At 46.6% G+C, this 53216-nt stretch carries 31 protein-coding genes, 1 pseudogene and 1 riboswitch; of the genes and pseudogenes, 16 read left to right on the forward strand and 16 right to left on the reverse strand.

Annotated elements, in window-relative coordinates:
* Positions 1 to 31 precede the first annotated feature (31 nt).
* Positions 32 to 6787: pseudogene (locus QUA56_RS10370) on the forward strand (CHAT domain-containing protein); the annotation flags it as partial.
* Positions 6788 to 7439: 652 nt separating this feature from the next.
* Here QUA56_RS10370 and QUA56_RS10375 read toward each other — a convergent pair.
* The 4 genes from QUA56_RS10375 to QUA56_RS10390 form a co-directional block, all read right to left on the reverse strand.
* A complete protein-coding gene (locus tag QUA56_RS10375; RefSeq protein WP_333356743.1) occupies positions 7440 to 7868 on the reverse strand; it encodes a hypothetical protein in 429 nt (142 codons plus the stop codon).
* Positions 7869 to 8340: 472 nt separating this feature from the next.
* Positions 8341 to 10548, reverse strand: a complete 2208-nt coding sequence (gene ligA / locus QUA56_RS10380; RefSeq protein ID WP_333356746.1) for an NAD-dependent DNA ligase LigA — start codon at positions 10546 to 10548, stop codon at positions 8341 to 8343.
* Between the two features lie 115 nt (positions 10549 to 10663).
* Positions 10664 to 11728, reverse strand: a complete 1065-nt coding sequence (locus tag QUA56_RS10385; RefSeq protein ID WP_333356749.1) for a vWA domain-containing protein — start codon at positions 11726 to 11728, stop codon at positions 10664 to 10666.
* A 137-nt stretch (positions 11729 to 11865) separates the two neighbouring features.
* Positions 11866 to 12846 (reverse strand): Npun_R2479 family HD domain-containing metalloprotein, encoded by a 981-nt coding sequence (locus tag QUA56_RS10390; RefSeq protein WP_333356751.1) that lies wholly within the window; start codon positions 12844 to 12846, stop codon positions 11866 to 11868.
* Between the two features lie 424 nt (positions 12847 to 13270).
* Between QUA56_RS10390 and QUA56_RS10395 the strand changes: the two genes are divergently transcribed.
* Positions 13271 to 15010, forward strand: coding sequence for an alpha/beta hydrolase (locus QUA56_RS10395; protein WP_333356754.1), 1740 nt, complete (start codon positions 13271 to 13273; stop codon positions 15008 to 15010).
* Positions 15011 to 15056: 46 nt separating this feature from the next.
* On the opposite strand, the gene uca is transcribed toward QUA56_RS10395, so the two are convergent.
* The 7 genes from uca to QUA56_RS10430 form a co-directional block, all read right to left on the reverse strand.
* On the reverse strand, positions 15057 to 18674 hold the full coding sequence (gene uca, locus QUA56_RS10400) for an urea carboxylase (protein ID WP_333356756.1): 3618 nt from the start codon (positions 18672 to 18674) through the stop codon (positions 15057 to 15059).
* Between the two features lie 407 nt (positions 18675 to 19081).
* A complete protein-coding gene (locus QUA56_RS10405) occupies positions 19082 to 19723 on the reverse strand; it encodes an urea amidolyase associated protein UAAP2 (RefSeq protein WP_333356759.1) in 642 nt (213 codons plus the stop codon).
* 77 nt (positions 19724 to 19800) lie between these two features.
* Positions 19801 to 20529: an urea amidolyase associated protein UAAP1 gene (locus tag QUA56_RS10410; protein WP_333356762.1), complete on the reverse strand. Its 729-nt coding sequence runs from the start codon at positions 20527 to 20529 to the stop codon at positions 19801 to 19803.
* 293 nt (positions 20530 to 20822) lie between these two features.
* Positions 20823 to 21599, reverse strand: coding sequence for an ABC transporter ATP-binding protein (locus tag QUA56_RS10415; RefSeq protein WP_333356765.1), 777 nt, complete (start codon positions 21597 to 21599; stop codon positions 20823 to 20825).
* A gap of 169 nt (positions 21600 to 21768) precedes the next feature.
* Entirely contained in the window at positions 21769 to 22620 is an 852-nt protein-coding gene (locus tag QUA56_RS10420) for an ABC transporter permease (RefSeq protein ID WP_333356836.1), read from the reverse strand.
* Positions 22621 to 22736: 116 nt separating this feature from the next.
* Complete coding sequence (locus QUA56_RS10425) at positions 22737 to 23804, reverse strand: ABC transporter substrate-binding protein (RefSeq protein ID WP_333356767.1); 1068 nt, start codon at positions 23802 to 23804, stop codon at positions 22737 to 22739.
* Positions 23805 to 23946: 142 nt separating this feature from the next.
* Positions 23947 to 24098, reverse strand: a riboswitch (guanidine-I (ykkC/yxkD leader).
* 270 nt (positions 24099 to 24368) lie between these two features.
* Complete coding sequence (locus QUA56_RS10430; protein ID WP_333356770.1) at positions 24369 to 24626, reverse strand: hypothetical protein; 258 nt, start codon at positions 24624 to 24626, stop codon at positions 24369 to 24371.
* A 46-nt stretch (positions 24627 to 24672) separates the two neighbouring features.
* Between QUA56_RS10430 and atzF the strand changes: the two genes are divergently transcribed.
* From atzF to QUA56_RS10465, 7 genes are all read left to right on the forward strand, one after another.
* Positions 24673 to 26487 (forward strand): allophanate hydrolase, encoded by a 1815-nt coding sequence (gene atzF / locus QUA56_RS10435; RefSeq protein WP_333356774.1) that lies wholly within the window; start codon positions 24673 to 24675, stop codon positions 26485 to 26487.
* A 40-nt stretch (positions 26488 to 26527) separates the two neighbouring features.
* Positions 26528 to 27268 (forward strand): calcium-binding protein, encoded by a 741-nt coding sequence (locus tag QUA56_RS10440; RefSeq protein ID WP_333356777.1) that lies wholly within the window; start codon positions 26528 to 26530, stop codon positions 27266 to 27268.
* Positions 27269 to 27547: 279 nt separating this feature from the next.
* On the forward strand, positions 27548 to 28489 hold the full coding sequence (gene truB / locus QUA56_RS10445; RefSeq protein WP_333356780.1) for a tRNA pseudouridine(55) synthase TruB: 942 nt from the start codon (positions 27548 to 27550) through the stop codon (positions 28487 to 28489).
* A 173-nt stretch (positions 28490 to 28662) separates the two neighbouring features.
* Positions 28663 to 28893 carry a membrane protein insertion efficiency factor YidD gene (yidD, locus tag QUA56_RS10450; RefSeq protein WP_333356783.1) on the forward strand — a complete coding sequence of 77 codons (231 nt, stop codon included), beginning with the start codon at positions 28663 to 28665 and terminating at the stop codon, positions 28891 to 28893.
* A gap of 215 nt (positions 28894 to 29108) precedes the next feature.
* Positions 29109 to 30323, forward strand: coding sequence for a response regulator (locus QUA56_RS10455; protein WP_333356786.1), 1215 nt, complete (start codon positions 29109 to 29111; stop codon positions 30321 to 30323).
* A 251-nt stretch (positions 30324 to 30574) separates the two neighbouring features.
* A complete protein-coding gene (locus QUA56_RS10460; RefSeq protein WP_333356788.1) occupies positions 30575 to 31570 on the forward strand; it encodes a glycosyltransferase in 996 nt (331 codons plus the stop codon).
* An 887-nt stretch (positions 31571 to 32457) separates the two neighbouring features.
* Positions 32458 to 33663: a DUF4336 domain-containing protein gene (locus QUA56_RS10465; protein ID WP_333356790.1), complete on the forward strand. Its 1206-nt coding sequence runs from the start codon at positions 32458 to 32460 to the stop codon at positions 33661 to 33663.
* 152 nt (positions 33664 to 33815) lie between these two features.
* Here QUA56_RS10465 and QUA56_RS10470 read toward each other — a convergent pair whose 3' ends face one another.
* Positions 33816 to 35000, reverse strand: a complete 1185-nt coding sequence (locus QUA56_RS10470) for a flagellar assembly protein H (protein WP_333356793.1) — start codon at positions 34998 to 35000, stop codon at positions 33816 to 33818.
* Between the two features lie 11 nt (positions 35001 to 35011).
* Entirely contained in the window at positions 35012 to 36487 is a 1476-nt protein-coding gene (locus tag QUA56_RS10475) for a mechanosensitive ion channel domain-containing protein (protein WP_333356796.1), read from the reverse strand.
* A gap of 1024 nt (positions 36488 to 37511) precedes the next feature.
* Between QUA56_RS10475 and QUA56_RS10485 the strand changes: the two genes are divergently transcribed.
* Positions 37512 to 41609, forward strand: coding sequence for a PAS domain S-box protein (locus QUA56_RS10485; RefSeq protein WP_333356799.1), 4098 nt, complete (start codon positions 37512 to 37514; stop codon positions 41607 to 41609).
* 5 nt (positions 41610 to 41614) lie between these two features.
* A complete protein-coding gene (locus QUA56_RS10490) occupies positions 41615 to 42943 on the forward strand; it encodes a response regulator (protein ID WP_333356802.1) in 1329 nt (442 codons plus the stop codon).
* Positions 42944 to 42962: 19 nt separating this feature from the next.
* Here QUA56_RS10490 and hpsU read toward each other — a convergent pair whose 3' ends face one another.
* Entirely contained in the window at positions 42963 to 43640 is a 678-nt protein-coding gene (hpsU, locus tag QUA56_RS10495) for a hormogonium polysaccharide biosynthesis acetyltransferase HpsU (protein ID WP_333356805.1), read from the reverse strand.
* Between the two features lie 55 nt (positions 43641 to 43695).
* On the opposite strand from hpsU, the gene QUA56_RS10500 reads away from it, so the two are divergent.
* Positions 43696 to 44493, forward strand: a complete 798-nt coding sequence (locus QUA56_RS10500; RefSeq protein WP_333356808.1) for a cation diffusion facilitator family transporter — start codon at positions 43696 to 43698, stop codon at positions 44491 to 44493.
* Between the two features lie 185 nt (positions 44494 to 44678).
* Here the strand turns inward: QUA56_RS10500 and QUA56_RS10505 are convergent, their stop codons facing one another.
* The gene (locus tag QUA56_RS10505; protein ID WP_333356811.1) at positions 44679 to 45569 is read right to left on the reverse strand and encodes a hypothetical protein; all 891 of its coding nucleotides are present in this window, start codon (positions 45567 to 45569) and stop codon (positions 44679 to 44681) included.
* A gap of 83 nt (positions 45570 to 45652) precedes the next feature.
* On the opposite strand from QUA56_RS10505, the gene QUA56_RS10510 reads away from it, so the two are divergent.
* On the forward strand, positions 45653 to 46243 hold the full coding sequence (locus QUA56_RS10510) for a hypothetical protein (RefSeq protein ID WP_333356814.1): 591 nt from the start codon (positions 45653 to 45655) through the stop codon (positions 46241 to 46243).
* 234 nt (positions 46244 to 46477) lie between these two features.
* Positions 46478 to 49669, forward strand: coding sequence for a tetratricopeptide repeat protein (locus QUA56_RS10515; protein WP_333356817.1), 3192 nt, complete (start codon positions 46478 to 46480; stop codon positions 49667 to 49669).
* A 286-nt stretch (positions 49670 to 49955) separates the two neighbouring features.
* On the opposite strand, the gene QUA56_RS10520 is transcribed toward QUA56_RS10515, so the two are convergent.
* The gene (locus QUA56_RS10520; protein ID WP_333356820.1) at positions 49956 to 50543 is read right to left on the reverse strand and encodes a hypothetical protein; all 588 of its coding nucleotides are present in this window, start codon (positions 50541 to 50543) and stop codon (positions 49956 to 49958) included.
* Between the two features lie 59 nt (positions 50544 to 50602).
* On the opposite strand from QUA56_RS10520, the gene QUA56_RS10525 reads away from it, so the two are divergent.
* Both QUA56_RS10525 and QUA56_RS10530 read left to right on the forward strand, forming a co-directional pair.
* Positions 50603 to 50851, forward strand: a complete 249-nt coding sequence (locus tag QUA56_RS10525) for a hypothetical protein (RefSeq protein WP_333356823.1) — start codon at positions 50603 to 50605, stop codon at positions 50849 to 50851.
* A complete protein-coding gene (locus QUA56_RS10530; RefSeq protein WP_333356825.1) occupies positions 50839 to 52671 on the forward strand; it encodes an NFACT RNA binding domain-containing protein in 1833 nt (610 codons plus the stop codon). The genes QUA56_RS10525 and QUA56_RS10530 overlap by 13 nt, the downstream gene beginning before the upstream one ends.
* Positions 52672 to 53216 lie beyond the last annotated feature (545 nt).

A 53216-nucleotide genomic window follows, 5' to 3' on the forward strand; every position in this document is an offset into this window, starting at 1 on the left:
TAACTCCAATAACATCGGCAGCGATTTGACTGTGGATGGGACTACTGGTGATGTGACATTCAACGGTGCAGTTGGGAATTTAAGTGCGATCGGCAATTTAACAGCTAATTCTACAGGCACAACCGCATTTAATCAAACAGTCAATGCCGCGAGTTTGACTACAGATGCTGGCGGCACAACTACACTCAATGGCGATGTCAAGACAATCGGCCCTCAAACCTACGGAGATGCTGTCACAATTGCCAAAAATCCGACTCTCACAGGCAACGGCATTACTTTCAACAATACTGTTAACTCCAATAACATCGGCAGCGATTTGACTGTGGATGGGACTACTGGTGATGTGACATTCAACGGTGCAGTTGGGAGTTCAAAGGCGAGCGGCAATTTAACAGTTAACTCTACAGGAACAACTGCATTTAATCAAACAGTCAATGCCGCGAGTTTGACGACAGATGCTGGCGGCACAACTACACTCAATGGCGATGTCAAGACAATCGGCGCTCAAACCTACGGAGATGCTGTGACAATTGCCAACAATCCGACTCTCACAGGTAGCGACGTTACTTTCAATAATACTGTGGACGGCAGTAGCGATTTGACTGCGAACGCAGTGAGCGGTAATGTTACATTTAATGGTGCAGTTGGCAATACCACAGCATTAGGAAATATTACCGCTAACTCTACAGGCACAACTGCATTTAATCAAACAGTCAATGCCGCGAGTTTGACTACAGATGCTGGCGGCACAACTCAAGTCAAGGGAAATGTGACAACCACCGGCTCTCAAACTTATGGAGATGCAGTGACAATTGCCAACAATCCGATTCTTTCAGGTGACAGCATTACTTTAGACAATACTGTAGACGGTACCAGCGATTTGACTGTGAAGGCGAGTAGCGGTAATGTGACATTTAACGGTGCAGTTGGTGCTGCAAAGGCGATCGGCAATTTAACAGTTAACTCTACAGGCACAACTGCATTTAATCAAACAGTCAATGCCGCGAGTTTGACGACAGATGCTGGCGGCACAACTACACTCAAGGGAAATGTGACAACCACCGGCTCTCAAACCTACGGAGATGCAGTGACAATTGCCAACAATCCGATTCTCTCCGGCAGCGACATTACTTTCAATAATACTGTAGACGGCAGTAGCGATTTGACGGCGAAGGCGGTTAGCGGTAATGTGACATTTAACGGTGCAGTTGGTGCTGCAAGTACGATCGGCAATTTAACAGTTAACTCTACAGGCACAACCGCATTTAATCAAACAGTCAATGCCGCGAGTTTGACTACAGATGCTGGCGGCACAACTCAAGTCAAGGGAAATGTGACAACCACCGGCTCTCAAACTTATGGCGATGCAGTGACAATTGCCAACAATCCGATTCTTTCCGGCAGCGACATTACTTTAGACAATACTGTAGACGGTACCAGCGATTTGACTGTGAAGGCGAGTAGCGGTAATGTGACATTTAACGGTGCAGTTGGTGCTGCAAAGGCGATCGGCAATTTAACAGCTAACTCTACAGGAACAACCGCATTTAATCAAACAGTCAATGCCGCGAGTTTGACTACAGATGCTGGCGGCACAACTCAAGTAAATGGCAATGTGACAACCACCGGCTCTCAAACCTACGGAGATGCAGTGACAATTGCCAACAATCCGATTCTTTCAGGTGACAGCATTACTTTAGACAATACAGTGAACGGTAGCAGCGATTTGACTGTGAAGGCGGTTAGCGGTAATGTGACATTTAATGGTGCAGTTGGTGCTGCAAGTCCGATCGGCAATTTAACAGCTAATTCTACAGGAACAACCGCATTTAATCAAACAGTCAATGCCGCGAGTTTGACTACAGATATTGGCGGCACAACTCAAGTCAAGGGAAATGTGACAACCACCGGCAGTCAAACTTATGGCGATGCAGTGACAATTGCCAACAATCCGATTCTCTCCGGCAGCGACATTACTTTCAATAATACTGTAGACGGTACCAGCGATTTGACTGTGAAGGCGAGTAGCGGTAATGTGACATTTAACGGTGCAGTTGGTGCTGCAAGTCCGATCGGCAATTTAACAGTTAACTCTACAGGAACAACTGCATTTAATCAAACAGTCAATGCCGCGAGTTTGACTACAGATATTGGCGGCACAACTCAAGTCAAGGGAAATGTGACAACCACCGGCAGTCAAACTTATGGCGATGCAGTGACAATTGCCAACAATCCGATTCTTTCAGGTGACAGCATTACTTTAGACAATACTGTAGACGGTACCAGCGATTTGACTGTGAAGGCGGTTAGCGGTAATGTGACATTTAACGGTGCAGTTGGGAATTTAAGTGCGATCGGCAATTTAACAGCTAATTCTACAGGAACAACCGCATTTAATCAAACAGTCAATGCCGCGAGTTTGACTACAGATGCTGGCGGCACAACTCAAGTCAAGGGAAATGTGACAACCACCGGCAGTCAAACTTATGGCGATGCAGTGACAATTGCCAACAATCCGATTCTCTCCGGCAGCGACATTACTTTCAATAATACTGTAGACGGTACCAGCGATTTAACTGTGAAGGCGAGTAGCGGTAATGTGACATTTAACGGTGCAGTTGGTGCTGCAAGTCCGATCGGCAATTTAACAGTTAACTCTACAGGAACAACTGCATTTAATCAAACAGTCAATGCCGCGAGTTTGACGACAGATGCTGGCGGCACAACTCAAGTCAAGGGAAATGTGACAACCACCGGCAGTCAAACCTACGGAGATGCAGTGACAATTGCCAACAATCCGATTCTTTCAGGTGACAGCATTACTTTTAACGATACAGTGAACGGTAGCAGCGATTTGACTGTGAAAGCGGCTAGCGGTAATATTACCTTCACAAGTGCGATCGGCGAAACAACTCCTCTCACTAATTTAACTGCCAACAGCAAGATATCTTTAGGCGGCAATGTCACTACAACCGGCAGTCAAACTTATGCAGATGCTGTCACTGTTGCCAAAAACTCGGTTCTTTCAGGCAGCGACATTACTTTCGATAATACTGTAGACGTAGCTGGCAATCTCGGTATTGCGGCTGATAATGTCAATCTCAAAGGAACTGTAACAACCACCAATGACGGCACGCTCACAATTGCCAATAAGGTAAATCTCAATATTGAGAAAAACCTGAACTTAGACGGTGCATTTATTCAAAATGGCGGGGGAACTGTTGCGGTTAGCGGAAATATCACCACAACTAATGATAACATTAGTTTTAGCGGTCCGGTGACATTAAAAGCTCCTGTAAACTTTACACTCGGAGATGCAACTATTGCTTTCGGCTCTAGTTTATCGGCAGGTAGTAACCCCCTGACTTTAACGGCAGGTGAAATTGATTTTTCTGGGAATGTTTCGGGTACTGGCGCGCTAACGCTGCAACCCGCAACAGCCGGACAAAATATTGTTGTTGGCGGAACTGATAACAATACTAGCGCTTTAGATTTGACGGCATCGGAACTTAATTTGATTCAAAATGGATTTAGCTCGATCGCGATCGGGCGATCGGATAGCAGCGCCAATATTAGTATTCCCTCTAATCTCACATTTTTAGACCCAGTAAATATTCAAACGGGAACTGGTACGATCGCACTTGATGGCATTCTTACCGGCAATGACAACAGCAGCATTGCTCTCAACGCTTCCAAAATTAATTTAAATTATGGCATCAATACCAATAAAAATCCGATCGCTCTCAACGGCACTGTTACACTCGGCAACGATATTAATCTCAGTACCGGCGGCGGAGATATTAAGATAACTGGTGCGATCGACGGCGGTCATTTGTTGGGCTTAGATGCCGCGAATGGTAATGTGCTGCTGCAAGGAAATATCGGAGAAACAACGCCATTGTCTGTTTTGAACGTTACTGCATCGAATGCGGAATTTATCGGCAATGTTAAAAGCAATTCTGGTTTTAATGTTACGGCTTTAACTACTAAATTAGGCGGTAATGTTACGACGAATAACGGCAACATTAATATTAGCAATGCTTTGGTTTTGACAAAGGATGCGGTATTTAGTACCGCAGGGGGAAATATTGCTTTGGGTGCGATCGACAGTGACAGCATTAATGCCCGCAACTTAACTCTAGCCTCCGGTAGCGGCAGCATAACTTTCAACGGTGCGGTGGGGGCCACGAGCAAGTTAGGAAATCTGGCGATCGACAATGCTGGCAATGTGACAGGAAACTCGACAATTAACGCGCAACAATTGACCGCACTAAACGCGGAAAAAGTCAACTTATCGGGAGATGTCACCGCAGGCAAAGTCGATATTACTGCCAAGGGCGATATAAGTGTTAAAAATATTACTACTAATGGCGGAGAAATTCTATTTACAAGCGGTAACAATTTCACAGCAGGCAATTTGAATACATCGGGAGACAGTGGCGGCAACATAACTGTTAAGGCGATAACTTCAATTAGGGCGGGACAAATTAACTCTAGCGGTATAGTCGGAAATGCCGGCAATGTGTTCTTAGATCCGATCGGCGATATTCAAGTAGAGTTTATCAATGCCCAAGGCGGCACTAGCGGCACCGGCGGCGATGTCACAGCAATAACAGGCAATTTTTTCCGCGCTACGGGTGCTTTTTCAACACCTTTTTCGCCGACGGGATTTGCTAGCATTTCTACTGCTGGCGGCACAGGTAGCGGAAATATCGCAATTACACACGCTGGGGGAGATGGAGGGACGCCGATTCAACCGTTTGTGGTGGGGGATGCTGCTAGCAACGGTACGGCGGGTGCAATTACAACGGGACAATCTAGCATTACATCGCAGTCGTTTCCGCGTTCTAATAGTGTTGGTAATATTGCGTTTTCGACTGACGACGGCATTGACCAGACGCCAACGCCAACTCCGACTCCAGTTGTCACTCCCACTCCGACTCCAAGTGAAACTCCCACTCCAGTTGTCACTCCCACTCCGACTCCAAGTGAAACTCCCACTCCAATAGTCACTCCCACTCCTACTCCGAGTGTCACTCCGACTCCAGTTGTCACTCCCACTCCGACTCCGAGTGTCACTCCGACTCCAATAGTCACTCCCACTCCTACTCCGAGTGTCACTCCGACTCCGGTAGTAACTCCGACTCCGACTCCGAGTGAAACTCCGACTCCGACTCCAAGTGAAACTCCCACTCCAGTTGTCACTCCCACTCCGATCGCCAGGGAGCCAATAGAGTTAGTATCAGAATTAACTGCGATCGCTCCTACGGAAATACAAGAGCCCGCACCTGTGACAGCACCAGCATCGCCCACAGCAGCAGCCGCATCCGCATCGAAACCAGAATCCTCAACCGTTGATTCAGAAGACTTTCAACGCCCCAGAATTCCACCGCTAGACAATCCTGGCGGTGTAGCAAATCGAGTTTTAACCATCGATAGAAGTATCACCAGTAAATTACCCCCCGGCATCGTAGAACCACCCTCACCAGAATCAGAACAACCGCCAACAGTCAACCCTACTTCTAATTTAGTTCTGGGATATGTTCCGTCTCCCGATCGACTTTTTGAAGGTAACGACATACAGGAAACACTCTGGGGAATCGAAGAAATCAGGAATCAAGAATTTGGAGAATACCTGGGGGTAAAAGCCCAACTCCCAGACCAAAAAGTCATGATTGCGACCTTCCAACAAACTTTAAAAAATATCGAACAGCAAACTGGCAAGCGGTCTGGTATTATCTATATAATTTCGCGAGAAGATCGACTGGAACTAATTTTAGTTCCTCCCGTGGGGCGGCCAATTCACTACAGCGTTCCAGAAGCCAACAGAGCAGCTTTATTCCCCGCCGTCAAGGAGTTGCGGAATGAAATCACCAATCCCGCAAAACGCGGTACTACCACTTATCTAGCCTCCGCCCAGCAATTATATAAATGGGCGATCGCACCTCTAGAAAAAGACTTGCAAAACTTAGGAATTCAGACTTTGTTGCTGTCAGTCGATCCGGGATTGCGGAGCCTGCCATTTGCCGCTTTGCACGACGGTAAAGGCTTCTTGATTGAAAAATACAGTTTTAGTCTAATTCCGAGTTTCAGCTTGACTGATAGCGATTATAAAGCAGTTAGAGACGCAACAGTGCTAGCAATGGGAAGGTCAGAATTTGTGGATAAAAAACCGTTGCCCAGTGTGCCGATCGAATTGCAGGCGATTTCGGCTCAGTGGCACGGGCCATCTTTTCTCAATTCCACTTTCACTTTAGATAATCTCAATTCGGAACACGCCAAGGGAGGATTTCGGATCGTTCACCTAGCCACCCACGCTGAATTCCAACCGGGAAAACCGAGCAATTCTTACATTCAACTGTGGAATTACCAATTGCAGCTCGATCGCATGGAGAGTTTGAATTGGCGCAATCCGCAGGTAGACTTGTTAGTATTGAGTGCTTGTAGAACTGCTGTGGGCGATCGGGAAGCAGAGTTGGGTTTTGGAGGTTTAGCAGTAAAATCCGGCGCGAAATCTGCTTTAGGGAGTTTGTGGTATGTTGACGATGGAGGCACTTTGGGGCTGATGAGCGAATTTTACCACCAGTTGCGAGGAGCCACAACTAAAGCAGAAACTCTGCAACTTGCTCAACAGGCGATGATTGCTCGTAAAGTTCGGCTCGAAAACGGGCAGTTAGTGACAACAGCGGGCAACTTGAATTTACCGACTAACATACAACAACAAAACCAAGATTTTTCTCATCCTTACTACTGGAGCAGTTTCACCCTAATTGGAAGTCCTTGGTAAGCTGCCATACTTTAGCTCGTTTCCGTTGGCATCGGAATCATAATTTTCCCATTGCAGTGCGATCGTCCCGCTCGCTATGGAGAACTCGCGAGTGGAACGCTAGTTCTCACTACGAAGAGGTTTGATAAGCTGTCGCGCATTTAAATTGTATATTCAGGGCGGGCGAGACGCCCACCCCACAAAAGTTTGATTGTTTTTTAACATACAATTTAAATGCCGCCACAGCTTATCAAATCCGGTAGCATCGGAATTTTATTACCCACAATCAGGACACGGCAGTGCCCTTGGACTACAATTAATCGGGGTAGTCCAAGGGCACTGCCGTGTCCTGCGTTTATATCATTCCGGTGTTACCGGAATTGATATGATGAGGGAGCATCCCATTTTTGCTTTCTGATCGTGGACGGTTGCATCAGAATAATATATTTGGATGATATAGCGAGACGCTCGCACTCCTAAAAAACGCTTTTTACCCAATTGGGATGCTCCCTTTGATGATGGTTATTATGGGCAATTAATTAAAAAATTTTAGATTTTAAATAGAACCCCACAGATGAATCTGGGGGCTTGAACTAACGTCCAAACTTTTTTTTTCACCGCGACTCCTGTCGGGGATTGTATCCGTCTTTCGGTCAGATCGAGTCAAAAATTATTAGAAACCAGCAGCAGCCCTGGGCCCAAGCTGTTTCAAATTAGGTGTCGCAGTTCCGTAATTGACTCGACAGCCGATATTGAACAAACTCGAACTGCACTCAAGAGGGACAATCTGCTGATCGAGGAGGGCGCTGCAACTGACATACTCGTCGTTATTAGTATCTCTTACCATACATTCGATCGCTCTAGCACCCGATCGATCCGCCCAACTCTTCATACCTGCCACTGCAATCATATGCTGCCAGTAGAAAGCAAATAGCAAAACTCCCAAAAGTACAGCAACGGCTAATCCTGCTTTCAACTTCCAACTATTTAGGACGTTTCCCAAACTATTTTTCACGTTTTCCACTCCCGAAATTGAGCTTTCGGTAGTTATTTCTGGAGTTGTCAAGTTTGTTTGTGTTTTTTCTGCTGGAATTTCCGACATAATGTATCTCCTATGATTGCTGGGATTTGGCTAAGCTGGCAGTTGCGATCGCTATTGCAAACTTTATCAAATTTTAGCAAAACTAGCCTGTACCGACAACCGATTCCCGCGCCACCGCTAGCGAAGTAAGTATATTGACGAAGTGCGATCCTCTTCGAGGGCTTCGCTAACGCGATTTCTATGCCTTTTGAGGTATTGCGTAATTCGCGATCGATATTTTGCATCTAGGGCAATAGAATTGTTGGCGAGGTTTTTTGAAAACGGCCCAAGTGAATCAGCTTTTTTTGCGAACTTTTTTTGCGAACCGCAGAGGCCGCAGAGGGCGCAGAGAAAGAGCAAACAGAGATACAGCCTATTCCAGGTTTATGAAGTGTAGGGACACGGCAATGCCGTGTCCCTACGGGAATCGAACGATAGGCGGGTGTACTTCTATAAACGTGGAATCTGCCATATATTGACTTTCACCAATCATTTATGGTTTCGATAGCAGTTCCAATAACTCAGCTTCCGAAAGTAGTTCGATCCCCAAAGATTGAGCCTTTTCCAACTTAGAACCCGCATCTTCTCCCACAACCACATAATCTGTTTTAGCACTGACAGAACTTGTGACTTTACCTCCAGCTTTTTGAATCAAATCTTTAGCTTCATCTCGTTTCAGAGCGGGCAAAGTTCCGGTAAGCACAAAAGTTTTGCCTGCAAATTGTAAATTTGTGCTGGCTAAATTTTGATTTTTCCCTTCTGACTGCAATTGCAAGCCCGCAGTTTTCAACCGTGCAATTAAACTTTGATTTGCCGGAACTCGAAACCACTGATAAACAGCTTGAGCAATTTCAGGGCCGATGCCGTAAACGCCCTCAATCGATGCCGCCGATACCGCTGCTAACTCTTCCACATTTGCAAACCTTTCTGTCAGCAATTGAGCGTTGACTGTGCCGACGTGCCGGATGCCTAAGCCGTAAAGTACCCGCGAATAAGGTTGATTTTTCGATTGGGCGATCGCACTTACCAACTTTTCTGCTAACTTCTTACCCATGCGTTCCAAACTCATCAATCTTTCCGCAGTCAAATCGTACAAATCCGCCGCAGAATTGAGCAGATTGCTATCAACCATCTGCTGCACCAACTTTTCCCCAACACCGTTAATATCCAGAGCATCCCGGCTGCAAAAATGAATCAGCGAACCCCTCAAAATCGCCGGACAAGATGTATTGATGCAGCGAGTAACGGCCTCCCCCTTTTCCCGAACCACAGGCTGTTCGCATTCGGGACAGCAGCTAGGCATTTGGAAAAGTTGAGCATTTTGAGGGCGAAGTTCCGGCAAAACTCGCACAACTTCTGGTATAATTTCCCCAGCTTTTCTGACAATTACAGTATCGCCAATGTGGAGGTTCAGATCGGAAAGTCGATCGCTGTTGTGGAGAGAAGCCCGCGAAACCGTCGTCCCCGCCAACTGCACCGGTTTCAGTTCCGCTACAGGCGTCAGAGCCCCGGTTCTCCCTACTTGTACGGTGACTGCTTCCACAATTGTAGGCACTTCGGCCGCGGGATACTTCAGTGCGATCGCCCAACGCGGAAACCTCTGAGTAAAACCCAATTGTTTTTGCAGCAAAACCGAATTAATCTTAACAACAACCCCATCGGTCATGTAAGGCAAATTTCGCCGTTCAGTATCCCAATATTCGTAATACTCCCGAACCTCATCCAAAGCATAGCAAATTTTGCGATTGGGATTCACCTTAAACCCCATTCTTCGCAACAATTCCAACGAATCCCACTGCGTGTTCTCCTCGTTACCCTCATCTAAATGCAGAGTATAAGCAAAGAAATCCAACCTGCGCTTATCCACAATTTTAGAATCCAACTGCCGCAGCGTACCCGCAGCAGCATTGCGAGGATTAGCAAACAATTGTTCCCCCGCTTTTTCCCGTTCGCGATTAATTTCCTCAAACACAGCTAAAGACAAAAAAGCCTCTCCCCGCACTTCCACAACAGGCGGCGGATTATCTAAATTGAGCTTTAAAGGAATCGAACGAATAGTCTTGACATTTTGAGTGATTTCCTCTCCGGCAATGCCGTCTCCCCGCGTCGCACCGCGAACTAAAATTCCATTTTCATAGGTTAATGCTAAAGCAGAACCGTCAATTTTTAACTCGCAAACGTAGGAAACCCCCCCCAACCCCCCCTTGCTAAGGGGGGGAGTAATTTCCCTGTTTTCCTGATTGCTAATCGAAGATGTTATTCCCTCTTGTCCCCCCCCTTGATAAGGGGGGGTTAGGGGGGGTGCATTTCCCTCTTGACCGGGGGTTAGGGAGGGTGCTACCCTTTGCCAGCGTTCCTGCCATTTAGCAAATTCCTCAAAATTAAAAGCATTTTCCAAACTGTAGAGAGGAATATTGTGCTTGACGCTAAAAAATTGAGTAGCCGGCTTTTCTCCCACCCGCTGAGTCGGACTTTCGGCAGTAATCAATTCAGGATAATCTGATTCTAACTCTTGCAACTCTCGATAAAGGCGATCGTACACCTCATCTGGTATAATCGGCGGAGCGTCAAGTATCCGGTCATAAAATTGGGATAGACTGACGTATTGGGAACGATTACCATCGAGAACATAATAAGCATAGCTAGCTTCCTGTAGCTGCTGCCTCAATTGTTTAACTCGCTGCTGAATTTCGGGTTGCATATTAATTTAAAAGTGTATATTTTCTAACCGCAGATGCGTAGGACAAACAAAAACTATAGAGATTTTAGCATGATCTCTGCCGCTCTGCGGTTGTTGTTTGGACATTTAAGATCGATTAACGATCCCAATCTTCAACTTCATAAAGGAAACGAGTTCCCCCCATCAGCTTGCGATTTGCCGAGGTACTTTGCACAAAAACCGCATACTTTTCTAGATTGCTGGGTTTGATGCGAACTGTCTCGCCCATTGGCAAACCCAACATTTCTCGCGCCGCTTCTCCTTCAAACAAATCCCCTGTCGAACGTTCCATCAGCACAATTTCTTTCTTACCTTGGATAGTTTCTGTTTTAGTAAACTCATAAAACCCGCGCCCGGTTTTAAAAGTCAAACCATTCTCCAGAACAAAAGCTTTAATTGAAATCTCGCTGTCTACTTCTAGAATCTGAAATCTCCCCGGTTTTACGGCTCGCAATTCTGCTGATTCGTAAACAGCAGCGCCTTCCCGCTTGAGCATGGTATCAAACATCTTGTTTAATCCGCGACTCATGCGACCTTGACTGACAACTTCTTGTTCGTAAGCTTGTAGTTGTTCGTTAGATGACTGTTGGTAACAAACGGCTAAAAAGAAATCTGTGATGTATGAAAATTGGTCAAGATTGAGGTGAAAACCGCCCGACTTTTCGGCTATTTCTTTGTAAAATAAAGTGGCGTGGTTGCGGTTGAGAGCTTGGATGCCGTAAACGGTAATTCCCATCTGTGCTAACTTATCTACTTCCTGACGCCAGTTAAGTTTTTGAGGAGTTTGAGCGGGTGCGTGCGGGATGTCGTCGCCAATTAGTACCAATGTTTTGGAATTAGTTGGAGTCCAAGAAAGTGACTGAGCTTCGTGCAAGACTAATTCATAACATTCTGGAGCATCGCCACCGCCAGTTGGCTCTACATTTTCAACAAAATTGCAAATCGTGCCGACATCGCCCGACAAATCGAGGTGTTTAGTTACGTAAGTGCTGTCAGCGTCGCAATAGTCCCCGTGAGCAATAATGCCAATGCGAATGCCAGGAATTTCATCGAGCAGTCTCGTTACCGTCTCTTTAATTTTCCGACGAACTTGCGTCAAGCAAGGGTACATACTGCCAGTTGTATCAAAGCTAAAAACGACTTCAATGTTGTTGGTTGCCATGACCTAACTCTCCTTAACAAACACCGATTTATTAGCTATATTATAGCTCAAAAAAAAACGATTCAGCAACTAGGTTAAAAAAAAATATCCTAATTCTGGCTCGCTTGATTTGGTTCAGCATAAGGCTGGTTAACTCATCACAAATTCAAGTCAAAAAACTCGCTAAATTTCTTGTTGTCCCCGGACATGGAAGGTTGAAGATTGTCACTATCTTTTTCGCCGTTCAAGTTGCCATTGGCGCGGGATTTGATGAATTCTTGAGCGTTTGTCTTGTTGAAAGCGATCGGTTCAGCGTGTTCAACTTGAAACACGTTAGCGTAGAGGTTGGCAATAATCTGTTTGCCTCCCTGGGTTAATTCCAAGTAGTTCAAAGCTGCTGGGATATAGGGAAAAACTCCGTTCCAATAAAACTTGGCGTAATTTTGGCGCAAATCTCCCGGAGACTTGTAGCCCAAGATTTTATTAGTGCCGACTTCCTCAAATTCGTAGAACAGGGCACTTATTTTTCGCAGGTAATTGGGGTCGCTCAACTGACCGATCAAATCGGCGGCCCGGGCAAGTCCAGAATAATTGTTTCTGTCTTGATGAGTTTCGCTAGCAGGAACTGGGAAGCGAGTCAATTCAATATTGCGCTTGATTTGTTCGGCATCAATTAATGTGTGACCGCCGAAGCGTTCGTCAATTACGAGTTTTCCTCGATCGACATGATAAGGAGTTAAACTGGCAGAAGTGGCGCCGATCGCCACAGAAACCATGTTCCCGTCAATACCCGTAGCGTAGAGTCCGACAGCTTCTTGGTCTTGGCGGCAAACACCTTTGACGTAGCCGATATCGTGGCACAGCAGCGAGATCAGGTAGTGCAGCCAATCTTCCGGCGACACTCCCCCTTCGCGAATATGCTTGCCCCGGAGAATCTCTTGTCCCACCAAGGCCACCAGCATTGTGTGTTCCACATTGTGGTACAGAGCATCGCAGTTAGCGATATTTTCCAGAGCCATAGTCCCTGCCCAGGCGATAATTTCAGGGTAGTCAGGCTTGTACTTGCCGTAGGTGCGGCGGTAGCCGGCCTGCAGCTCTTGCACAAAAGCGTCAATCAGGATAGCAGTTGCATTGAACATGATAAATTCTCTCACTCAGACTGTAGTTACAAACTCGTCGATCGAAAATATCTTGCATAGCTGAAAAAATAATCAATGGGCGTGACCGTAGGTGTGACCCCTCACCCAAAGACGGATACAACCCCCGGCTTAAGTCGTGGATACTCCCAAAATTTTAGACCATAGTTCAAGCTCCCAGATTCATCTGCCCTTGTAAATCTAAAATCTAAAATCTAAAATCTAAAATCGACTGACCCCTCGGCGTTGAATTTTAAATTTCAGCTAGCCTTGTCAAATCAGAAAATTACTTTTAGGCTATGCTTCCCACGATAACCTAATTTCCGAAGCATCCGAAGCAACAGATCGATTTTTGGGCATTAAATATTGGCGAAACAATTTACATCGTTTCACCGACTAATAATTAGAAGTCCTAGGTGTGAAAGTTATGAACTGTCTGTTTCCGAGTCTCTCCACTGCTGCCATTCGCACTCGGCGGTCGATCGCCCCAAGATACCTAGGATGGTTTGCATTCACGGCTGTTTGCACCGCCGCACCAGCTTGGGGAGCAGAACGAATTTACGTAACTTACGGGCCGCTAGAAGAATCAGTTCCCATCGAATCCCTGGCACTCTTCGCCAAAGAAGGCAAAATAGACTCGAACTTGGACGGCTTCGCTCAGTACGTCAAAAAAGCACAGCTAGCGGAGATTCGCAGCGCCCTGCAAGCGAAAGCTGAAATCAGCAACGTGACGATCGCCCAATTCCTCTACACGCCTCAAGGAGAAGTGCTGCTGAAACGCTTGGGCCGAGTAATTCAAACCAAAGCTCGGCAGCCCGGATTTTATGCCATCCGAGCCGCCCTGATTTTAGCAGCCTCAGATTCAGAAGGTCTGACAATTCTCAACGTGCTGCGGAAATTCCCCACTTACGGCATCAGGATTGACATCGCCCGCGGCTTGGCCATCGGGAACGAGCTGACATCCCTGATCAACCGTTCCAATCAGGCGATCGCCGGAGTCGCCCGGTTGTCGGAAGCACAAGCAGCCTTAGAACCCGCCATACCGCCCGCCGCTATGCTGCAGCCCCAGCTACCGGGCCCCTATACTTGGAAAAAAACATCGGTAACTCTGACGAGTCCAAATCGCCCTCGCACGTTTGATATGGACATTTACCTGCCGCAGGGCAGCCCGCAACCGGCCCCTGTCGTAGTAATTTCGCACGGTTTAGGTTCCGATCGCATTTCCTTCCAGTATTTAGCCAAACACCTAGCCTCCTACGGCTTTGCCGTCGCCGTCCCCGAACACCCAGGCAGCAACGCCCAACAAATCCAAAACTTAGTAACAGGCAGAGCCAAGGATGTAGCAGAACCAGCAGAATTTGTCAACCGCCCCCTCGACATCAAAGACCTTCTGGATTATTTAACGAAACTTTCTATAACCGATCCGACTTACCAAGGGCAGCTAGACTTGCAGCGAGTGGGCGTCATCGGCCAGTCTTTCGGCGGCTATACGGCTTTAGCATTAGCCGGGGCGGGGATTAATTTTGCACAGCTAGACCAAGATTGCCGGCTCGACGAAAACGACACTTGGAACCTCTCCCTGCTGTTGCAGTGCGGCGCCCGGGGCCTAGAGCGCAACCAGTACAATTTCGGCGACCCGCGCGTCAAAGCTGCGATCGCCGTCAACCCGATCGTCAGCAGCATTCTCGGCGAAACAAACCTCAGCAAAATCCAAATCCCAGTCATGGTAATCGCAGGCAGCGCCGATACCGTCGCCCCCGCTTTGCTCGAACAAATTCAACCGTTCACTTGGCTGACATCGCCCAACAAATATCTGGTGCTGATGAACAACGGGACTCACTTCTCAACGATCGAGGATTCCCCTCAAAGCCTGTTTATACCACCACCAGAGGTCATCGGGCCCGAACCGGCTTTAGCCCGCCGCTACCTCAGCGGACTCAGCCTAGCTTTCATGGAAAGCTATTTGAACAACAAATCAAATTTCCGCCCGTATTTGGAGCCATCCTACGCTTTAAGCATTTCCCGAGACACTCTCGGACTGAGAATTTTGCGATCGCTCACCCCTGAGCAACTCCAGCAGTTCAGCAGTGCTCCACCTCCTCGCAGGCCGGTCTCTCCACCTCCAATCGCTCCACTTTCTCCAGCTCCGGTAGCTCCGGTTCGTTAGGGTGTTATATCAATTCCGGCTGCACCGGAATTGATATGAAGTATTTTTAATGGGGTTGAACCGCCACTAGAATTTGTCCGGCTGTCACCGTTTGCCCTTTTTCACAAAACAACTCGGCCACAGTTCCCGCCACATCAGCAGTAATAGCAATTTCCATTTTCATCGCTTCCAAAATTAACAGGCGATCGCCCTCAGCAACCGCATCTCCAACATTAACCAGCACCTGCCAAACATTCGCCGAAACGTGAGCGACAACGGCTTCGCAGCCGATCGGCAAAGTAACCTCCGCCGCTGTGTCAGAAGCCGCATCCGCCGACGCTTCAGCGGCAGCTTCAGCGTCAAATTCCCCGGATGCGGCCCAGCGATCGCGCTCTGCATTAAATGCGGCCTGCTGCTGCGCTTTAAACTCAGCCGCACTGTTAGCAATAGAATGCAACAACTCATTGTATTCTCTCAAATTAAAAGTGATTTCCTCAACCTTTAATTTAAACTTCCCTTCAATAAATTCTTCCCGACAGCGGTGCAATTCCTCATGAGAAACCGGATAAAATCGGATTTGGTCAAAAAAGCGCAAAAGCCAAGGTTTACCAGACTGGAAATCCGCCGTTTGTTTGAACCGATTCCACATTTGCACCGTGCGGCCGACAAATTGATAACCTCCGGGCCCTTCCATCCCGTAAACGCACAAATACGCGCCGCCAATGCCAACTGCATTTTCAGGAGTCCAAGTGCGGGCGGGATTGTATTTAGTAGTAACCAAACGGTGGCGCGGATCGAGGGGAGTTGCGACGGGCGCGCCTAAATAAACGTCTCCCAAACCCATCACTAAATAGCTAGCATTAAATACAATTTCTCTGACTTGTTCGATGCTGTCAAGCCCGTTTATGCGGCGAATAAACTCAATATTGCTGGGACACCAAGGTGCATCCGATCGCACAGACTGCATATATTTTTGAATCGCCAACAGCGTCGATTCATCTTCCCAAGATAAAGGTAAGTGCACAATTCGCGCCGGCACTTCCAAATCCTCGATCGCCGGAAGTTCCGCCTCCGCCGCAATCAGTGCCTGCATTAGCTGCTGTTGCGAAATCTGGCGGCCCTCAAAGTGAATTTGGAGCGATCGCATTCCCGGCACTAATTCGATAACACCAGGCAACGGATTTGCTTTCAAATGTTCCATCAAGGCGTGCGCCCGAAAACGCAAATTTAAATCCAGCACCAATGGACCGTATTCAACTAGAATATATTTATCCCCAGCTTGACGGTAAGTAACAGCAACCTGTCCCGGAGATTCGGGAATTTCGTGCAAAATTGGAGAGGCGGGAACTGCGGGCAATTCCTCCGCATTTTCCCCAAAAACAGACAAACAAAAAGTAGCAATTTGCAAATTTTGTGCTAATTCCCGCTGCAAAGATTCCGCAAAAGTCAAACAGTGAAAGCGAATGGTGTCCCCCGGTTTCAGTTGTCCGATTTTCCACAATTCCGACTGCACAATAGTAGCAGGACACACAAAACCTCCCAAACTCGGGCCGTCAAGACCGAGAATTACAGGCATATCGCCCGTAAAGTCGATCGTGCCGATCGCGTAAGCATTATCGTGAATGTTAGACGGGTGCAAACCCGCTTCCCCGCCGTCTTGACGCGCCCAGGTGGGCTTCGGGCCGATCAGCCGAATGCCCGTCCGCGTAGAGTTGTAATGCACCTGCCATTCTGTGGAGAAAAACATGGCGATGTCTGACTCAGTAAAGAAATCCGGCGCGCCGTGAGGCCCGTACAAAACGCCAATTTCCCAATTATTGCTGTAGGTAGGAATTAGTTCGGGAGGCAAAGATAATTCCGCTGCCAGAGTTGCAGTTTGATGCAGTTTCAACACATCTCCCGGACGCAGCGTGCGACCCGCGTGTCCGCCAAATTTGCCCAGTACAAAAGTTGATTTGCTGCCCAAATAATCGGGGACATTAAAGCCGTGTTTGACTGCTAAATAAGTGCGGTAGCCGCCGCCTTCAATGGCTTTTAACTTGAGAATGCTGCCAGCTTTTACGGGAATTGCCGTCCAAAACGGCACCGATTCGCCGTTGAGCGTTCCCTTCATAATTGCACCAGTCAAACTGATAACTGTATCGGCATTAAAGCGCAGAGTTGGGCCTGTCGCTGTGAATTCCAATCCTGCTGTCGATTCGGGATTTCCTACTAAACGATTTGCCGATCGAAATGCCAGATGATCCATCGGCCCAGAAGGCGGCACGCCAACATCCCAATAGCCAATCCGCCCCGGATAATCCTGAATGCTGCTGTAGGTTCCCCCATCCAATACATCGATCGTTAAAGGGGCGTATTCAAAAGAGTTTAAAAAGCGCGTGCTCAGTTCGCCCAGGCTGAATCTGGAATCGTCCAAAATCTGGCGGAGGTAATCTAAATTAGTTTCAATTCCCGCTATTTCACTGGCATCTAAAGCAGCTTTTAGTTGAGCGATCGCCTGCGTTCGATTATCCCCGCAAACGATTACTTTAGCTAGCAGCGGATCGTAAAAAGGAGTTACCTCCGTGCCGGTTTCTATCCAACTGTCGCAGCGGACGTTTTCGGGAAACGTAACTTGATTCAGCAACCCGGAACTCGGCTGAAAATTCTTGCCGGCATCTTCCGCATAAATTCGCACCTCAATTGAGTGTCCCTGCGGCCAATAGCGGTACTCTTCCAGGGGGAACAAATCTCCCGAAGCCTGTTTTACCATCCACTCAACGAGGTCGATGTTGTTGACAGCTTCAGTAACGCCGTGTTCGACTTGCAAGCGCGTGTTAACTTCCAAAAAATAAAACTGTTTGGCATCGACATCAAAGACAAATTCAACAGTACCCGCTGACTGGTAATTTACCGCTTTCCCCAACCGCACGGCTGCACCGTACAACTGATTTCGCTGTTCGTCGTTAATAGCAGGGGCGGGGGTTTCTTCAATTACTTTTTGATTGCGCCGCTGCACCGAACAATCTCTCTCGCCCAAGGCTATGACATTTCCTTTGCCATCTCCAAAGATTTGGACTTCTATGTGCCTGGCTGTTTGAATGTATTTCTCTAAAAAAACGCCACTTTGTTTAAAATTGCTTTGACTCAAACGCTGTACTTTTTCAAAGGCTTCTGCCAAATCTCGATCGCCAAAACAAGCCTGCAAACCGATGCCGCCGCCGCCTGCGGTACTTTTGAGCATCACCGGATAGCCGATCGCCCCAGCCGCTTTTTCCGCATCCTCTAAACTTGCTAAAAGTTCGCTTCCGGGAGTTAGCGGCACTTGATTTGCAGCGGCTATTTCCCGCGCGGTGTGCTTCAATCCAAAGCAGCGCAACTGACTCGGAGTCGGGCCGATAAATGCAATATTTTCGCTTGCACAAGCTTCGGCAAATTCAGCATTTTCGCTCAAAAACCCGTAACCCGGATGAATAGCTTGAGCTCCTGTTTCGCGCGCAACTTCGAGAATGCGATCGAACCGCAAATAACTCTCGGCTGCGGCGGCTGCACCGATACAAACCGCTTCGCTGGCGGCGAAAACGTGCTTGGCGCGGGCGTCGGCTTCAGAATATACTGCTACCGAAGCAATTCCGAGGCGATCGAGGGTGCGGATAATTCGGCAGGCAATTTCACCGCGATTTGCAATCAAAACTTTGTTAAACATTTTGGGAATTGTTAATTGTTAATTGGTAATGGGTGTCTCTTTACATCTTGTACTATCTTGAAGAACAGGCAAGATGCCTGTTCCACAAAGAGTGAATTTTCGTGTGGGGTGAGCACGAGAGAAATTGGTGTCAACTTAAGGCTGAAACCCTCCGTATCTCTTGCTGGTAGCCGAGTCTCGATCCCCCTAAATCCCCCTTAATAAGGGGGACTTTGAGTGCTCTTCCCCCTTATTAAGGGGGGCTAGGGCGTGTTTTCAAACTCTTCTGTAGGTTGGGTTAAGCGTAGCGAACCCTCCGTTTCACTTCGCCCAACAAATCTACGAAAAAGGTTGGGTTTCGTTCCTCAACCCAACCTACAATTTAAGGCAATTCAGGGGAGAGAAAACACGCCCTAGCTACGCTACATTTACACCGCATCCCAAACAATCAACTGAATCGGCGTAGGATTGTAAGCATTGCAAGGATTGTTCATTTGCGGGCAGTTAGAAATAGCAACCAGCGCGTTCATTTCGGCCCGCAAATCAACTGTACTTCCCGGATCGGAGATGCCGTCAACAATTTCAAGCGTGCCATCTTCGCTAACCGGAACATTCATAAAGAAGTTGATATTGCTGACTAAATCGCGCTTGGCCAAACCGTAGGGAAGAATTGCGGCGAGGAAATTTTCAACGCAGGCGTGCTGGTATTTTTTATCTAGTCCAAACCGCACTGAGTTGCTCTCGCAGCTACAGGCGCCGCCGGAGGTATCGTGCCGGCCGCAGGAGTCAGCAATTATGGTCATAATGGCTCGCCCTTCGTTAGAAATGAGTTGGCTGTTTGTAGTTACAAAGATGTTGCCTTGATTGACGATCGTATCGGGGGCGCTGTAGCGTTCGGAAGGGTCATCGGCATTGTAAACTAAAAAGTCTACTGCTTGATTTCCGCCTAAATCTACAATTCGGAGAATCTGTCCTTTTTTGATGACGCGAGACCAAGGATATCTGGCGGCTAAAACTTCGTTGTAAATTGCTGTTTCTGGATCTAGGGCTTGTTGGGTAGTTGCAGTCATGGTTCACTTTTTGTGATGGAAGTAAAGAATTTTTCACCGCAGATTGATGCGGACAAGATTGAGTTGTGGAATCGGATTTATTGCAAGAATAAAGCATCGGTGTTGGTGAAGCCGCGCACGGCTTCCGGGTTGGCGGTGCGGCACAAGTCGTTTGGTGCGGGGGCGGGGGATTTCCAAATCTGAATCTGGATGGGTTTTGGATCGTAAATTGAACTCGGATGCAGGATGTGGGGGGTGTTAGAAATAATTGTTAGTACGTTCATTTCGGCTCGCAAATCGATAAAACTACCCGGTTTTTCGCAGCCTTCGCGAAACTCCATCGTGCCGTCTGGTTTGACGGCAATGCGAGTAAATAAGTTGAGGTTGGGCATGATATCTTTTTTGCCTAAACCCCACCGAGTTAGGGCTTTGAGGAAGTTGTCGCGGGAGTTTTTCCAGTCTCCTTCGCCGTATTTTTTGGCATTGCTAATGGCGTTGCTGCATCCTCCTAGCAAATCGTGACAGCCGGAGGTGTCTTGGGTGATAGAAAATAGGATGCGTCCCATGTCTGTGTAGATCACCATGCCTTGTTTGAGAAAGGCGTTGAATTGAATTTTGGCGGTGTCTGCTGCGTTGAAACGTTCGATCGCATTGTCGGCGTTGTAGCACAGCATGGAAACGCCGCGAGAGCCTTCTAAATCGGTGATTCGCAGGGTGTTTCCCCGCTTGATGACTCCCGACCAGTACGCGCCGCCCGGTACGGTTTCTTCGATTAATACGAGGCTTGAATCGATTTGTGAGTTTTTGTCGATCGATAGTTGCACCATAAGTTCCTCTTGATGTATTTAGGTAGGTTAGCAAAACAAAACAATAGTATTTTGTAGCTGCAAAACACGCACTCTCCGAATGTAAAATTTATCTCCACTGAGATATTGAACCATTCTCAAGAACGGGCAAGATGCCCGTTCCACAAAACTCAAATTTATTGTGGAACGGGCATCTTGCCCGTTCCTAAATAGGTAATTGACAATGGTGCAAGATGTTGAGTTTCCACTTACTTAGGTTTGCAGTTGAACTCTTGGCGCAGGCCCAAAAAGTGCAACTACAAACCTATTTTTATTTAAGCAGCCATTGCAACTGCTTCCTGTCCGTGTTTCCGCATCAAATCCATGAGTTCGTCGCGATAATCGTGGAATTTGGCGTGCCGTTTAACGCTGGGAGTGCGATCGGGCAAATTAATCGACATTTCCTTTCTCACTGTACCGGGACGAGCACCCAAAGCATAAATTCGATTGGAAAGAAACACCGCTTCTTCGACATCGTGGGTAATCATAAAGATTGTAATCTGAGTGCGGCGCCACAAATCCAGCATGAATTCGTGCATCGATTCTTTAGTGTGGATATCCAAGGCGCCGAAAGGTTCATCCATTAATAACACTTTAGGTTCAGAAGCGAGGGCGCGGGCGATCGCCACCCGCTGTTTCATCCCGCCCGACAATTCCTTCGGCAGCGACGAAGCAAACTGCGTCAATCCTACCACACTCAAATAATAGCTCGCTTGTTCGCGCCGATCCTTTTTGGACACGCCTTGAAGTTTGAGGCCAAACTCGGCATTTTCCTGCACGTTCATCCAAGGATAAAGAGTGTAATGCTGAAATACCATACCTCGATCGGGCCCAGGCGAAACAACTTCTTTGCCGTCGATTTTAACGAACCCTGTTGTCGGCTTGTCCAATCCCGCAATCTGCCTCAAAAGAGTAGATTTGCCCGAACCGGATGCGCCTACCGCGCAGATAAATTCGCCTTGCTTGATGCTCATATTGATGTCCTTGAGGACAACTAATTTACCGTTTTTTGTTTCAAAGTTTTTGTGCAGGTTGTTGATTTGCAGAAACATGAGTTTATCCTCTGTAATGTAAGTAAAAAATTGATTTTTTCATTCCCAAAATCTGTAAATTTTAGGACTAAGAACGATATCTAGCGTGGGTTTCAATTTTCTTTTACACCACTGCCTTCTTCTTCTTCCTTCTTCCTTCTTCCTTCTTCCTTCTTCCTTCAACATCTGCTTACTGTTTTTGACTTGACCATTTACAAGAAACCCGCAGCAGATATTGAAAAAGCAAGTCAAAAGTCAGTCCGATCGCCCCAATGACAATCAGCCCCACAAAAATTTCATCGGTTCGGAGAAATCGACCTGCGACGCTGATCCGGCGACCTAAGCCTTCGGTTGCAGCAATCAATTCCGAGACGATTACCAATTGCCAAGCCGCAGCTAAGTTGATGCGGCTAGCATCAAGAATTCCCGGCAAAACGTGGGGAAAAATAACTTGAGTGAGGATTTCCCAGCGATTCCCGCCCAACATATAAGTAGCTTCGATCAAGTCTTTTGGAACAAACTTGACTGTATCCATCACCATCAGCGAATTGAAGAAAAAGACGCCGATAAATATCAGGGTAATTTTGGGTTCTTCGCCTATTCCCAAGTAAAGAATTAGCAGGGGAATGAATGCTGGTGCGGGCATATATCGCATCAAGCCGAACATGGGTTCCAGCAAAGCGCGAATACTGGGAAAACTGCCCATCAGCACGCCAATTGGTATGGAAAAAAGCAAGGCGAACAGAAAGCCCACTCCCACCCGCCACAAACTCGCTACTGTGTCTTTCAAAAGTTCGCGAGTGTTCCACAGCCGACCAAATGCTTCTAAAACTTTGCCGGGGGAAGGCAAAAATTTGGGGTCTACGTTAGCGAAGGTTGTTACTAGCCACCACACCAGCAGCGGAAGTGCGATCGATGTGACAGTTAATCCAATATTCAGGGGTTTTGGTATCTCTTCCGCAATCCGCCAGAAAACGGTGGGATTTAGGCTTTTTTGCTTGAGTTGAGATGGGAGGGCTCCGGGATCGGGATTTGGTGGCATCATTTAATTGCAGAAGGGTTGATCGAGGAATTTGATTGATTTTGGGTAATTTTAAAGAGCAATATTTGTGAGAGTTTATTGTGTCTGTAATTTATGAAAGTTTTGCTTTTTGCCTTCTAGCTTCTACCTTCGGAATAAGCTTTGATAAAGCGATCGTCAAATAATTTGCTGATATCTGGTTGGGTTTTTGCTAAATTTACATCTACGAGAAATTTGGTCATTTCTGCCGCCGCAAACTGCAAGGATGTCATGTCATTTCCCGGTTGAAAAGCTTTCAAGTTTTCCTCAACCGTAAATATCTTAGTGCCGTTTTCATATTCTTTGTATTCCTCGACGCTAACTCCGGCGCGGTTTGCTAAAATTTGGTAAGATTTCTCTTTATTTAATTTCATGTATTCCAATGTGGCAAACCATGAATTGACCAGGGATTGCACTCGATCGGGGTGTTCGCCGATAAACTTTCGCGTGAATACTAAATGGTCGGAAATCGCCCCCGGAAAGTCTTTTGAACTAAACAGTTCCTTGCTGTTAGATCGTTTTAATGCCTGCGTGGTAAACGGCGCAAATACTGCCACCGCATCGACTTGCCCTCCGACGAAAGCTGCCGCAGCTTTGCCAGTTTCCAGCGGTACAAATTGAATATCTTGCACTGATAAACCTGCTTTTCTCAGCCCTAACAGTAATAGAAAGTGATCGACTGTACCTTCTTCTGCTGCCACTTTTTTACCTTTCAAATCTGCAACGGAATTGATGCCTTCGGCGACAATAACTTTGTCATTGCCAGTCGAATTGTCGTTGACTAAAACAATTACTTGATCTGCACCGCCTGATATAGAGTTTACTGTATCGCCGAGGGTTTGGCTGTTAGCATCTATCTGTCCTGCTGTGAGGGTGCCGATCGATTCTAAGTAGCCGTCAAACCATTTTAAGTCTACACCAACATTGTTGGCTTCAAATATCTTTTGTTCTTTGGAAATTTGCCAAGGAAACCAGCCGGGCCACGCGCTGAATCCGAGGCGAACTGCGTCAGCACTTACTGAAGAGGTTGCTTCTGTTTCGGTCGTGGTTTTGATATAAATTGCCGGATTGACGCAGCCGATCGCGAAAAACAAGGTGATGAAAAATAGGGCGCAGTAGGATAAGGGCGATCGCATTATTTTTGGGGAGCAATATCGGATATTCATAGCATATTCTGGTTGCTGGTTAAATGTGAATATGTCGATCGAGCTTTTGCACCTTCTCTGGCTTCCTTAGCTCCCGCAAACCCTTGATATACAAGGATAAAGCCCGAGAGCTAACGAACCGAGTCTTGCTGACCGATCGCGTTTCTCCCGGGCTTTTATCCCGCCGTGTAACTGGCTAGTGTTTCCCTCAAATTCAAATATTGAGAGAACCAGTCTGCTTCTCTCGGACCAGCACTCGAACTTTCTAAGCTGAGTTAGAAACTCGTTCAAATCGGAACCCTAGAAGCGATTAATTTTTTTTGTTTTTGTCTGTATAAGTCCTGTTTGTAGCCCAAGGAGTTATTCGAGACTGTTGCTAACAGCAAAGCACTTAGCTTTTTGAAAGGTAAGCATACTGTAGTTTGCAATCCTACTAGATTGCTACGTTTCAAACGGTAACAGCAAACTTGATGAGAAAATGTGTAAAATGTTACAAAAAACGGTTTTTCTGCGATTTTTCAAATTAAAGTTTTTGGAAGATTAAACCGGGCGGTTGGAAATCGCGAAGTTTACGGACACGCAGATTCAACCCGCAAGGCAAGGGTTGAAGATTTTTTGAGAAATACTTCGATCGCCCGCTGACTGGATGCGAGTACGATCGACAATGTGGTAAACTAACCTTTTATTTGTAATAACGATCGCCAAACGCAGCCTGTGAAGTAATTTCTTCAATCGAAAATCGAAAATCGAAAATCGAACGATCGCCAAACACAGCCTGTGAAGTAATTTCTTCAATCGAAAATCGAAAATCGAACGATCGCCAAACACAGCCTGTGAAGTCAACTCTTCAATCTAAAATCTAAAATCTAAAATCGACTGACGGTGCATTATGGAAAAAGTTAACTACAGTCACAGTCTGGACATTCATTCGCTGCTCGATCGCTACCGCACCGGCTCGATCGCGCCCGCAGATGCGATCGCGAGCGTGTACGATCGGATCGAACGCTATGCAGATCCGGCGGTATGGATTTATTTAGCACCGCTGGCGGAAACCCTCGAACGCGCCAAAGCCTTGCAAAACCTAGACCCGCAGCAGTTGCCGCTCTACGGAATACCTTTTGCGATCAAAGATAATCTCGATTGGGCGGGCGTTCCCACTACAGCGGGATGTCCGCAGTTTGCTCGCACTCCAGCGCGATCGTCCGCAGTCGTAGAGCGCCTGTGCGCGGCAGGTGCGATCGCGATCGGCAAAACTAACATGGATCAATTTGCCACAGGATTAGTGGGAACCCGCACGCCTTATGGAGTTTGCCGCAATCCGTTCGATCGGCGCTACATCCCAGGAGGATCGAGTTCCGGTTCCGCCGCAGCAGTCTCCGCCGGATTGGTAAGTTTTGCTCTGGGTAGCGATACCGCAGGATCGGGGCGGGTTCCCGCTGCTTTTACCAACATAGTCGGGCTGAAGCCAAGTTGCGGGCTGGTAAGCACTCGCGGGCTACTACCAGCGGTGCGATCGCTCGATTGCGTTTCTGTGTTCGCTCTCACCTGCGCGGATGCCGCAGCAGTGCTGCAAGTAGCCAGCGGTTTTGACGCTGAGGATGCGTTTTCTCGCCGCCCTGAAACGAAAGTTTTGCCCGATTTATCGAGCTTGCGGGTGGGAGTTCCCGCAGACGGGGAACTGGAATTTTTCGGGAATGCAGAAGCCGAACAGCGCTACCGAGAGGATCTCGCGCGCTTGCAATCTTTGGGCTGCACGATCGCACCTATTGACTTCAAACCCTTTGCTGAGGCTGCCGAACTGCTCTACGGCGGGCCTTGGGTAGCAGAAAGGTTGGCGGCGATCGGCGATTTCCTCGACGCGCACCCAGATGGTCTCGATCCGATCGTGTACGAAATTATCAGCGGTGGCAAACGCTACGATGCCGTCTCTGCCTACCGCGCGTCGTACCGGTTGGCCGAACTCCGCCAGCAGGCAGAAATTCAGTGGGAGTCAATGGATGTTTTGGCTGTTCCCACGACAGGCACAATTTATACTGTCGCAGAAGTTGCAGCCGAGCCGATCGCCCTCAACACCAATCTCGGGCGCTACACGAACTTTGCAAATTTGCTCGATTTGTGCGCGATCGCAGTTCCCAGCGGGTTTCAAAGCAGCGGATTGCCCGCAGGATTGACACTGATGGCTCCTGCTTGGCACGATTTATCCCTCTGCCGCCTGGGATCTGCTTTCCACGCCAGCTTGGGGGGAACTTTGGGCGCAACTGACCTACCGCTGCCAACCGTCCCGGAACCCGCCATCGCAGCCAAATCTTCCTCACGAGAACAAGTCAAAATAGCCGTGGTTGGCGCTCATTTGATGGGTGAGCCGCTGAATTATCAACTAATCGAGGGGGGAGGAATTTTGGTTCGCGCCTGCCGTACCAGCCCGATTTACAAGCTGTATGCTTTGACGGGGACAGTGATTCCCAAACCGGGATTGGTGCGTCACGTAGAGGGCGGTAGCGCGATCGAGGTGGAAGTTTGGGAGTTGTCGATCGCAGCTTTCGGCCGATTTGTCACTAAAATTCCCCCGCCCCTGGGAATTGGTACGCTGGTGTTGGAGGACGGCTCTATGGTGCAGGGCTTTTTGTGCGAATCTTATGCTGTGGCGGGTGCGATCGATATTTCCGATCTGGGCAGTTGGCGAGCTTATAACTTCCGCTTTTAAGCTAAGTTAGAATGGCAAATTTCTACTCATCTTCAGAATTATGCCATCAGCAGTGCCACTTCGGCAAATTCCCGTCACAACCCCAACCCCCTCCGGTACCAGTCCCGGAGGGACAGCTACTCCCAGGAACGGCACCAGCGGCCCCGACTCCCTCCGGGGTACAGCAGGGGCTGATTTGATATTTGGTTTGGGTGGCCCTGACAGCATTTTCGGCTTAGCGGGAAACGATTCCCTCTACGGCGGCGAGGGCGATGACTCAATACTGGGCGACACTGGCAATGACATACTGTTCGGCGGTGCGGGCCGCGACAGCGTTTTCGGTAACGCGGGCGACGATACTTTCTACGGCGGCAAAGGTTCTGACTCGGTAAGCGGCGATGAGGGCAATGATTTGCTGTTTGGCAACCAAGACACCGATACTTTGTTGGGCGGCGCGGGCAATGACACGCTGTTTGGGGGTGCCGGCGACGACTCGCTGTTTGGTGGCATCGGCGATGACTGTTTATCGGGCGATACAGGCAGAGATACTCTAACTGGCGGCGCCGGGAACGATACTTTTGCGATCGGGCGATCGGGAGATAATGATGTGATTACAGACTTTACTGATGGTACGGATCGAATTCGCTTGAATGCCGGCCTCACTTTTGGCGAACTCACCATTTCCGCTGGGGCGGGAACTTCGCCGAGTACAATTATTCAGCTTACAAGCACCAAAGAAACTCTGGCTAGTATCTTCGGAGTTGCCTCCTCTTCTATCAGTACGGCTGACTTTATTTTTTAATTGGGAATTGTTAACGGTTGACGGTTGACTGTTGACGGTTGACTGTTGACGGTTGACTGATACAAAATCCGGGTTGGCTAACCATTTGATGAAACTCGGCGGTTGAAACCGCTTTTGACCTCAAACTACACCAACGAAGTCTGCCTCAGCAGACTAAGATATAGAAAGTTATTTAAGCAGGATTTGGTATGACAAATAACAAATAACAAATAACAAATAACAACTGACTAATAACTAATGACTACTGACTACTGACTACTGACTACTAACTAATGACTAATGACTACTGACGGTTTTCTCAATCTCAACAAACCTGCGGGCATGACATCTCACGACTGCGTGGGGCGAGTGCGCCGGCTATTGAAACTCAAGCGAGTCGGACACGGAGGAACCCTCGATCCTGCTGTGACTGGCGTTTTGCCGATCGCCCTCGGCAGATCGACCAGACTGCTGCAATTTCTCCAACACAATAAAGCTTACCGAGGTACGATTCGGTTTGGCTTAACTACCGCTACTGACGATTTAGAAGGAGAAATTATCCATTCTCGACCGGTGCCGGAGTTGAGTTTAGAAAAAGTGCAAGCTGCACTGCCCAATTTCCTAGGAAAAATCGCTCAATTTCCGCCGAGTTTTAGTGCTGTTCAGGTGGGAGGAAAACGCCTTTACGAGTTAGCTAGAAAAGGCGAAACGGTGGAAGTTGCTGCTAGAAATGTTGAGGTTTTTCGACTGGAAATCTTGGATTGGCGGCCTGGAGATTTTCCTGAATTGGATTTGTCGATCGCCTGCGGGGCGGGTACTTACATTCGGGCGATCGCGCGGGATTTGGGCGCTGTGTTGAATGTCGGCGGTACTTTAGCCCGTTTGACTCGCACCGAAAGTAGCGGTTTCTCGATCGAGGAAAGTCTCAGTTTTGAACAATTGGAACTGCAATTGCAGGAGAATAAATTCTGCCCGATTTTGCCATCGCAGGTTTTGGGGCATTTAGGGGCGATCGTCCTTTCTCCTGAATATGCCAAACGCTGGTTTCAAGGTCAGCGCCTCCCAATTCCCGAAACGCCCATAGGGGGGGAGGAGGACAGTAGGAACAATCGCCCCGACAACCCAATACCACAACCTCCCTATCCCTTGCAGGTTTACGATCGAGACGGTATTTTTTTAGGTATCGGTCAAGTAGCAAACTCAGAAACAAGTACCATATTGTCTCCTCAAATTGTGCTTTAGGTCTCCAAGAGGCCAAAAGAAAACAGGTATAATTGGCGCTGGAAATGTTGGCGGAACTCTGGGAGGCATTTTAGGCGCGATCGCACAATCGGGAGACTTGACTGGCAAAATTATGATTGAGGCTGCGGGACGACATTTTGCTATTAATCTCATTTAGTGCTGAGGTAAAAATTGTGAAAATATTGTTGATCGGATTAATCCGAGGCTACAAAATGGGGATTTCTCCTTACCTACCTAACGCCTGCAGATTTCAACCAACTTGTTCGCAATACGCGATCGAAGCAATAGAAAGATTTGGGGCCGGCCGCGGCGGCTCAATGGCAGTTAAGCGGATTTTGCGCTGTCATCCTTTTCATCCAGGGGGTTACGATCCAGTACCTCCCAAAGATAGCCAGGGGAATTAGTTATTAGTCAAAGCAGGATCTTAGTTATTAGTTAATAGTGCAAATAGGTGTTGCATCCTCATGGCTAAAACTCCCGGGGGGAATGACTCCCTGATGGGGTTAAATTCGCAGAATTAGTTGTTTTGCTTGACCCAAATTCAGTAATATTACTGTTATCTTTCACAACTGGGCAGCGATATAATGGTACAAACAGAGTACAGGGGATGCGAGTTGATATGTCTGCTACCGCAATCGGATACAAAATGTTGTCCCATACTCTGGCTGTACTCAGCCAGAAACAAGCAACGGGGAAACTGCTGCTAGAGCAAGGAGAGCAACAGTGGCAACTTTACTTTTTTCAGGGTTGTTTGGTTTATGCCACAGGAGGAACGCACAGATCGAGGCGCTGGTACAGGGCGATCGGGCAACACTGTCGTAACTTTCAAGTGGATCTCAGAGACCTCGATGCTGGAGAATTGTGGGAATATCAACTGCTTCAGCGAGGGGTAGCAGCCAGCGAAATGAGTTTGGAACAAGCTAGGGCGATCGTCCACAGCAGCGTTTCCGAAGTGTTCTTTGCTCTAATCGGTCAATCGGGTTTGCGCCGGGAGTGGCGTCCGTCTCCAAAATATTTTTCTACAGTTACCTCTTCTTTGCTGCTGTCTTTAACCGAAGTAGAGCAAATTCTGTGCTCTACAGAACAACTTTGGCAGAAGTGGAAAGCAATGGGTTTGTGGCTGGTAGATCCAGAACAAGCACCGCTTTTAAAAGCGTCGGCCCAGTTGCAGCAAAATCGATTTAGTTCTAATTCTTTGATCGCTTTGGCTAACGTATTTAACGGCGAGAATACTCTTTGGGATATTGCATTTAAGAAAAAGCAGTGCGTGACAGTGGCAACTCGCGCTTTAGTTAATTACATCAAGCAGGGTTTAGTAAATTTCCGAACAGTACCAGACTTGCCCTCGCCTGTAGAACAGTGGCGCCTTGCCGCGGCGATCGCTGGGCCGGGTCGCCCTTTGATTGCGTGTATCGATGACAGTCCTACAGTATGCGAATTTTTAGAGCAAATTTTATTGCCGGAGGGGTATCGAGTCCTAAAAATTCAAGACCCGATGCAGGGAGTGGGCATCCTCGCCAAACACAAGCCTGCTTTAATTTTTATGGACGTGGTGATGCCCAAGACAAGCGGCTTTGCTTTGTGCAATTTTTTGCGGAAGACACCGGCTTTTCGGGAAACTCCGATCGTGTTTTTGACCGGTCAAGACAGTATAATTGACCGCACGCGAGCGAAATTTACAGGTGCTTCCGATTTTTTGAGCAAGCCACCCAATCCAGAACAGGTTTTGCAAGTAGCTGACAAGTATTTGAAGGTAAAAGGCGATCGCCACCCTTTAGCAATTCGCCGCCCTGATATATTGAACTCGCACCAATTTACCTTGGCAAATTCTTGAACCAAAATTTTTCTCAAAAAGCATCGCTTATCGGGTGCGTCATTCGATTTTAGATTTGAGATTTGAGATTTTGGATTGACCCCACGGATCGAGTCGGGGGCTTGAGGATTTGAGATTCCAGATGCTTTCGATTGATTCCACGGATCGATCGCGTGGCGGGTACCACCTTTGAAATTCGCTTGTCAGCCTCGGGGGCACCCACTAAAATATAAAATTTAAAATGCTATAATCCATCAAACTTGATATTAATTATGAGCGATCGAACTCCACAGGTAAGCGTGGTGATTCCGGCTTACAACTGCGCTGCTTACGTCGGCCAAGCAGTAGATAGCGTGCTGCACCAAACAATTGCTGACTGGGAAATTATTGTAGTAGACGACGGCTCCCGAGACGACACCAGATTAGTTTTAGAAAAATATGGCGATCGAATTCGCTACATTTACCAACAAAATCAAGGAGTTTCGATTGCCAGAAATCGCGGCATAGAGCTAGCGCGAGGAGAATTTATCGCATTTCTCGATGCTGACGACTACTTTTTACCCGACAAAATAGCAGCACAAATCGCTGTATTTGCAGCGAAACCAAATCTAGGAATAGTCCACAGCGGCTGGCGTCTAGTTAATAGTATAGGCGAACCGCTAAAAGATGTCAAACCCTGGCAAAACGTCCCTAAATTAGACTTAGAAACGTGGCTCAGGTGGAAACCTGTATTACCCAGCGCGATGGTATTTCGCCGCCATTGGTTAGAGCGCGCCGGCGGATTTGACCCTCGATTTCCACCGGCGGAAGATACAGATTTAGTGCTGCGTTTAGCCTTAATGGGATGCGAAGCAGAGTGGCTGCAGGAAGTAACTGTTTGCTACCGCCAGCACGAACAAAGCGCCATGTACAAAGGTTTACCGCAGGCTAAATCCTTGGCCGCAGTCATAGACAATTTTTTTGCCCGCCCCGAATTGCCGGATAAAATACGTTTGTTGGAAAAACAAATCAAGTACAGTACCTTAGTTTGGATTGCTTGGTATTTGCACCGCACCGGTCATTCTGTTGAGATGGTAGAGTTTTTGCAGCGTTCTTGGAATTATACGCCTTATTTGCCTGTGGAAACAGTAATTAATTGGGTGGAATGTTTCGCCGAATTTTCGCAGTCGGCGGGAAATGAAAATGAATTGGATGCAGATTTGTTAGCTCAATCTCCCGAGTGGCAGCAGTTAATGCAGTGGACAATTCTCAGTTGCAGCTCCGCGTAAGGACTTATACCATGCGGAGCATCCCGATTTTGCAAGTATGCAAAAATATGAGAAAATCCATCCCTTTTTGGGAAAACCTACTAGAGCTTCCCAAAAAAATCTGGACGTTGCTGAATTGGGGTATGAAATTTGTAGGGGCAATCCCCCGTGGTTGCCTGACGGGGTAAGCACTTAGAAATAGCTTACATTGGACACGCTTATGTTACATTTTCGATCAGATGAAAGCCGGATTCACAAACAGAACTCTCCGTAAAATTTGGCGCTTCTACGTCGCGAGTGCCATCAATTTACTGAAACCAGAAAAAACTTCTAAACAAAGTTTAAAAATGAAACGGTATCGAGCGGCAATGGATAATAATTATTTATACTAATTCTCAAAACTCATACAACAGTATCGCTCCGGGTGCGTCGCCACCCTTAAATCTTAAAGAATATCCACAATCTTTGAGCGACGCACCCGGAGCTCAGGTGAGCGCAAACAAACCCACATTCATCATTGATCCGTGGGGTCAATGCTTCAAATCTAAAATCTAAAATCTAAAATCTAAAATCTAAAATCGATTGACTTGCTTCGACTTTTAAAACATCCTCTAACGTTGCGTAGGGAGAAAATACATCGGCGCTTTCAACTAATAGAATCCCGGCAACGGGACTGAAACTTGAACTTGCGATCGACATTCTGGATATAAACTACAGATTGTCAGTAAAACCAGCCCCTACAAATATCGCGGTTAACCTATCGGAGACGGTACCAAAAGCCGAAATCCAGCGATACCGCACTGAACCGGCTGCCTTTCAACTCCTCGAATCCGCGCCACAGGAGTGAAATAATAGAACAACAGTTCGATCGCACGCACGTACAAAAAAATCGGCAAGGAGTCGCACCAGTGGCAGAGGGCGAAGGCATACCAACATCAGCACAGATTGATTCTCGGGACTATTCTTGGGCCTTTTGGCCAGTCGTCCCCCTCTATCCCTACAGCAAGCGGCGCACCATCCGCAAGGAAATAGTCAAGGACACGATCTGGACTTTTGACCAGCTACAAGGAATTTTCTACGTAGTCGTCCCGATTCGGATGACAGTAATTAAACTAGAACCCGAAGGCCTTCTCGTCTACGCCCCCGTTGCACCGACTCCTGAGTGCATCCGCTTGGTAAAGGAGTTAGCAGCAGAACACGGCGAGGTTAAGTACATCCTGCTGACAACGGTTTCGGGCATCGAGCACAAAGTTTTTGTCGGCCCCTTTGCGAGGTGTTTTCCCGAAGCGCAGGTGTTTGTCGCCCCGCAGCAGTGGAGTTTCCCCATGAATTTGCCGCTGAGTTGGCTGGGTTTGCCGGCGAAACGCACGTCTGTACTGCCCTTTGACAGCAGCAACACGCCGTTAGCCGATCAATTTGACTGGGCAATTTTGGGCCCGATCGACCTCGGTTTAGGCAGATTTGCAGAAGTTGCCTTATTTCACAGGCGATCGCGCACGCTGATGTTAACAGATTCCGTGGTTTCCATTCCCGAAAATCCGCCCGCGATCGTCGAATTCGACCACTACCCGCTGCTATTTCACGCCAAAGACAGCGCCTCGGACATCGTGGCCGACTCCCACGAAAATCGGCGCAAAGGCTGGCAGAGAATCGCCTTATTTGCCATGTATTTTACGCCTAGCGTGCTGGAAGTGCCGCCGTGGTCGGAGGTATTTGCCAGCGCGCGCCAAGCGCCAGAACGCTCTAGGAAAGCTTATTTCGGGTTGTATCCGTTCAAGTGGAAAACAGATTGGGTGCGATCGTTTGAGGCTTTGCGGGGAGGAGGGCGGTTGTTGGTGGCGCCGATTTTGCAGACATTGATTCTCAACCGCGCGCCGAGGGAAACTCTCGATTGGGTGGATAAAGTGGCGAGTTGGGACTTTCAAAGAATTGTACCTTGTCACTTCGATGGTGCGATCGACTCCCGGCCGCGTGAATTTCGGCAAGCATTCTCGTTTCTGGAAAAACACTCGCCTGTTAATTCTTTACCCGAAGATGATTTTAAATTGCTCAGGGATATTGATGCAGGTTTGAATAAAACCGGTTTGGTTCCGCCTGCGAAAGAGAAGGTTTAATCAAATACAGGACTAAGGCCAACTGCCACATTAAACAAAGGTATGTAGTTGCGCTTGGGCGCTCTTTCATATCCTAAGAGCGCCCAAGTGCAACAACATACCTAAAAGTCTTGTGACAGTTGGCCTTAGTCCTGTGAGAGCGATCGCAGGTTTTAGTCAGGTGTTGTTCCTAACCTGTCCCTCAATTCCTCAGCCGATAACTGCGACAGTTGTTCTACAAACAAGGTCAATTCTTCCACAGGCAATGCCAATAAATTAGTAACTGCTGCAGGCAGAATATCGCCCAATTCAGGCGATCGTATTTGCAAGACACTTTCAGCTAACAACTTCACCGCTTGTTCCCGCCCTGTTTCATCGACTGTCAGCATCGATATTGCCAGCAACAGCACTGTAAATTCCGCCGCCGGTAACTTGGATATTGGAGATAGAAAAACTGTCATTTTTGGACTTAATTCTCCAAATCTAACTCGCAGAAAGTTTTCTAAGATTAAGCACTGTTGTTCTTGTCTGCCTCGTTCTAGTCCTTGTTCTCGTCCCCGTTCTAGCCCTTGTTCTAGTCCTCGTTCTAGCCCCTGTTCTAGCCCTTGTTCTAGTCCTCGTTCTAGTCCTTCTTCTCTAGCTTGTTGCTGTGCTGCTTGTATTTGTTGTTGAAAAAGTGGTGCAATGGCCATAATTAACTCCCGCTCTTCTGGCTCTAATTCTTGTGGCGCATCGGTTACTAAATTTGACTGTAACCGATACAGCAATTCTAGCGCGATAATCCGCAACGGATCGTCTGTTGCTAAAGCGCTTAATTGGGAAATAGCCCTTTGCTGCACTCCCCCTTTGCCCAAAATCCTCAACCACAGGGTTTCTGGAGTTTCTGGCAACTGGTGAATCGCCACAATTGCAGTTCGCAAAGATGCACCCAAAAAATAAATTCCCTGCATCCAATTCTCTGTGTCTGGTATCGCATTAAAGCTATCTACCAATGCTTTCGATGCTGTGGGTACAAAAATCCACAGTTTCGGTAACTGAGCATCATCATAGCGAGTATTTTCTCTCCTAAATTTTCGCTCCAATTCACCTCGCACGTCCAACAACTTGCCCAGACAGCTACAAATTTCGCTGACGTTTGCCGGATTGCGAAACGGTTCAAAAATTGCAGTTGTGTTTGCCATTTTTCCCAACAATCCCAGGGTTTCTGAGTATTCGGGAATTGCGGTGCTGGGAGTGAAATAAACATCGATTTCTCGGACTTCGGAAGTCACATCGCGGCCGATATTAACCGTTCCGATGGGCGACAGCAATTCCTCCAGGTATTCTTTGGCAAAGAGATCGTGAATAAATCGCGTCATAAGAAATTATTTCAAACACTAAATAGATTTTTTAGCCGTTTTCTCACCCATTCTACAGGATTTTCATCCTCTTCTGCTGCATCTACTAATTCCATTTCTCGCAATAATTGCTGTCTCTCGCTGAGTTCTTCTTTGTGTTTGACTATTTCTTTAATAATCAGTTCAGATAAATCCGGTCGTTCAGTTAAAACTTTCTGGAAACCTTCTTTATTAATCGCAAACAAAATAGTTTCTTCTAAAGCTCTTACCGAAGCAGTTCTGGGGATTCCCAACATCAAAGAAAGTTCCCCGAAAAACTGACCTGTAACGAGGTTATTCAGGTGTTTGTCAATAGCTTCTACAAAAACTTCGACTGAACCTGAAAGAATCATGTAAAAAGCATCTCCCGGGTCGTTTTCTCGAAATAAAAATTCTTGCGATCGCAGCCGTTTGCGGTATCCAACTTCAATCAATTGCCGCAATTCAAGATCGGTCATATTTTCAAAGTATTCCACCTGTCGCAGCAAACAGCTAAGGGACGATGGCTTTTTCAGTTCCTCTGCAAAAATAGGCATTTTTTGCTCGTTTTCATAGGAAATGTTCGTGATGTCAATTGCAGTTTCTTTTTTGTTGAACATTGACAAAAGAACTTCGGGATTTTGCAAATAAATTTCTCTGTCGTTGAACGGGAATTCAATTTTTTGGTTGCGGAAATTGTACTCAATCGCAAAATTCAAAGAACTTTTAATTACTTCTCTTTCAGTCGGCTTGTCCGTCCAAACTAAAAGTTCAAATTTAAAACTATCATCGCCAAACTCGACAAAAAATACTTTCGGATTCGGTTCGCACACAACTCCCGCCTCCGCGTAAGCAATATTTAACAGAGTTTCTGTCACTAACAGCGGGTTACTATTCTCGGCTACTTCTACGGGAACTCGCAGACAGAGTAGCGAGTTTTCGTAACTCCAATTAACAATTTTGTTGCTAATCATTTGGCTGTTGGGAACTATGACGCTGGAGTCGTCATTGGTTTGAATGATAGTCGATCGAATCGAGATTTTTTTGACGATTCCCATCAATCCTTCTAATTCCACAAAGTCTCCGACTTTCACAGGTCTGTCTAAAAGCAGCGTTAAGCCGCTGACAAAATTCGTTGTTAAATCCTGTATTCCGAAGCCAATTCCGACTCCCAATCCCCCCACAACTACTGCAAAAGAAGCGAGGTTGAATCCTATTCCTTGGATGGCAACGACAACGCCTAAAGCTACTATTAAATAGCGCATAATTACTGCGATAGCTTCCCGGTTTCCCTCGTCAATTCCCAGTTTGACGAGCAAGCGTTCCTTAAGAAAGTTTGTAAAAGAGCGCGATATGACGAGGACAGCCATGAACAATACAATCAGTTCCACAATTGACCGCAGCGATACAGGATTATCCCCTATTTTAAATAAGGTCGCTGTAAACATTTGGGAGATATCTGTCAGTAATTCTTGGGGTATTGTATTCAATTTTAATGTAAAAATAATATTTTTTGTGCGGTCAGTTTTAAGCTGTTGGTAGTAAGGACTAAAGTTTTTAGTACCAAGTTTGAAAATAAAGGACTGAATTCGTTACAGCGAACTTTTGGTCTGTTGGTAGGGGAAGAAAAAACAGAACTCCTTACATAGATGTGTGGTTCCTCAGACTGCGCCGTTATCCGTCTTGCCAATTTCTCGGATATATTGTCTTCCCAGACCTGCGGTTAGCGTGCAACTTTTTCGCGAAACCGGAATCATCTATTAAAACGAACCCTCTACTAACTTGAGTCAACGTTAAATCTATTCTAGATTATCATACTTTAGACTGATTTTTTGTTAAAGTCCCGTTAGAAACTTAAGCAGGGATTATTCAATGACTATTTAAGTGGACAAGTCAAATATCCCAATATTACAATGAGTTTAACTGGTGGGAGAAATATTGCTATCACTGTACCAGTTGAGTCCGTCTTGTGTATCTAAGAATATCTAACTAAAAATTTAACGGAGCTAGCTAAAATTGAGAACGTTCCAAGAATACTTGGCATTCTACCTACATTTCTGACCAATTAAAACTTAATTGCATTTGTCAATCAGTAAAATTACTGAAACACTGCTTGTTCAGGAGTGGAAAATTCGCGATTTGGGGGTGGGTGGAAATAAATATGGCGCGAGACATGATTCCTCGATCGCCCAAATCTAAGTTCTCCACCCCCAATCTGAGTAAATGCTGAGCATAATTGCTGATTGACAAATGCTTCCCTAGCTTATGTTGTCACCAATGTTCTACCGATAGGGTTGATTAGCAATAGAATTGATGAGCAATAGAACTGCTTGGCGATACACCCGAAGAATTAAGGGAAATAGTGTCGCCAGGGATACATATATCGCCGATTGAAAACCTAATGGTCGCCCTACTGAACGTTTTCTTCAGTACCCAAATAGGAGAAAACGAAAACCTTGCGATCGCACAATTGGAAAGAAGTTCTAGAATTATAGCTGAAAAGCACGATTTAATATGAGCAAATTGCCGCCAGATAAAAACCAACCGCCACAGCAAGAGAGCACAACAGCACAGATATTGCCACAGGATCGCTTCGACGCTTTTTTTGCAGGTGCCAACGCCGGACTGCTGATTTTAGACCACGAACTTCGCTACGTCCAAATTAACGAAGTTATGGCCCATACCAATGGCATTTGTGTGGCAGACCATATTGGTAGATCCCTGCGTGAAGTTCTGCCAGAATTGGCTCCGACTCTGGAACCAATTCTGCAAAGCATTCTGGATACGGGCAAGCCCATTCTCGACTGTGAATTAGTAGGTGAAACGCCGAAAGAACCGGGCATCCTGCGCTACTGGCAAGCATCTTACTATCCTTTGCGGGCTGAAAATGGCAGGGTTTGCGGTCTTGGTGGCATTGTGATTGAAGTTAGCGATCGCAAGCGGGCAGAACAAAAGCAGGCACGACTGACGGCAATTTTGGAAGCAACTTCCGACTTAGTAGGAATTGTGGATGTTACGGGGCATAGCGTCTACCTCAACAAAGCCGGACAGAAAATGCTGGGGATGTCCCCAGAAGAAGCACGATCTCCGTTTACTATAGATTCTGTATTAGCTCCCTCGGCAACGGCAAAATTTCACGGCGAAGTAATTCCAACTGCCTTACGAGAGGGTAGGTGGACTGGTGAAATCCTATTTTTGTCACGCGATGGGGAAGAAATTCCAGTCTCTCAGGTTTTGATCGTTCACAAAACGGAAGCGGGCGAAGTCGAATTTATTTCGACTGTTGCGCGGGATATTCGCTCACAGCAGGCGGCGCAGCGCGATCGCAAAAACGCAGAAGATGTCCTCAAACAAAGTGAAGAACGATTTCGTTCTTTGATGGAAGCCACCGCTCAAATTATTTGGATCTGCAATGCAGACGGCGAAATAGCGATCGAGCAACCTACTTGGAGTGCATTTACAGGACAGACATTTGATGAGTACAAGGGAGGGGGTGGGTTCAACGCTATCCATCCAGACGATCGCTCGTCTATTGCCACTGCCTGGTCAACTGCTATTGCTAATCGATCGCTATATGAAGTTGAATTCCGTATGCGCCGCCATGACGGGGAATACCGCTACATGAGTTGTCGTGGAGTGCCTATCTTAGAAGCTGATGGCACGATTCGCGAATGGGTGGGAGCAAATACGGATATAACAGATCGCAAACAAGCCGAACAAGCTCTGCGCGAACGCAACGATCTGCTGAACTCGATTCTGGAAAGTACGCCAGACATCATTGTGGTTAAAGACCGGGAAGGGCGTTATGTTGCCATGAACTCCATTTTGGCAAACTTCTTGGGCCGGCCAATTGAGGAAATCATCGGCAAAGATGATTTGGAATTACTGCCACCTGACACTGCCCGTGAAGTTATGGCAAAAGATCGCCAAATTATGGCAGCAGGAATCACTGAGAGTTATGAGGAAGAAGTCTCTTCTCAGCATGAAACCACTAAGACCTTTTTGACGACAAAGGCTCCTTGGCGGGATGCTAATGGTAATATCCTCGGCATCATCGCCACAACACGAGATATTAGCGATCGCAAAAAAGTCGAGCAAACACTCCGTCAAACCCTAGAAATACTGGACTTAGCTAGCGATAGTATCATTATTAGAGATATGGACGATCGCATCATCTACTGGAACCAAGGTGCAGAAAAGCTCTATAACGGGACAAAAGCTGAAGTAGCCGGGGAGTTCATTCACGCATTCTTAGAAACCATCTTCCCTAAACCATTAGAAACCTTATTGGCAGAGTTTTTCGAGCACGGAAGTTGGGAAGGAGAACTGCACCACACTACCCGTGACGATCGGCATATTATTGTCGCCAGTCGCTGGACATTACAACGCGACGCAGAAGGAAAGCCTTGTGCCCAACTCGAAATTAATACCGACATTACCGATCGCAAACAAGCGGAAGATGCGATAAAAAAAAGCGAAGAACGCTATCGTTCGCTAATAGTTGCTACGTCCCAAATTGTCTGGATATCGGATGCTGAAGGAAGATGCCCGGATCTACCGAGTTGGAGAGCTTACACCGGACAAACCGAAGCTGAGGTGGTTGGTTTTGGCTGGTTAGATGCAATTCACTCGGACGATCGCGAACGAACGGCTCAGGTATGGATGGAAGCAGCGCAAACGAGAAGTCTGTATGAGATAGAGTATCGAATGCGCGCAGCGGATGGAAAGTATCGTTATTTTCAAGTTAGAGGGGTACCCATTCTGAATGAAGATGGCAGCGTCCGGGAGTGGGTTGGCACTTGCAGCGATATCCACGATCGCAAACAAGCCGAAGATGCTATCAAACAAAGCGAAGAACGCTATCGTTCGCTAATCGCTGCTACGTCCCAAATCGTCTGGATAACGGATGCTGAAGGAAGATGCCCGGATATACCGAGTCTGAGAGCTTACACCGGACAAACCGAGGCTGAGGTGGTTGGTTTTGGCTGGTTAGATGCAATTCACCCGGACGATCGCGAACGAACGGCTCAGGTTTGGATGGAAGCAGTGCAAACGAAAAGCCTGTATGAGATAGAATATCGAATCCGGGGAGCCGATGGAAACTATCGTTATTTTCAAGCTAGAGGGGTGCCAATTCTAAATGAAGATGGCAGCATCCGGGAGTGGGTTGGCACTTGCACCGATATCCACGATCGCAAACAAACAGAATTCGTACAGGCAAAAGCCAGGGAAGCCGCAGAAGCAGCTAGTCGGGCTAAAAGTGAATTCCTTGCTAACATGAGCCACGAATTGCGGACTCCCCTTAATGGCATCATGGGATACGCGCAGATTCTTCAGCGTTCCAAAGTCTTGAATGAAGAAGAGCGATCGCGCATTGATGTCATTTATCAGTGCGGTTCGCATTTACTGACGTTAATCAATGATATTCTCGATTTGTCGAAGATTGAAGCACAGAAAGTCGAACTCATGCCCACCGATTTTCATTTCCCGGCGTTCCTGCAAGGTGTCGCAGAAATGTGTCGCATCCGAGCTGAACTAAAGGGAATTCACTTCCATTTTCCATCAACTCTCGAACTACCGATCGGTATTCGTGCGGATGAAAAACGCTTGCGACAAGTGTTGATTAATCTTTTGAGCAACGCTATTAAATTTACGGATGAGGGCAGTGTCACTTTTACAGTCAGTTTTGCAACAGAAGGAAAAATTCGCTTTGAAATACGCGATACCGGTACCGGCATTGCACAAGATGAACTCCAAGCTATCTTTCAGCCCTTCGAGCAGGTAGGCGATCGCAGACGGCAGACGGAAGGTACGGGATTGGGACTGGCAATTAGCAAAAGGATTGTAGAACTCATGGGCAGTACCATTCAGGTTCAAAGTGAGATGAATGTGGGCAGTGTTTTCTGGTTTGATGTCAATCTATCTCAAGCGGATGAATGGGTGAAAGCGTCTCAAATCGACCATCGCGGGCAGATTGTCGGCATCAAAAACCGCGAACCTAAAATTGTGGTTATTGATGACAAATGGGCTAACCGTTCGGTAATTAGCAATTTGCTCAGTCCGATCGGCTTTGAGGTATCTGAAGCCAACGATGGGCAGGAAGGCTGGGAAAAAATTCTGGAGGTACAGCCAGATTTAATCGTTACCGACTTACTAATGCCCGAACTAGATGGCTTCGAGCTGATTAAGCGGGTTCGAGAATCGGAAAACTTCAAAGACATCATCATTATTGTCTCTTCTGCTAGCGTATTTGAAGCAGATCAATACAGAAGTTTAGAGGCAGGAGGCAACACTTTTATTCCCAAACCTGTTCAGGCAACGGAACTCCTGAAAAAAATACAACAATATCTTGATTTGGAATGGGTTTATGAAGGTAATGAAGATCCACTGCCACTTGTCTCAGACACCAACGAGCTAATTGCCCCACCTGCTACGGAAATGGAAATACTATACGAGCTGGCTATGAAAGGAAATTTCCTAGAAATAGTTAAACAGGCGGCACTACTTGAACAAATAGATCCCAAATACATTCCCTTTGCTAAAATATTGCATCAGATGGCAAAGGACTTTCAAGACGAAGAAATTTTAACTTTTATTCAGTCCTACAAGTAAGATTTATGAATTCAGCAATTCAACCAAAGAGTACGATTCTTATAGTTGATGACAATTCAGCTAATTTAGGTGTCTTATCTGATGCCTTAAGTCAGGCAGGATTTGAAGTTCGGGTCGCAAAATCTGGAAAAATGGCACTAGAGCGGGTCAAATATGCTCTACCCGATCTAATCTTGCTAGATGTCATGATGCCAGAAATTGATGGATTTGAAACTTGTCGTCGATTACAGGCTAATCCAGAAACTAAACAGATTCCCATTATATTTATGACTGCTCTCTCGGATACGGCTAATAAAGTTGAGGGATTTCAGGTTGGGGCTGTAGATTATATTACCAAACCCTTCCAACAAGAGGAAGTATTAGCTCGCGTCAAACTGCATTTAAAGCTTCATATTCTTACAGACAAATTAGAGGAAAAAAATACATTATTGGAGCAAAAAGTTGTAGAAGTCAGCCAAGCCTATGATGCTTTGCAAAAAATGCAAATTAAGTTAATCCAAAACGAGAAAATGTCGGGATTAGGGCAAATGGCTGCTGGCATTGCTCATGAAATCAATAACCCTATAAATTTCATCTCTGGCAATCTGGGTTATGCCCAAGAGTACGCTCATAACTTACTAAAAATTATACACCTATATCAAGAAGATTATGTAAATCCCACCCCTCGGATTCAAGCAGCAATGGATGAAATTGAACTGGATTTTTTGGAGGAAGATTTTATCAAAGTTCTTAACTCAATCAACTTAGGAACGCAGCGCATTCAGGAGATTGTCAAGTCTATGCGAATCTTTTCTCGCCTGGATGAGGCAGACGTGAAAGCTGTAAATATCCATGAAGGGATTGATAGTACGCTCACCATTCTGCATCATCGTTTAAAAGCAAAACCAGAGCATCCAGAGATTGAAGTAGTAAAAGACTACGGTCAGCTTCCACCAGTAGAATGCCATGCCGGACAACTCAATCAAGTGTTCATGAATATTCTTTCCAATGCCATTGATGCTTTGGATGAATCTAATCAGCAGCGTTCCTTTGCAGAAATCAAAAAACACCCGAACCGCATTCAGATTTGTACACAATTAATTGACGATAATTGGGTTGCTATTCATATTAGTGACAACGGTCGGGGAGTTTGCGAAACCCTACAACAAAAGCTATTTGAACCCTTTTTTACCACCAAACCTATCGGTAAAGGAACGGGGTTGGGGTTATCTATCAGTTACCAAATTATCGCTGAAAAGCATGGAGGCCGATTATACTGCCAGCCTCTAACAGGAAAGGGAATAGAATTCGTCATTGAAATTCCAATTCGGCAACAAGCTTATCAAGCAGCTTAGTTTCCCGGTGCAATATCTCTTACGAACTTTGGTTAATTTCTCGCCGATCGCGCGGACGACAGGGTGTTCCCATACAAACAAAGCCTGCAGGCATATTTTTAAAGACGCTGCTGCGAGCTCCGATTAAAGCGTTAGCACCGATTTCGACACCAGGGCCAATGAAGCAGTCGGCGGCAATCCAAACGCCGTTATTAATAGTAACAGATGCTGTTATCAAGCCAAAGGCTGGGTCTTGGGAGTCGTGAGTGCCGGTGCAGAGGTAACTTTTTTGAGAAATGACGCAGTGTTTGCCGATCGCAATTCGATCGAGACTGTAGAATACAACATCATCTCCGATCCAACTGCAGTCGCCGATTTCAATTTTCCAAGGATAGGTAAAACGAGCCGTAGGGCGGATAATCACACCACAACCTATTTTCGCTCCAAATAACCGCAGCAACCCGCTTCTGATGCCGTTAAAAGGGTGTGGAGTGAGAGGAAATGCGATCGCCTGCACCAGCCACCAAAGCAAAATTAACCAACCAGGCCTTCCCCGATCGAATTTCGATCGATCGTAGCGGCGCAAATCAACTAAAGATTCCCCTGTTAAAGTATTTGGCTGATTGTCGCTAATTGGACGATGGTTTATTTCAAGATTTGGGAAATTTGCGATCGGCTTTTCCGGTTCTTGGTTCGGATTTGGTATATTATAAGTCATTGATAGTTAATTTAATGTTTAATTAAAAATCGAGTTTAACCTGAAGGACTGCTGCATGACATTTCCAGTTACGGACAATTTTGAATCTGAAAACGCCAAGGAGCTCGTACATTGCGAGAATACAAATCCCAGAATTGGCAAAGTGCGACTTTTACAAACAGCATTGGTACTGCTTAGCAGCTTTTTTGTCGCAGAGTTAATCGCCGCACTTAATTCTCATAGCTTGTCCCTATTAGCAGATGCGGGTCACGTTTTTTCAGATGTAGCAGCTTTAGCAATAACTTTGACAGCGACTTGGTACTCCTCAGTCAAAGCTAGAAATAAACCAGTAGATTGTGCGATCGCCCGATCGCCAATCCCTGAACGAGGAGAAATCATTGCTGCTTTAATTAATAGTATCAGTTTAGTAGCGATCGCGCTTTGGATTGCCGCCGAGTCGATCGCCCGCTTGCTGTCCCCAACCCCGGAAATAGAAGGACTCCCGATGTTAATTACCGCAATTGTCGGTTTAAGCATCAACTCAATCAACGCTTGTTGCTTGCATTCCTGCTGTCACGGCGACTTGAACCTCAAAAGCGCGTTTCTCCACGCAGTTGCCGACATATTTTCATCGGTTGGAGTAATTTTAGCTGCGATCGCCGTGGCTTGGCTGCACTGGAATTGGGCCGACGGCTTAATTAGCTTGCTAGTTTCGGCATCAATTATTTTATTAACTCTACCATTGCTAATCGAAAGCATCCAGTTGCTGCTAGGAAAAGTATCAGCAATATCCGCAACTCAACAGCCTTGCGACTGCGAAAAAATCGGCGCTGAAAAATTGCTTTTCCCATCCCTCGAAGAACTCATCAAATAATGAGTAAGATCAGATAAAAATCTGCTGGTCTGGGGGTTGATTGGAGCGAATGTTGGAAGCCATGAGCGAAGAAAATGACTGTCAAGTTAAATAAACCATAAATCTCTTAAAGTCCCCCTTTTTTAAGCTATGTTTTTTAAGGGGGGATCTCGACTATTTTGGCATCCAATCAACCAGCCCGGAATTTATTTAGACGGTTGAGAAGGTTCGGGACTTACAATTAACAATTGATCGCCGGATTGACTTTGTTGAACTGCAATCACAGGCGGGCGAGCTTTAGGGTCTGTTTGCTGTTCTTTTGTTAAAGCAGGAAACAGATAAATCCAGTTTCCTCTCTCCAAAAGTAACCGCCAAACTCTAGGTTCTTTGGGATTATTGATATCAGTATAATCTCTTTTGCTCAAATCTGCAAATAGACCTGCATCGCCGAGCGCCTTAAATCCTTTGGGGTCTAGTCGGAGTGTTGGATCGTCGAGTTTTCTGCCTAAAGCAATGTTGTCTTGTTTGGCGATTAATGCAACTGCGGGTAAAGACGAATTTTCCCCGGCATCGCGTCGGGCATCGGCAATACCTTGGTGGTATGCTGACCAAAACAACACTAGCAATACCCAACCGACAATAATAATTTCGTCAACGAGCGATCGCAATAATTTGATCGAGTTATATCTATTGACATTAAATTGTTGCCAAGAGTTCAGGATGCGGTAAAGCCACCTGAATCTTCTGCCGTAAGGATAGGAAAGCCACCGTGTAATTGTTCCATTAATTTTAGCAGCAACTGTCTTGTTTATACTATTAACCAGCCACAAAGTGAGGTAAATCGCGAGGGCTGTCAGCAGAAGGGCGATCGCACTTCTGAGTATTGTCCAGCCATCCCCTAAAAATACCTGAAGCGGTACTAGGAAAAACGATTCTACTGGTAAATCGAGGGTAATTACATTTAGCTGAAAGCAGTAAAAATAAGACCAGCGATAAATCCAGCCGGTGAAAAACAAAGCGGCACTGAGTAAGCCAACAACACTGGCCAAGTTGCCTAAAATATTCGATTCGGGAGTAGGTTGGGGAGAAGCAGTCACGGAATCACCTTCAAGGGATGTGGAGTACAATTTTAGGACAATAGCACGGGTAACGCTTATCCTTGAAGGGGGTTTAGGGGACCATGAAACGCAAAACACTTTCATTTCTAGTTGTAGCACTTTTTACGGTAACAGCGGGTATGGCAGCACAAGTTAATGCGGCCAGTCAGGAAGTCCAGAAACAGAATTTGCCATCGGTACAAGCAGAGGCTAACGCTAGTCAGCCGATACCCGTAGCGTTGCCGACGCAAGCGGAAATTGTGATGAAAGGCGGCGGAAAAAGAGACGGTCGAGTTGTAAAGATTGATCAGAAAGAGCAAACAGTATTGATACAGGGAGGGCAGGAAAAGCTATCGATCCCGTTGGGTCAAATTAATAAAATCCTGTTTTCCAAAAATGCGGTGGTTTATCGTAGTAATGGGGAGCGATTTATTCGGGGCGAACTCCCGCCAGCTACTAGCAGTCAAGCCAAATGGAATGGCATTCCCATGAGTGCTTTTGAGCTGAAAGATGCTGTTAAAGGTCAAGCTGTGGTGAAATTGGGGCCGCCTGTCGTGAATCGGCCGGAATTGCGGGGGATTTTGGGAGTATCGAAAGATCGGCAATTTTTCGTGGATGAAATGCAGTTTGATGTGCAGAAAAAGACGATGACAATTGTAGCGACTCCGTATTGAGTCCGTCGCGGGGGCAGAAACCGGGTTTTTTTACGAAAATATTTCGTTGTAGCCCGCAGATTCGGTAAAAAACCCGGTTTCTTTGGTGGGAGTGTGTAAGTTCTGTCCGCCGTTTTTTGGCTGCGATCGCGAGTTGATTATCATATCTGATAGATTTTATGAGCCATTAGAAGGTTTCAAGGATTAAAAGATTCTGCGTTTGATACCTATTGTATTAATCTAATTTGGTGAATTATGAAAAATAGAAAACTCATTATAGGCAGTGTTGTGTTTTTGGGTGTGTGTCTAACTTCTCTGACTGTGCCGCTGATGGTGCAACCGAGATGGGGGCAAAGTCGAGATTCACAGGTTGAAGAAAGAAACAGACTTATACAGCAAGCAATACAACAGGAAAAGCAAGGACAAGCGCGACAGGCAATAGAAACATGGCAACAGGTTCTAGCGCTAGCACGACAAGTAAAAGATAAAAAGCTCGAAGCATTAGCACTCAATGCTATTGGTTTTAACTATCAGAGCATCTCCCAACCGCAAGAAGCATTGAAATACTTTAACCAAGCTTTACAAATTAGGCGGTTCGTGGGCGATCGCTCTGGGGAAGCCACTACTGTGAATAATATCGGTGCAGTGTACGACAACATCGGACAACCGCAAAAAGCATTGAAATACTATAATCAAGCTTTACCAATTCTGCGGCAAGTGGGCGATCGCAGGGTGGAAGCTACTACTTTGAATAATATCGGTGCAGTGTATGACAACATCGGACAACCGCAAGAAGCATTGAAATACTATAACCAAGCTTTACCAATTAGGCGGGAAGTGGGCGATCGCGCAGGGGAAGGTGCTACTTTGAATAATATCGGTACAGTCTACTACAGCATCTCCCAAGCGCAAGAAGCATTGAAATACTATAACCAAGCTTTACCAATTAGCCGGGAAGTGGGCAATCGCGCGCGGGAAGCTACTACTTTGAATAGTATTGGTTTAGTGTACCACAGCATCTCCCAACCGCAAGAAGCATTGAAATACTATAACCAAGCTTTACCAATTAGGCGGGAAGTGGGTGATCGCGCGGGGGAAGCTGCTACTTTGAATAATATCGGTGCAGTCTACCACAGCATCGGACAACCGCAAGAAGCATTGAAATACTTTAACCAAGCTTTACCAATTCTGCGGCAAGTGGGCGATCGCTCTGGGGAAGCCACTACTGTGGATAATATCGGTGCAGTGTACTACAGCATCGGACAACCGCAAGAAGCATTGAAATACTATAACCAAGCTTTACCGATTAGGCGGGAAGTAGGTGATCGCTCTGGGGAAGCCACTACTGTGGATAATATCGGTGCAGTGTACTACAGCATCGGACAACCGCAAGAAGCATTGAAATACTATAACCAAGCTTTACCGATTAGGCGGGAAGTGGGCGATAGCTCTGGGAAAGCTGCTACTTTAAATAATATCGGTTTAGTGTACGACAGCATCGGACAACCGCAAGAAGCATTGAAATACTATAACCAAGCTTTACCAATTCTGCGGCAAGTGGGCGAGCGCGCGGGGGAAGCCACTACTGTGAATAATATCGGTGCAGTGTACGACAGCATCGGACAACCGCAAGAAGCATTGAAATACTATAACCAAGCTTTACCAATTCTGCGGCAAGTGGGCGATCGCAGGGTGGAAGCTAAGACTTTGAGTAATATCGGTGGAGTGTACGACAACATCGGACAACCGCAAGAAGCATTGAAATATTATAACCAAGCTTTACCAATTAGCCGGGAAGTGGGCGATCGCGCGGGGGAAGCTGGTACTTTGAGTAATATCGGTTTAGTGTACGACAACATCGGACAACCGCAAGAAGCATTGAAATACTATAACCAAGCTTTACCAATTCTGCGGCAAGTGGGCTATCGCGCGGGGGAAGCTGGTACTTTGAGTAATATCGGTTTAGGGTACAAAAATACGAAGCAACCGACTCAAGCGATCGAAAATTGGGAGCAATCTGTCAAAATTACTTTAGAAATGCGGAGTGGTTTACAGCGAGAAAATCGCCAAAAGTTTTTAGAAGGTGAAAGCAGCGTAGCGATCGCCCTCACCTCCCTTCTCATCGACCAAAACCAAGCCGATCGCGCTTTCCAATGGATCAACATCGCCACCACAGCCGATCTCGCCGACTACACCCGCTTAATTGACGCCAAAGTAGCCAACCCCCAAGCACAAAAAGTCCTTGACGAGTGGAATCAAAAAAATCAACAACTCCAATTCCTCCGCCGCCAACTTCAAGACAAATTCTCAGAAAATCTCTCCCGACAAATGCGGGATTTAGAAACAGAAGTCAATCGCAAAGCAGAAGAAATCTCGCGCCAATTCCCAGAAGTCGCCGAACTCTTTGAAACCACACCCAAAGACATCGCCCAACTGAAAGCAAATATCGCACCAGATACCGTTGTGATTCAACCCGTCTTGCTGACAAATGTCAAAAATGTCCCCAATACCGTCGCCCTATTCGTCTTGACCAAAGACAGTTTAAGTGTTAAAAAAATTCCGATCGACCCTGCAGAATTCGACAAACTCCTCACTCAATACCGCGAACAACTGCAAAACACTGGCGACCCCAACGTCACCGTAACTGGCGGCAAACTCTACGACATCCTCATCCGTCCGATCGAAGACCAAATTAAAGCTACTTCCGCCAAACAATTGAGCATCATCGCTACGGGAAAACTCCGCTACATCCCCTTTGAAACCCTGTATGACGAACAAACCGATGAATACCTCATCCAGAAATATCCCGTTAACTATCTCACCCGCCTTTCCACAAGGTCAAATCCCAATTCTACTTTACAAGGCGGAGTCTTAGCATTAGGGAATCCCATTCCCCGTGCTCCGCAAAATTTAGCTGGTACAGAAGAAGAAGTTAGAAATATCGCTCAATTATTCCCCGGAAGTTCCGCCTATATCGGCAATGCCGCCACCCTCCACCAATTCAAAACTCAAGCACCCCGCTTTCCTTTTTTACACCTAGCAACTCACGGCTGTTTCCAACAGGGAGGCTGTCAAAAATTGGGGATGGAGGAAAATACCCTGTTATTTGCTGACAGCCAATTCAATATTCGCGAGGCCGCCTTATTAGGATTGCAAAATACCAGACTCCTCACCTTAAGCGCGTGTCAAACTGCTATGCAAGCGAATTCTAACGGTGAAGAAATATCGGGAGTTGCCTATGTATTTGAGCGTGCGGGCGCACAAGCTGTGATGGCGAGTTTGTGGAGTGTTGATGATTCCGCTACTAAAGATTTGATGGTTGAATTTTATCAAAATATCAATAAGGGGATGAGTAAAAATGAAGCTTTGCGGCAAGCTAAGTTGAGTCAAATTGCTCGCCATCCGTTTTATTGGTCGCCGTTTATTTTAATTGGCGATGCGCGGTAGTTAATACCGAAGAGTAAACCGTGTATTTGACGTATTTAGTTCCAGAGATATTACCCACAGTCAGGACACGGCATTGCCGTGTCCCTACAATTAATCGGGCAATTTCATCATCCAATCCGGTTGATTTTACCCGTTACCCACAGTCAGGAGACGGCAGTGCCGTGTCCCTACAATTAATCGGGCGATGGTTATATCAAAGCCAGGGCGATAGATTATTTTGCCGTAGGGACACGGCAATGCCGTGTCCTCAATTGCCGTGTCCTCAATTGCCGTGTCCTCAATTCCTCTAAACTTTCCCCCACAAAGCCAATCCGCCGCCCCTTCCCCTAGCCGCAATTATCCCATCTTCTACTAGAAAATATGCAAAAAATGCCTGCTTCCCCACACTCAAACTAAAAAATTCCGCCTCCCGCGCTTCTCCACCGCGAATAAATCCTTGATACACAGTTTTACCCAACACTTTCACCGTAATTCTGGTAAAATCAAAAGCTAAAATATTTTTATTAACCAAAAACTTAGTCGGCCCAGAAAGAGTTAGTTTGATCGCCCCAACTTGCACCGAATTCTCCACCCTGCCGATTTCGCTATTCTCTTCTCCTTCAGCAACAGGTTCGGCCGAATAAGCAATTTGAATTTTCGCAATCCACTGAGGGATGTAACGTCCCGCACCCAACACAATCCCCGCTTTTTGTCGAGTCTTTTTGGTGCCGGTGATAAAGCAGAGTTGCCAGTTGCCGATTAATTGCTCGAAAGAATAGCGAATTTTATTTTTTTTCGCGTTTTTCTCAGCTTCTAGGAGGGCGGCGACTACGGCGGCGGGAGATGGTTTAGAATTAGACTTGGCAGCTTGTTCGAGAATAGATATATTTTCCATTTAACTAACAATAACAGGAATTTACTAGGCTTGAACCAAAATATTTAGCAACAGGCAAGATGCCTGTTCCACAAAAAGCTATATTTCTTGTGGGGCAGGCATCTTGCCTGCCTCTGATGCGGCACAGGCAGGATGGCTGTTCCACCAGAATAAGAGAAATTGATTGGGGGGCCGGCATCTTGCCTGCCTCTGATATGCCTTTTCAAATTCGCTTTCAAAACTTTGATACAATCGGTCAAATACGACCGATATCTGTCAGCATAGACATAGATAGTTCGATCGCAAAGAGGCCACCGTGCAACCCGTAGACTTTACAACTTTAACCGCAGCTTGCAGCGAACTGCGAGCCCAATGGCTGCCAGCGCGCTTAGAACAAGTCTACCAGCGCGATCGATTTACCGTGTCCCTGGCCCTCCGCACCATGAAAGGGCGCGGCTGGATTGACCTTTCCTGGCATCCTGTGGCCGCCCGCATCTGCGTCGGCGACCCCCCGCCCCGCATTCCCGACACCTTCACCTTCAGCGAACAACTGCGCCACCAACTCAGCGGTTTAGCCTTAGTTTCCATCGCCCCCGTTGCATCCTGGGAAAGAGTCATCGACTTGCAATTCGCCAAACGCCCCGGAGAACCAGCCCTCTGGCACCTCTACGCCGAAATCATGGGCAAGTACAGCAACGTCATCCTCACCGCCCAAGACAACCTCGTTGTCACCTGCGCCCACCAAGTCAGCGCCAAACAGTCCACCGTCCGCCCCATCCAAACCGGGCAACCCTACGAGATGCCCCCGTCTTTGACCGATGCAGTGCCGAGCCTGAGCGAATCTCAAAACCGCTGGCAATCGCGAATTAGCCTGGTTCCCGGTCAATTAAAGGGCAATCTGCTGAAGAATTACCGAGGAATGAGTAAAGCCTTAGTTTTGTCAATGATTCGATCGGCTTCTTTAGACCCCGAACAATCCACCGACAGCCTGAATCCCGACGAATGGCAGCAACTATTCCAGCGCTGGCTATACTGGCTGCAATGCCTAGAAAACTCCAAATTTCACCCGAGTTTTACCCCCGAAGGCTACACCGTCATCGATTGGCCCGCACCAGATCATACCAGAGAGGCAGAGCCTCAAGATATGCATTCCCAAGCAGAGCTTGGGAACGAATCCGATTCCTCTTCCTCTTCCCCTGTTTTTACCCTCAGCGAAGCCGAAAAGCCTTCTTCCTTCTCTTCCGTTCAAGAAATACTTAACAGCTACTACACAGGCGAAATCAACCAACAAGTATTCGCCCAACTGCGGCATCAACTTACCCAAAAACTCAACAACGTCCTGGCAAAACTGCGCCTCAAAGCCAACACATTTAAAGAACGTTTACAGCAATCTGCAGACGCAGACACCCACAAATCCCAAGCCGACTTGCTGATGGCAAATTTGCAGCATTGGCAGCCGGGAATGAAATCAATTTCTCTCCCCGACTTTGAAACAGAAAAACCAGTTACCATTCCGCTAAACGTGGAAAAAAACGCCGTTCAAAACGCTCAAGCAATCTACAAAAAACACCAAAAACTTAAAAGAGCTCGCATTGCAGTAGAACCTTTGTTAGCCGCCGTACAGGAAGAAATCGACTATTTAGAACAAGTTGAAGTCGCACTTTCGGTATTGGAAACCTATCGCAACACCCAAGATTTGCAAACCCTCGCCGAAATCCGCGAAGAACTGATCCAGCAAAAATATCTAGATGTACCAGATTATCGCAGTACCGACAAAAATGCTGCGATCGAATTTCACCGCTACCAAACCCCCAGCGGCTTTGAATTATTAATCGGGCGCAACAACCGCCAAAACGACCAACTGACTTTTCGCACCGCCAACGACTACGACTTGTGGTTCCACACCCTAGAGATTCCCGGAAGTCACGCTTTGCTGCGTCTCAAACCCGGTACAGTTGCTGAAGAAACCGATTTGCAATTTGCCGCAGACATGACTGCTTATTACAGTCGCGCCCGCCACAGCGAACAAGTCCCGGTGGTTTATACAGAACCGAAATATGTATACAAACCGAAAGGCGCAAAACCTGGTATGGTTGTATACAAGCAGGAGCGGATTGTCTGGGGTAGACCGCAGCAAGCTCCGGCTTGATTTATATAAAGTGAGTAAAAAGGGTCGATCGGCAATTGAAACCTGGTATTTACGAAAAATTAAAGGTTTGGTAGGGATGAACTTAGGCAGAAACCGGGTTTTTGAAGCCTGGTTTGATTATACAAAGTGACCAAAAGTGCGATCGTCCCTAAAAATTAATATCCGCCTGCAATATCAAATCCGGCAGCATCGGAACCCACATTCCGCAGTTCTGGCTTTAATGACTAAGGATTATCATACATTCAGTGTAGGAAAAATATCTGTGCCTACCTTTTCTAATTTTAGTATCATTTTTTTGCGATTTTGGCGAAATATAAGAAATTTGAATTTACCTATATTTCCCAATATATTCCTTCGGCAATATCTGAACTGATTTTCCCTAAATTAGACACTAAAATTCCGGCAACATGATTGTTCTGTTGCCAATTATTTTAATTTATTCAACAATATTCTCCGGTTTATTTTGCAAGTTACCCATCTTCAACTATTAAATAATATTGACCGCAAACCTTTCCTAAATAATTTAATATCTCCCGACGTTCCTT

Origin of the sequence: Microcoleus sp. N3A4 (assembly GCF_036701805.1) — a bacterium.
GTDB lineage: Bacteria > Cyanobacteriota > Cyanobacteriia > Cyanobacteriales > Microcoleaceae > Microcoleus.

What these genes read in the sequence shown, in the direction of transcription:
- QUA56_RS10395 (WP_333356754.1), top strand. Translation starts at nt 13,271, where the DNA reads ATGAACTGTCTGTTTCCGAGTCTCTCCACTGCTGCCATTCGCACTCGG.
- QUA56_RS10460 (WP_333356788.1), top strand. Translation starts at nt 30,575, where the DNA reads ATGAGCGATCGAACTCCACAGGTAAGCGTGGTGATTCCGGCTTACAAC.
- QUA56_RS10525 (WP_333356823.1), top strand. Translation starts at nt 50,603, where the DNA reads ATGCCTGTTCCACAAAAAGCTATATTTCTTGTGGGGCAGGCATCTTGC.
- truB (WP_333356780.1), top strand. Translation starts at nt 27,548, where the DNA reads ATGACTACTGACGGTTTTCTCAATCTCAACAAACCTGCGGGCATGACA.
- ligA (WP_333356746.1), bottom strand. Translation starts at nt 10,548, where the DNA reads ATGCAACCCGAAATTCAGCAGCGAGTTAAACAATTGAGGCAGCAGCTA.
- QUA56_RS10490 (WP_333356802.1), top strand. Translation starts at nt 41,615, where the DNA reads ATGAATTCAGCAATTCAACCAAAGAGTACGATTCTTATAGTTGATGAC.
- QUA56_RS10520 (WP_333356820.1), bottom strand. Translation starts at nt 50,543, where the DNA reads ATGGAAAATATATCTATTCTCGAACAAGCTGCCAAGTCTAATTCTAAA.
- QUA56_RS10440 (WP_333356777.1), top strand. Translation starts at nt 26,528, where the DNA reads ATGCCATCAGCAGTGCCACTTCGGCAAATTCCCGTCACAACCCCAACC.
- QUA56_RS10420 (WP_333356836.1), bottom strand. Translation starts at nt 22,620, where the DNA reads ATGCCACCAAATCCCGATCCCGGAGCCCTCCCATCTCAACTCAAGCAA.
- QUA56_RS10390 (WP_333356751.1), bottom strand. Translation starts at nt 12,846, where the DNA reads ATGTTCAATGCAACTGCTATCCTGATTGACGCTTTTGTGCAAGAGCTG.
- QUA56_RS10485 (WP_333356799.1), top strand. Translation starts at nt 37,512, where the DNA reads ATGAGCAAATTGCCGCCAGATAAAAACCAACCGCCACAGCAAGAGAGC.
- QUA56_RS10375 (WP_333356743.1), bottom strand. Translation starts at nt 7,868, where the DNA reads ATGTCGGAAATTCCAGCAGAAAAAACACAAACAAACTTGACAACTCCA.
- uca (WP_333356756.1), bottom strand. Translation starts at nt 18,674, where the DNA reads ATGTTTAACAAAGTTTTGATTGCAAATCGCGGTGAAATTGCCTGCCGA.
- QUA56_RS10515 (WP_333356817.1), top strand. Translation starts at nt 46,478, where the DNA reads ATGAAAAATAGAAAACTCATTATAGGCAGTGTTGTGTTTTTGGGTGTG.
- QUA56_RS10455 (WP_333356786.1), top strand. Translation starts at nt 29,109, where the DNA reads ATGTCTGCTACCGCAATCGGATACAAAATGTTGTCCCATACTCTGGCT.
- QUA56_RS10500 (WP_333356808.1), top strand. Translation starts at nt 43,696, where the DNA reads ATGACATTTCCAGTTACGGACAATTTTGAATCTGAAAACGCCAAGGAG.
- QUA56_RS10510 (WP_333356814.1), top strand. Translation starts at nt 45,653, where the DNA reads ATGAAACGCAAAACACTTTCATTTCTAGTTGTAGCACTTTTTACGGTA.
- QUA56_RS10425 (WP_333356767.1), bottom strand. Translation starts at nt 23,804, where the DNA reads ATGAATATCCGATATTGCTCCCCAAAAATAATGCGATCGCCCTTATCC.
- QUA56_RS10410 (WP_333356762.1), bottom strand. Translation starts at nt 20,529, where the DNA reads ATGGTGCAACTATCGATCGACAAAAACTCACAAATCGATTCAAGCCTC.
- atzF (WP_333356774.1), top strand. Translation starts at nt 24,673, where the DNA reads ATGGAAAAAGTTAACTACAGTCACAGTCTGGACATTCATTCGCTGCTC.
- QUA56_RS10415 (WP_333356765.1), bottom strand. Translation starts at nt 21,599, where the DNA reads ATGTTTCTGCAAATCAACAACCTGCACAAAAACTTTGAAACAAAAAAC.
- hpsU (WP_333356805.1), bottom strand. Translation starts at nt 43,640, where the DNA reads ATGACTTATAATATACCAAATCCGAACCAAGAACCGGAAAAGCCGATC.
- QUA56_RS10385 (WP_333356749.1), bottom strand. Translation starts at nt 11,728, where the DNA reads ATGGCAACCAACAACATTGAAGTCGTTTTTAGCTTTGATACAACTGGC.
- QUA56_RS10470 (WP_333356793.1), bottom strand. Translation starts at nt 35,000, where the DNA reads ATGACGCGATTTATTCACGATCTCTTTGCCAAAGAATACCTGGAGGAA.
- QUA56_RS10405 (WP_333356759.1), bottom strand. Translation starts at nt 19,723, where the DNA reads ATGACTGCAACTACCCAACAAGCCCTAGATCCAGAAACAGCAATTTAC.